Source organism: uncultured Winogradskyella sp. (assembly GCF_947498345.1).
In the GTDB taxonomy this organism is placed as follows: domain Bacteria; phylum Bacteroidota; class Bacteroidia; order Flavobacteriales; family Flavobacteriaceae; genus Winogradskyella.
Map to the genome: position 1 here is coordinate 1 of NZ_CANMJY010000011.1, position 57,671 is coordinate 57,671.

60 protein-coding genes, 3 tRNA genes and 1 pseudogene (1 of these 64 running past the window's edge) are annotated in these 57,671 nt (G+C 33.1%); 20 read left to right on the forward strand and 44 right to left on the reverse strand.

The window, feature by feature from the left end; all coding sequences use genetic code 11:
- Together Q0912_RS14025 and Q0912_RS14030 are read right to left on the reverse strand one after the other, a co-directional pair.
- Window positions 1–485 (reverse strand): annotated as a pseudogene (locus tag Q0912_RS14025) (hypothetical protein); the annotation flags it as partial.
- A 55-nt stretch (window positions 486–540) separates the two neighbouring features.
- Window positions 541–614 (reverse strand) — tRNA-Met (locus Q0912_RS14030).
- Between the two features lie 130 nt (window positions 615–744).
- Here Q0912_RS14030 and Q0912_RS14035 point away from each other — a divergent pair.
- Together Q0912_RS14035 and Q0912_RS14040 are read left to right on the forward strand one after the other, a co-directional pair.
- Window positions 745–1,137, forward strand: a complete 393-nt coding sequence (locus Q0912_RS14035) for an START-like domain-containing protein (RefSeq protein WP_218544287.1) — start codon at window positions 745–747, stop codon at window positions 1,135–1,137.
- Between the two features lie 67 nt (window positions 1,138–1,204).
- Window positions 1,205–2,059 (forward strand): aminotransferase class IV, encoded by an 855-nt coding sequence (locus Q0912_RS14040; RefSeq protein ID WP_299116189.1) that lies wholly within the window; start codon window positions 1,205–1,207, stop codon window positions 2,057–2,059.
- Here Q0912_RS14040 and Q0912_RS14045 read toward each other — a convergent pair.
- From Q0912_RS14045 to Q0912_RS14065, 5 genes are all read right to left on the reverse strand, one after another.
- Window positions 2,056–2,613, reverse strand: coding sequence for a YqgE/AlgH family protein (locus Q0912_RS14045; protein ID WP_299116191.1), 558 nt, complete (start codon window positions 2,611–2,613; stop codon window positions 2,056–2,058). The two genes, Q0912_RS14040 and Q0912_RS14045, sit on opposite strands and share 4 nt — an antisense overlap.
- A gap of 130 nt (window positions 2,614–2,743) precedes the next feature.
- Complete coding sequence (locus Q0912_RS14050; RefSeq protein WP_155089579.1) at window positions 2,744–3,016, reverse strand: HU family DNA-binding protein; 273 nt, start codon at window positions 3,014–3,016, stop codon at window positions 2,744–2,746.
- Window positions 3,017–3,211: 195 nt separating this feature from the next.
- Window positions 3,212–4,171 (reverse strand): methionyl-tRNA formyltransferase, encoded by a 960-nt coding sequence (gene fmt / locus Q0912_RS14055; protein WP_299116196.1) that lies wholly within the window; start codon window positions 4,169–4,171, stop codon window positions 3,212–3,214.
- Complete coding sequence (locus tag Q0912_RS14060; RefSeq protein ID WP_299116198.1) at window positions 4,168–6,063, reverse strand: RecQ family ATP-dependent DNA helicase; 1,896 nt, start codon at window positions 6,061–6,063, stop codon at window positions 4,168–4,170. The genes fmt and Q0912_RS14060 overlap by 4 nt, the downstream gene beginning before the upstream one ends.
- On the reverse strand, window positions 6,063–6,605 hold the full coding sequence (locus tag Q0912_RS14065) for an ATP-binding protein (protein ID WP_299116200.1): 543 nt from the start codon (window positions 6,603–6,605) through the stop codon (window positions 6,063–6,065). The genes Q0912_RS14060 and Q0912_RS14065 overlap by 1 nt, the downstream gene beginning before the upstream one ends.
- A gap of 78 nt (window positions 6,606–6,683) precedes the next feature.
- Between Q0912_RS14065 and Q0912_RS14070 the strand changes: the two genes are divergently transcribed.
- The 3 genes from Q0912_RS14070 to murA all read left to right on the forward strand — a co-directional run bounded on the left by Q0912_RS14070 (window position 6,684) and on the right by murA (window position 9,035).
- Window positions 6,684–6,977, forward strand: coding sequence for a DUF493 family protein (locus tag Q0912_RS14070; protein ID WP_299116202.1), 294 nt, complete (start codon window positions 6,684–6,686; stop codon window positions 6,975–6,977).
- Between the two features lie 91 nt (window positions 6,978–7,068).
- Window positions 7,069–7,713 carry a DUF4290 domain-containing protein gene (locus Q0912_RS14075; RefSeq protein ID WP_299116204.1) on the forward strand — a complete coding sequence of 215 codons (645 nt, stop codon included), beginning with the start codon at window positions 7,069–7,071 and terminating at the stop codon, window positions 7,711–7,713.
- Window positions 7,714–7,718: 5 nt separating this feature from the next.
- Entirely contained in the window at window positions 7,719–9,035 is a 1,317-nt protein-coding gene (murA, locus tag Q0912_RS14080; RefSeq protein WP_299116206.1) for a UDP-N-acetylglucosamine 1-carboxyvinyltransferase, read from the forward strand.
- Window positions 9,036–9,114: 79 nt separating this feature from the next.
- On the opposite strand, the gene Q0912_RS14085 is transcribed toward murA, so the two are convergent.
- The 19 genes from Q0912_RS14085 to Q0912_RS14175 all read right to left on the reverse strand — a co-directional run bounded on the left by Q0912_RS14085 (window position 9,115) and on the right by Q0912_RS14175 (window position 21,445).
- Entirely contained in the window at window positions 9,115–9,477 is a 363-nt protein-coding gene (locus Q0912_RS14085; RefSeq protein WP_299116208.1) for a nuclear transport factor 2 family protein, read from the reverse strand.
- A 242-nt stretch (window positions 9,478–9,719) separates the two neighbouring features.
- A complete protein-coding gene (locus Q0912_RS14090; protein ID WP_299116210.1) occupies window positions 9,720–11,024 on the reverse strand; it encodes a deoxyribodipyrimidine photo-lyase in 1,305 nt (434 codons plus the stop codon).
- Entirely contained in the window at window positions 11,017–11,481 is a 465-nt protein-coding gene (locus tag Q0912_RS14095) for an SRPBCC family protein (RefSeq protein ID WP_299116212.1), read from the reverse strand. Before Q0912_RS14095 ends, Q0912_RS14090 begins: the two co-directional genes overlap by 8 nt.
- Before the next feature lie 2 nt (window positions 11,482–11,483).
- The gene (locus Q0912_RS14100; protein ID WP_299116214.1) at window positions 11,484–11,948 is read right to left on the reverse strand and encodes a TspO/MBR family protein; all 465 of its coding nucleotides are present in this window, start codon (window positions 11,946–11,948) and stop codon (window positions 11,484–11,486) included.
- Between the two features lie 3 nt (window positions 11,949–11,951).
- Window positions 11,952–12,119, reverse strand: a complete 168-nt coding sequence (locus Q0912_RS14105; RefSeq protein ID WP_299116216.1) for a Lacal_2735 family protein — start codon at window positions 12,117–12,119, stop codon at window positions 11,952–11,954.
- Window positions 12,119–12,658 (reverse strand): glutathione peroxidase, encoded by a 540-nt coding sequence (locus Q0912_RS14110; protein ID WP_299116218.1) that lies wholly within the window; start codon window positions 12,656–12,658, stop codon window positions 12,119–12,121. The genes Q0912_RS14105 and Q0912_RS14110 overlap by 1 nt, the downstream gene beginning before the upstream one ends.
- 4 nt (window positions 12,659–12,662) lie before the next feature.
- On the reverse strand, window positions 12,663–13,349 hold the full coding sequence (locus tag Q0912_RS14115) for an SDR family oxidoreductase (protein WP_299116220.1): 687 nt from the start codon (window positions 13,347–13,349) through the stop codon (window positions 12,663–12,665).
- 8 nt (window positions 13,350–13,357) lie between these two features.
- Window positions 13,358–13,585: a hypothetical protein gene (locus Q0912_RS14120; protein ID WP_299116222.1), complete on the reverse strand. Its 228-nt coding sequence runs from the start codon at window positions 13,583–13,585 to the stop codon at window positions 13,358–13,360.
- A gap of 3 nt (window positions 13,586–13,588) precedes the next feature.
- Window positions 13,589–14,278 carry a GTP cyclohydrolase I FolE gene (gene folE, locus Q0912_RS14125; protein ID WP_299116224.1) on the reverse strand — a complete coding sequence of 230 codons (690 nt, stop codon included), beginning with the start codon at window positions 14,276–14,278 and terminating at the stop codon, window positions 13,589–13,591.
- 56 nt (window positions 14,279–14,334) lie between these two features.
- Complete coding sequence (locus Q0912_RS14130) at window positions 14,335–14,607, reverse strand: TIGR03643 family protein (RefSeq protein WP_299116226.1); 273 nt, start codon at window positions 14,605–14,607, stop codon at window positions 14,335–14,337.
- Entirely contained in the window at window positions 14,604–15,035 is a 432-nt protein-coding gene (locus Q0912_RS14135) for a hypothetical protein (RefSeq protein ID WP_299116228.1), read from the reverse strand. Before Q0912_RS14135 ends, Q0912_RS14130 begins: the two co-directional genes overlap by 4 nt.
- Before the next feature lie 166 nt (window positions 15,036–15,201).
- Window positions 15,202–16,623, reverse strand: a complete 1,422-nt coding sequence (locus Q0912_RS14140) for an SDR family oxidoreductase (protein ID WP_299116230.1) — start codon at window positions 16,621–16,623, stop codon at window positions 15,202–15,204.
- The gene (locus Q0912_RS14145) at window positions 16,623–17,261 is read right to left on the reverse strand and encodes a flavin reductase (protein WP_299116232.1); all 639 of its coding nucleotides are present in this window, start codon (window positions 17,259–17,261) and stop codon (window positions 16,623–16,625) included. Before Q0912_RS14145 ends, Q0912_RS14140 begins: the two co-directional genes overlap by 1 nt.
- Window position 17,262: 1 nt before the next feature.
- Window positions 17,263–18,573, reverse strand: coding sequence for an AarF/UbiB family protein (locus Q0912_RS14150; RefSeq protein WP_299116234.1), 1,311 nt, complete (start codon window positions 18,571–18,573; stop codon window positions 17,263–17,265).
- Entirely contained in the window at window positions 18,574–19,230 is a 657-nt protein-coding gene (locus Q0912_RS14155) for a TetR family transcriptional regulator C-terminal domain-containing protein (RefSeq protein WP_299116236.1), read from the reverse strand.
- Between the two features lie 101 nt (window positions 19,231–19,331).
- Complete coding sequence (locus Q0912_RS14160) at window positions 19,332–20,000, reverse strand: MIP family channel protein (RefSeq protein ID WP_299116238.1); 669 nt, start codon at window positions 19,998–20,000, stop codon at window positions 19,332–19,334.
- The gene (locus Q0912_RS14165) at window positions 19,997–20,614 is read right to left on the reverse strand and encodes a protein-tyrosine-phosphatase (RefSeq protein ID WP_299116240.1); all 618 of its coding nucleotides are present in this window, start codon (window positions 20,612–20,614) and stop codon (window positions 19,997–19,999) included. The genes Q0912_RS14160 and Q0912_RS14165 overlap by 4 nt, the downstream gene beginning before the upstream one ends.
- A gap of 17 nt (window positions 20,615–20,631) precedes the next feature.
- The gene (locus Q0912_RS14170; protein WP_299116242.1) at window positions 20,632–21,102 is read right to left on the reverse strand and encodes a DUF6428 family protein; all 471 of its coding nucleotides are present in this window, start codon (window positions 21,100–21,102) and stop codon (window positions 20,632–20,634) included.
- Window positions 21,103–21,112: 10 nt separating this feature from the next.
- Complete coding sequence (locus tag Q0912_RS14175) at window positions 21,113–21,445, reverse strand: metalloregulator ArsR/SmtB family transcription factor (protein ID WP_299116244.1); 333 nt, start codon at window positions 21,443–21,445, stop codon at window positions 21,113–21,115.
- 171 nt (window positions 21,446–21,616) lie between these two features.
- On the opposite strand from Q0912_RS14175, the gene Q0912_RS14180 reads away from it, so the two are divergent.
- Window positions 21,617–22,465, forward strand: coding sequence for a DUF2911 domain-containing protein (locus tag Q0912_RS14180; protein WP_299116246.1), 849 nt, complete (start codon window positions 21,617–21,619; stop codon window positions 22,463–22,465).
- Between the two features lie 54 nt (window positions 22,466–22,519).
- On the opposite strand, the gene Q0912_RS14185 is transcribed toward Q0912_RS14180, so the two are convergent.
- The 10 genes from Q0912_RS14185 to Q0912_RS14230 all read right to left on the reverse strand — a co-directional run bounded on the left by Q0912_RS14185 (window position 22,520) and on the right by Q0912_RS14230 (window position 33,012).
- Window positions 22,520–24,337 carry a sodium:solute symporter gene (locus Q0912_RS14185; RefSeq protein ID WP_299116248.1) on the reverse strand — a complete coding sequence of 606 codons (1,818 nt, stop codon included), beginning with the start codon at window positions 24,335–24,337 and terminating at the stop codon, window positions 22,520–22,522.
- A 143-nt stretch (window positions 24,338–24,480) separates the two neighbouring features.
- Entirely contained in the window at window positions 24,481–27,000 is a 2,520-nt protein-coding gene (locus Q0912_RS14190) for a PIG-L family deacetylase (RefSeq protein WP_299116250.1), read from the reverse strand.
- A gap of 82 nt (window positions 27,001–27,082) precedes the next feature.
- Window positions 27,083–28,162, reverse strand: a complete 1,080-nt coding sequence (gene corA / locus Q0912_RS14195) for a magnesium/cobalt transporter CorA (RefSeq protein ID WP_299116252.1) — start codon at window positions 28,160–28,162, stop codon at window positions 27,083–27,085.
- A gap of 3 nt (window positions 28,163–28,165) precedes the next feature.
- Window positions 28,166–28,699, reverse strand: coding sequence for a mechanosensitive ion channel domain-containing protein (locus Q0912_RS14200; RefSeq protein ID WP_299116253.1), 534 nt, complete (start codon window positions 28,697–28,699; stop codon window positions 28,166–28,168).
- A 104-nt stretch (window positions 28,700–28,803) separates the two neighbouring features.
- On the reverse strand, window positions 28,804–29,727 hold the full coding sequence (locus tag Q0912_RS14205; protein WP_299116254.1) for a septum formation inhibitor Maf: 924 nt from the start codon (window positions 29,725–29,727) through the stop codon (window positions 28,804–28,806).
- Between the two features lie 154 nt (window positions 29,728–29,881).
- Window positions 29,882–30,475 carry a Maf family nucleotide pyrophosphatase gene (locus Q0912_RS14210; RefSeq protein WP_299116256.1) on the reverse strand — a complete coding sequence of 198 codons (594 nt, stop codon included), beginning with the start codon at window positions 30,473–30,475 and terminating at the stop codon, window positions 29,882–29,884.
- Window positions 30,476–31,402, reverse strand: a complete 927-nt coding sequence (locus Q0912_RS14215) for a geranylgeranylglycerol-phosphate geranylgeranyltransferase (RefSeq protein ID WP_299116258.1) — start codon at window positions 31,400–31,402, stop codon at window positions 30,476–30,478.
- An 8-nt stretch (window positions 31,403–31,410) separates the two neighbouring features.
- Complete coding sequence (locus Q0912_RS14220) at window positions 31,411–31,725, reverse strand: hypothetical protein (protein WP_299116260.1); 315 nt, start codon at window positions 31,723–31,725, stop codon at window positions 31,411–31,413.
- Between the two features lie 5 nt (window positions 31,726–31,730).
- Window positions 31,731–32,264 (reverse strand): HAD-IIIA family hydrolase, encoded by a 534-nt coding sequence (locus tag Q0912_RS14225; RefSeq protein WP_299116262.1) that lies wholly within the window; start codon window positions 32,262–32,264, stop codon window positions 31,731–31,733.
- Window positions 32,251–33,012 (reverse strand): DUF2520 domain-containing protein, encoded by a 762-nt coding sequence (locus Q0912_RS14230; RefSeq protein WP_299116264.1) that lies wholly within the window; start codon window positions 33,010–33,012, stop codon window positions 32,251–32,253. The genes Q0912_RS14225 and Q0912_RS14230 overlap by 14 nt, the downstream gene beginning before the upstream one ends.
- A gap of 70 nt (window positions 33,013–33,082) precedes the next feature.
- Between Q0912_RS14230 and Q0912_RS14235 the strand changes: the two genes are divergently transcribed.
- The 6 genes from Q0912_RS14235 (at window position 33,083) to Q0912_RS14260 (ending at window position 41,329) form a co-directional block, all read left to right on the forward strand.
- Entirely contained in the window at window positions 33,083–33,472 is a 390-nt protein-coding gene (locus Q0912_RS14235) for a group III truncated hemoglobin (protein ID WP_299116266.1), read from the forward strand.
- Window positions 33,473–33,530: 58 nt separating this feature from the next.
- Window positions 33,531–33,980 (forward strand): large conductance mechanosensitive channel protein MscL, encoded by a 450-nt coding sequence (mscL, locus tag Q0912_RS14240; RefSeq protein WP_299116268.1) that lies wholly within the window; start codon window positions 33,531–33,533, stop codon window positions 33,978–33,980.
- Window positions 33,981–34,086: 106 nt separating this feature from the next.
- The gene (gene ccsA, locus Q0912_RS14245; RefSeq protein ID WP_299116270.1) at window positions 34,087–37,284 is read left to right on the forward strand and encodes a cytochrome c biogenesis protein CcsA; all 3,198 of its coding nucleotides are present in this window, start codon (window positions 34,087–34,089) and stop codon (window positions 37,282–37,284) included.
- A 516-nt stretch (window positions 37,285–37,800) separates the two neighbouring features.
- Window positions 37,801–39,207, forward strand: coding sequence for an MATE family efflux transporter (locus Q0912_RS14250; RefSeq protein WP_299116272.1), 1,407 nt, complete (start codon window positions 37,801–37,803; stop codon window positions 39,205–39,207).
- Window positions 39,208–39,352: 145 nt separating this feature from the next.
- Window positions 39,353–40,129, forward strand: coding sequence for a T9SS type A sorting domain-containing protein (locus Q0912_RS14255; RefSeq protein ID WP_299116274.1), 777 nt, complete (start codon window positions 39,353–39,355; stop codon window positions 40,127–40,129).
- Window positions 40,130–40,177: 48 nt separating this feature from the next.
- Window positions 40,178–41,329 carry an aminotransferase class I/II-fold pyridoxal phosphate-dependent enzyme gene (locus tag Q0912_RS14260; protein WP_299116276.1) on the forward strand — a complete coding sequence of 384 codons (1,152 nt, stop codon included), beginning with the start codon at window positions 40,178–40,180 and terminating at the stop codon, window positions 41,327–41,329.
- Here Q0912_RS14260 and Q0912_RS14265 read toward each other — a convergent pair.
- From Q0912_RS14265 to Q0912_RS14275, 3 genes are all read right to left on the reverse strand, one after another.
- Window positions 41,310–41,999 (reverse strand): DUF2490 domain-containing protein, encoded by a 690-nt coding sequence (locus tag Q0912_RS14265; RefSeq protein WP_299116277.1) that lies wholly within the window; start codon window positions 41,997–41,999, stop codon window positions 41,310–41,312. The genes Q0912_RS14260 and Q0912_RS14265 overlap by 20 nt on opposite strands.
- A gap of 61 nt (window positions 42,000–42,060) precedes the next feature.
- Window positions 42,061–43,698, reverse strand: a complete 1,638-nt coding sequence (gene pckA / locus Q0912_RS14270) for a phosphoenolpyruvate carboxykinase (ATP) (protein ID WP_299116278.1) — start codon at window positions 43,696–43,698, stop codon at window positions 42,061–42,063.
- Window positions 43,699–43,710: 12 nt separating this feature from the next.
- Window positions 43,711–45,549 (reverse strand): SLC13 family permease, encoded by a 1,839-nt coding sequence (locus Q0912_RS14275; RefSeq protein WP_299116279.1) that lies wholly within the window; start codon window positions 45,547–45,549, stop codon window positions 43,711–43,713.
- Between the two features lie 242 nt (window positions 45,550–45,791).
- Here Q0912_RS14275 and bshB1 point away from each other — a divergent pair, with 242 nt between their 5' ends.
- Window positions 45,792–46,514: a bacillithiol biosynthesis deacetylase BshB1 gene (bshB1, locus tag Q0912_RS14280; RefSeq protein ID WP_299116281.1), complete on the forward strand. Its 723-nt coding sequence runs from the start codon at window positions 45,792–45,794 to the stop codon at window positions 46,512–46,514.
- A gap of 61 nt (window positions 46,515–46,575) precedes the next feature.
- Window positions 46,576–46,651: transfer RNA gene (locus Q0912_RS14285), tRNA-His, on the forward strand.
- Between the two features lie 60 nt (window positions 46,652–46,711).
- Here the strand turns inward: Q0912_RS14285 and Q0912_RS14290 are convergent.
- The 4 genes from Q0912_RS14290 to Q0912_RS14305 form a co-directional block, all read right to left on the reverse strand.
- Window positions 46,712–48,289: a M28 family metallopeptidase gene (locus Q0912_RS14290; protein ID WP_299116283.1), complete on the reverse strand. Its 1,578-nt coding sequence runs from the start codon at window positions 48,287–48,289 to the stop codon at window positions 46,712–46,714.
- 128 nt (window positions 48,290–48,417) lie between these two features.
- Window positions 48,418–49,455 (reverse strand): M28 family metallopeptidase, encoded by a 1,038-nt coding sequence (locus Q0912_RS14295; protein ID WP_299116285.1) that lies wholly within the window; start codon window positions 49,453–49,455, stop codon window positions 48,418–48,420.
- Between the two features lie 67 nt (window positions 49,456–49,522).
- The gene (locus tag Q0912_RS14300; protein WP_299116287.1) at window positions 49,523–49,858 is read right to left on the reverse strand and encodes an FUSC family protein; all 336 of its coding nucleotides are present in this window, start codon (window positions 49,856–49,858) and stop codon (window positions 49,523–49,525) included.
- A 4-nt stretch (window positions 49,859–49,862) separates the two neighbouring features.
- Entirely contained in the window at window positions 49,863–50,642 is a 780-nt protein-coding gene (locus Q0912_RS14305; protein WP_299116289.1) for a DUF3108 domain-containing protein, read from the reverse strand.
- A 172-nt stretch (window positions 50,643–50,814) separates the two neighbouring features.
- Here Q0912_RS14305 and Q0912_RS14310 point away from each other — a divergent pair.
- The 6 genes from Q0912_RS14310 to Q0912_RS14335 all read left to right on the forward strand — a co-directional run bounded on the left by Q0912_RS14310 (window position 50,815) and on the right by Q0912_RS14335 (window position 57,129).
- A tRNA-Ser gene (locus Q0912_RS14310) sits at window positions 50,815–50,899 on the forward strand.
- Between the two features lie 233 nt (window positions 50,900–51,132).
- Window positions 51,133–52,311 (forward strand): hypothetical protein, encoded by a 1,179-nt coding sequence (locus Q0912_RS14315; RefSeq protein ID WP_299116291.1) that lies wholly within the window; start codon window positions 51,133–51,135, stop codon window positions 52,309–52,311.
- 73 nt (window positions 52,312–52,384) lie between these two features.
- The gene (locus tag Q0912_RS14320; RefSeq protein ID WP_299116293.1) at window positions 52,385–53,431 is read left to right on the forward strand and encodes a GNAT family N-acetyltransferase; all 1,047 of its coding nucleotides are present in this window, start codon (window positions 52,385–52,387) and stop codon (window positions 53,429–53,431) included.
- 186 nt (window positions 53,432–53,617) lie between these two features.
- Window positions 53,618–54,247: a nitroreductase family protein gene (locus tag Q0912_RS14325; protein WP_299116295.1), complete on the forward strand. Its 630-nt coding sequence runs from the start codon at window positions 53,618–53,620 to the stop codon at window positions 54,245–54,247.
- A 70-nt stretch (window positions 54,248–54,317) separates the two neighbouring features.
- Window positions 54,318–55,517: a DegT/DnrJ/EryC1/StrS family aminotransferase gene (locus Q0912_RS14330; RefSeq protein WP_299116297.1), complete on the forward strand. Its 1,200-nt coding sequence runs from the start codon at window positions 54,318–54,320 to the stop codon at window positions 55,515–55,517.
- Window positions 55,518–55,599: 82 nt separating this feature from the next.
- The gene (locus Q0912_RS14335; RefSeq protein ID WP_299116299.1) at window positions 55,600–57,129 is read left to right on the forward strand and encodes a family 16 glycosylhydrolase; all 1,530 of its coding nucleotides are present in this window, start codon (window positions 55,600–55,602) and stop codon (window positions 57,127–57,129) included.
- Here Q0912_RS14335 and ribB read toward each other — a convergent pair.
- Window positions 57,126–57,671, reverse strand: the final stretch of a protein-coding gene (gene ribB, locus Q0912_RS14340; RefSeq protein ID WP_299116301.1) for a 3,4-dihydroxy-2-butanone-4-phosphate synthase. It continues 603 nt past the right edge of the window; only the last 546 of its 1,149 coding nucleotides appear in the window; its start codon lies beyond the right edge, outside the window — the gene reads right to left on this strand; it ends in the stop codon at window positions 57,126–57,128. The two genes, Q0912_RS14335 and ribB, sit on opposite strands and share 4 nt — an antisense overlap.

The following is a 57,671-nucleotide window of genomic DNA, read 5'->3' on the forward strand; positions in this document are numbered from 1 at the left end:
TGTTGTTGTTGTTGTTGTTGTTGTTGTTGTTGTTGTTGTTGTTGTTGTTGTTGTTGTTGTTGTTGTTGTTGTTGTTGTTGCTCTTCAACCAAATTTGCAACCATTTTATTTTTTGGTTGTTGCTTACTATTTAGATTAGAGTTTCTATTATGCTTAACTTTTCTAAAATGTAATTCGGTATTATCTTCAAAAGGGCTGTAGCCCTCCTTTAGAAATTTAAGCAACCGTTTTTTATATAGATTTAATACAGAATAACGTTCAGCCTTGGTCTTAAAACGGTTGGCTTTACCATAGATGTTTTTTTGACGTTGTAGTTTCCCTGTTAAAGGGTTACGGTAAGAAAAATAAACGTACCAGCGTTTATTTAAATCACCACCAGCATCAAAAACTTTAGGCTCGGAAAATTGTGTTTTGTGTTCCAAAGTGTGTTCTAAATCGTGTTCATTTTGACACTCTAAGGTAACTAATTCATAAATAGTATGCATAAAAAAACGGTTTAGAGTGAACTAAACCGTCTGTTTTGGCGTGATTTACACTTTGTAGCGAGATCGAGATTTGAACTCGAGACCTCCGGGTTATGAATCCGACGCTCTAACCAACTGAGCTACCTCGCCATTATTGCGGCTGCAAATATAAAAACAAATTCTACGACAACAAACATAACAATCCAAAAAAAATAATTTTAGTTTAAAGTTTTGAATTGTACCATAATTGTATATATTGAGCACATAATACTATGCTTATATGGACGATAAAGAAAAATATGAAATGGAGTTTGTCATTCAGGCGTCTCCTTCACTTATATATCAGTATATATCTACACCTTCTGGTTTATCGGAGTGGTTTGCTGATAACGTCAATTCTCGAGGAGAATTGTTTACTTTTATTTGGGACGGCTCAGAAGAGCAAGCCAAGTTATTGACTAAGAAAAGTGGTGAACGTGTTAAATTTCGCTGGTTAAGCGATGATGAAGATGGCGCGACTTATTATTTTGAAATTAGAATTCAAGTCGACGAAATCACTAAAGATGTATCGTTAATGATTACTGATTTTGCTGAAGACGATGAAATAGAAGAAGGAAAAATGCTTTGGGAAAATCAAATAGGTAGCCTTAAACAAGTTTTAGGCTCAAGGTAACTCGTAACTAACTCAACTATTATATCTTTGTCTCGATTTAATTAAACCTAAATCGGGACATTTTTTTATGATAAATTTTAATGGCAACTTAATCAATAACACAGACTCTAAGCTAACCTCAGAAAATAGAGGCTACAAGTATGGTGATGCACTTTTTGAAACCTTAAAAGTAGTTAATGGTAAAATCTTTTTTTGGGAAGATCATTACTTTAGACTTATGGCATCCATGCGTATTTTACGTATGGATATTCCTATGAATTTTACTATGGAATATCTAGAATCTGAAATTCTAAAAACGGTTGAAGCTAATAATTTAATTACCAGTTCTGCCCGAGTAAGATTGAATATCGATAGAGGGGAAGGTGGTAAGTATTTACCAGCTAAAGAAGCAGTTGTTAATTTTAATATTATAGCAGAACCTCACAACAATCCATTTTATACTATTGCTACTGATGCAGCATATACCGTAGATTTATATAAAGACTATTTTATGGCACCAGGCTTGCTTTCTGGATTAAAATCTAATAACAAAGCAATACAGGTTATTGGTAGTATTTATGCTAAAGAAAATGATTTTGATAACTGTTTGATTCTTAATACCAATAAAAATGTTATTGAAGCTTTAAACGGAAATTTATTTTTGGTGAAAGGTGATAAGATTAAAACACCACCATTAGAGGATGGTTGCCTAAAAGGTGTAATGCGAAAACAGGTTCTGGAAATTTTATCTAAAGACGTAAACCTATTTGTGGAAGAAGCATCAATTAGTCCGTTTGAGCTTCAAAAAGCAGATGAGTTGTTTATTACTAATGTGATTAAAGGTATAGTGCCAATTACTCAGTATCGTAAAAAATCTTATGGAAGTGACTTTGCCCAAAAGGTGATTACTAAGATAAATGCAAAGTTGAGGTTAAGCTCTTAATTATAACTGGGATTTTCGGGAGCATTTGACCAGATACTATAATCACCACCAAGCTCTAACATTTTTTCCCGCCAAAACGAATTACACGATTTTGCAATAATATCATTATCATAGATATTCTCAGAAACTAGCCATGCATTAGATTCGAGCTCATCATCTAACTGTTGTTCTGCCCAACCAGAATACCCCAAAAAGAATCGAATGTCATTTTTGGTAATCTTATTTTCATTGATGAGATCTAATACAATATTAAAATCTCCTCCCCAAAAAATACCGTTCGATATTTCTACACTATTAGGTATTAACTCGGGTGACTTGTGTATAAAGTAGAGATTATCTTGTTCTACTGGTCCGCCATTATAAACGGTAAACTCAGATTCAGTGCCATCAATTAAGTCTTTAAGGTTATAATCTAAAGGTTTATTTAGTATAAATCCAACTGATCCTAAAGCATTGTGATCTGCCAGAAGAATCACTGCACGATTAAATGAGATGTCTCCGATTATGGATGGTTCTGCAATTAGTAAATTGCCTTTTTCGGGTTTAGTCATCATTTGTCGTATACTTTATGATAACTAAAGCTAGACTTTTTTTATTAATTAAGCAACATAAACACCTTAAAATTAAAGCAAAAAAAAAAAGCCTGCTCATTGAGCAGGCTCTGTATTTTTAAGAAAAAATGTCTTAGTTTACAGCGCTACTTAAGTCAGAACCTGCCTTAAATTTCACTACATTTTTAGCTTTAATCTTGATAGTCTTACCAGTTTGTGGGTTTCTTCCGTCTCTTGCAGCTCTTCTAGAAACTGACCAAGAACCAAAACCTACTAAAGAAACTCTGTTTCCTTTTTGTAAAGCTCCCTCGATGTCAATTAACATAGAATCTAATGCTTTTTTTGCAGCTGCTTTTGTAATTCCAGCATTCTCTGCCATACCATTGATTAAATCTGTTTTGTTCATAAATTTTAAATTTAAATTGTTAAAAATTCGGTTTTTAATAATGAATGTTAAAAATCCGTACACAAATTTATTAGTAATATTAAGCTACGCAAGTAATAGCAAGGGAAATAAGCGATTTTGTTAATAAGTCATGGCATTTGTTAATAAAGGAATGCATTTTGTCGGATTTTTTACGATGCCAATGGTAATAAGGCTTTACAGAAGTTTTGCGGATTTAGAAAATTCAAAACCATTCAATAGTGATTTTACATCCATTTTTCGCTTTCCTGGCAACTGTATTTCTTTTACTTTTATATAACCTCCTAAGCAAGAAACTTTTAATTCTTCTTTGGTTGAAAAAATCAATCCTGATTTATGTTTATGTTTGGTAACCTCTTTTTCTATACCATAAAGTTTAATAGCGAGTTGTTGGTCTTCATTATTATCTAAATAGCACCAAGCAACAGGAAAAGGATTTAATCCGCGTATCTTATTATATATGGTGTCTATATTTTGCGTCCAATCTATTTTGCAATTGTCGCGATTGAGTTTGTAAGCTGTTTTTAAATTTTTAGATTTTGGTTGAATAGTTGTAGACACTTCGTCCTTTTCAATTAACTGAACCGTTTTAATTACCAGATTGCTTCCAGTGGTCATTAATTTATCATGTAGTTCGCCTACAGTCATATCATTGCTAATTTTGGTCTCCTCCTTAATAATAATAGCTCCAGTGTCAATTTTTTCATCAATAAAGAAGGTGGTCACACCAGTTTTAGTTTCGCCATTAATGATAGCCCAATGTATTGGTGCTGCTCCTCTGTATTGTGGTAATAATGATGCATGAAGATTAAATGTGCCATATTCTGGCATTTGCCAAACCACTTTTGGTAACATTCTAAAGGCTACAATAATTTGCAAATTTGCATTAAGTGTTTTTAGTTTTTCAATAAAGGATTCAGCTTTTAAATTTTTGGGTTGCATAACGTGTAAGTTATGCTCTAAGGCAAATTCTTTAACAGCAGATGCTCTTAGTTTTTGTCCACGACCTGCTTTGCGATCTGGTGCTGTAATGACTCCAACTACATTATAACCATTTTCTATAAGTGCTTTTAAAGTCGCTACAGCAAAATCTGGTGTGCCCATAAAAACAATCCGTAAATCGCGTTTTTTTGTCATATAAGTGTGTAGGTATTAGCCTGGGTTATTTTTATCTTATTAATTTCAATCAGTTCAGAAAGGTTTTGTAAAAGCACCTTTTCACTGCAATGAAGCATATTTAATAATTGGCGCGAAGATAAATCTTCTGTGCTTAAAGCTTTTAATATATTATTGGAAATATCATTTTCAAAAGCGCTATTTGCCTTTGGATTTTTCTCTACACACACTGTGCACTGTCCGCAAACTTGCTTTATTTTTTCGCCAAAATAAGCGAGAAGTTGTTGGTTTTTACAAACGAAATCGTTGTTGATGTAACTGAGGACAGCTTCAATCTGTCGATGTTTTAACTTGTGCTGCTGTTCAATAATTTTTGCAATAGGGTTTATAGTAATATCATCTTCTCGAGGTTTTAAAAATGTAATTTCAGAATCTGTATTGGCTATATTAAGGCTGATCACTTTATCACTTTCTAATTTTTGTAACTGCGCAATCACTTGCTTTTCTGAAAGATTTGCTTTCTGAATCACTAAGTTTAGATTCACCTTAGTGTCATAATCAAAAATGCCTCCATAAGTTCTTAATAACACCTTTACCACAGTATTTAATTCTAAATGATTTTCCAGATATTCAAATAGTACAGTATTAGAAGTTAAAAACTGAATCTTTGTTCTAAAATTGAAATGCTGGGTTAAGGAGATGATTGCGTTTCTATCTAACAACAATAATGCATTATATGTAATACCTGGATTCAATTTGTATGCAGTACAGAAGGATTTAAAATCAAACTGATATGTGGTGTTTTCACCTTCACCATATGCAACTTGAAAATAGTTACAAAGTTTTATGTAAACTCTCTTTATAAAATCAATTGATGGAAGTGTACTTAAAAACTGACTGCGTAAATGCTCTTCATCAATATGTTGTTTTAATACAATAGCATGTGCTAATGTCCCATCTCGACCAGCACGACCAGCTTCTTGATAATAACTTTCCAGACTTTCAGGTAAATTAAAATGAATTACGGTTTTTACATTAGCCTTATCAATTCCCATTCCAAAAGCGGTAGTTGCCACCATAATTTCTGTTTGCCCATTTAGCCATTGCTGTAAGCGTTCCTGTTTTTCTTTATTAGTAATACCTCCATGGTAATATGTTGAAGAAAATCCTTTGGCTTGTAAATAATTATTTATGTCTGTTGTAGCTCTTCGGTTTCTTACATAAATAATGGATGCACCTTTATATGTTTTTAATACATGCTCAAGTTGAAATAATTTATCGTCCGTATGTATTACATGATAAGCAATATTAGATCTGGAAAAAGAGGCTTTATAAATCTTTGGATTAACAAAATCAAGGTTTTTTATAATGTCATTAACTACATTATGTTTTGCAGTTGCGGTTAGTGCTATACAATTTGTATGTGGGTGAATTTGCCTTAAAATAGAAATGTTTTTATATGCAGGCCTAAAATCATTTCCCCATTGACTAATACAATGTGCCTCATCAACAGCTATAAGATTCACTTTCATTTTTTGAATGCGCTCTTGCACAAGAGGTTGTTGTAAGCGTTCAGGAGATAGATATAAAAACTTGTAACCACCATAAATGCAATTGTCTAATTGGGTGTCTAAATCGTTATAAGACATTCCAGAGGTTAGAGCTATAGCTTTAATACCTTTTTGCTTTAAGGTATTTACCTGATCTTTCATTAAGGCAATTAAGGGCGAAACCACAATACAAATTCCATCCTTGATTAATGCAGGAATTTGAAAGCATATCGATTTACCACCTCCAGTAGGTAACAAAGCAAATGTATCTTCATTGTCTAAAGCCGAAGTAATGATGGCTTCTTGTAAAGGTCTAAAGTTGGTATAGCTCCAGTAACGCTCTAAGACTTCTATTGGATGCATTATCCTAAATTTAAGTAATCTAAAACAAAATCTGCTCTTGTTTCAACGGTTCCAAACGGTACATCAATGAGTTGATAATCAAAACGCATATAGGTTTTTAAGAGTTGATGATGAATTTCTATGGCTTGTTCAAAGTTTTCGTAACGTTCACTATCACTAGTGAAAATCTCTTGCCAAGGGGCTAAAACAAAAATAAGGTCATATTGATGATTTTCACAAGCTCTAATAAAATGCTTAGGATAGTTATCACCAACATAATCCATATAAGCGATAACATCTGGCAAACCTCTGTCTAAAAAGACAACGTTTTCATTTTCTTTTTCGGCATTTAAGAATTGTTGTGTCCTTCCTTCTAAAAGTTTTTCACTAAATAAAAGTGATTCAGTTAAAAAAAGCTGTTCTATTCCATCCTTTCTGGCTTGGAGTGTTACCTCTCTCGAAATTTCGTCATAGCATAGAAAACCACACTCTTTTAAGTGATTTATAATCGATGTTTTTCCTGTTCCGGGACCTCCAGCAATGACAACTTTTAATGGATTCAAATTGGCAATATTTTTGCAGTAAAATTAAATATAAAAAATGTAAAGTTAAATGTATCTTTGCATCTGAAAAAAATAAGCATGAGTAGTTCTAAGAAAAACGACGAATTTTACGAGAAATTAAAATCACAATTATATGATACCACACTCTGGCCATCAGAGTACTTGTACAAGTTTATTGTAATTTCTAAAGGTTCGGGAATTCAGGATATAGAAAATCTTTTTAACGATTTAGGAGCAGTGATTAATACCAATACCTCAAAAAATGGTAAATACACAAGTGTATCTATAAATGTTAGAATGAAAAACCCTGAAGCTGTGATAGCTAAGTATAAAGAGGTCGCCGAAAATGTAGAAGGAGTAATTTCCTTATAAAATTCCTTTTTGACTGCTTAAATTTTTGTACTTTGCAACAAAACCTAGAGACTTCGGGTTTTTTATATTATTTACTACACAAATTTTAATTTTGATTGACGATTTAGAATACAACACAGAACGCGAGCACTTAATTATACCAGAATATGGACGTCATCTACAGAAGATGATTAATTATGCAAAAACACGCGAAACAAAAGAAGAACGTAACAAAGTAGCCAAGGCTATAATTTCGGTCATGGGAAATCTACAGCCACATTTACGTGATGTGCCAGATTTTCAACACAAATTATGGGACCAGCTTTTTATTATGTCCGACTTTGAGTTAGATGCAGATTCACCTTTTGAAAAACCTTCAGAAGAAGAATTAAAATCCAGACCAGAACCTTTAAGGTATCCGCAAAACCATCCTAAATACCGTTTTTATGGTAACAACATTAAAACGATGATTGATGTGGCTGTAAGTTGGGAAGATGGTGAGCTAAAGCAAGCTTTGGTTTATACCATTGCCAACCATATGAAAAAATGTTTTCTGAACTGGAATAAAGATACCGTTGAAGATGCAGTCATTTTTGATCATCTTTATGAACTGTCTAATGGACAATTAAATCTTAAAGATAGTGACGAAGATTTAAGTGATGCATCAAGCTTAATGCGCTCTAAATCTAAGTACAGTAATAAAAGTCATTCTAAAAAGTCTAAAAAGAAATATTCCAATAACAGAAAACGTTACTAAAACGTATGGGAACATTTAAAATTGAAGGAGGTCACCAGCTTAAAGGGAAAATTCAGCCTCAAGGAGCAAAAAACGAAGCTTTACAAATTCTATGTGCAGTACTTTTATCTGCGGAAGAAATTAGAATAGATAACATACCTGATATTATTGATGTAAATAAACTTATAGCCTTGCTAAAAAAGCTTGGTGTAAAAGTCAATAAATTAGAAAAAGGGTCTTATACATTTAAAGCGGATGAGATTAATCTTAAATATTTAGAATCTACAGAATTTAAGGAAGACGGAAAAGGATTAAGAGGTTCTATTATGATTGTTGGTCCATTACTAGGGCGTTTTGGAAAAGGCTACATCCCAAAACCTGGTGGTGATAAAATTGGTCGTCGACGCTTAGATACACACTTTGAAGGTTTTATTAATCTTGGCGCAAAATTTCGTTATAATAGAGACGATTTGTTTTATGGAGTAGAAGCCGATAAGTTAAAAGGTACTTATATGCTTTTAGATGAAGCTTCTGTGACAGGAACAGCTAACATCGTTATGGCTGCTGTATTAGCTGAAGGAACTACAACAATCTATAATGCGGCATGCGAACCTTATTTGCAACAGTTGTGTAAAATGCTTAACCGAATGGGAGCAAAAATATCTGGAGTAGGTTCTAATCTATTGACTATAGAAGGGGTTGATGAGCTTGGTGGAACTGAGCACAGGATGTTGCCAGATATGATTGAGATTGGTAGTTGGATTGGTTTAGCTGCGATGACAAAAAGCGAATTAACCATAACCAATGTGAGTTGGGATGATTTAGGTGTAATACCTAGTGTATTTAGAAAAATAGGCATTAATATTGAACGTCAAGGTGATGATATACATATTCCAGCACATATTAATGGATATGAAGTGCAAAATTATATTGATGGCTCTATCTTAACCATTGCAGATGCACCATGGCCAGGATTTACGCCTGATTTGTTAAGTATTATCTTAACGGTTTTAACACAAGCAAGGGGAAGTGCAGTAGTGCATCAAAAAATGTTTGAAAGCCGTTTATTCTTTGTAGATAAGCTGATTGATATGGGAGCTAAGATTATTCTTTGCGACCCACATAGAGCTACTGTTATAGGACATGATTTTAAATCTACATTAAAGGCAACTACAATGACATCGCCAGATATTAGAGCTGGTGTTTCATTGCTAATTGCAGCGTTATCAGCCAAAGGGACATCGATAATACACAATATAGAGCAGATTGATCGTGGATATGAAAATATTGACGAACGTTTAAGAGCTATTGGAGCTAAGATTGAACGTTTGGAAGGGAATTAATTTTTTAAATTGATGCGCAATAATTAAACAAAAGCTTCATGTATCTTGAAGCTTTTGTTTAATTATGATGTGTGATTCATCATTCCATTGAATAAAAAAATTGCTCACTAACAATTTTTCCGTCGTTAACACCAAATACTGCGACCTCTTCCATTTGCTGTCTACCTCTGTCTTTAAAAGTGACATCAAAAGTCATTTTGGTTGTGAAATGATTTCCTGCAACAACAGGTTCACTAATTTCACCACCATGCCATTCAGCAACGTTATCTAACCATTCTTTGTTTTTGTTCCAAACCTCTTGTTTTCCAGTAGTGATTTCTCCAGGCATTCCAGGCATTTCTCTACTTGTAACATTTTCTGCATACAGTTCGTTAACGCATTCTAGATTTTTGCCCTCAGCACACATTTGGTGCCATTTTTTAGCAACATCCCAAGTACTCATAATTATTTTGATTTTTAATTAGTGCATTAAATTTAACTAAAAACATAAATGAGTTATCTTAAAAGAATGTTAGGATTATGTCACTATATAAATAAAAAGCTCTGAAACTAATCAGAGCTTTTAAAATTGTTTATTGAAATGGTTATTTCGGTTAAGACTGGTAAGTCTTACAACTCTTAACGTTGTGTTTTTTGTATTATTGTTTAAATTGTTAAAAAAATAATATTATTTTGTTTTAAGTGTTAATTTAATGCGGATTTGTAAATTTTTAAACAGCGTTCTCTAGCTGCTTTATGCTCTACTATTGGTAGAGGATAAGTTAACTCTTGGTAATCAGGAACCCATTTTTTGATATATTCTTGTTTTTTATCAAACTTTTGAATTTGTGAGGTAGGGTTAAAGATTCTAAAATATGGAGCAGCATCAACACCAGATCCAGCAACCCATTGCCAATTACCAACATTGCTGGCCATTTCGTAGTCATATAATTTTTTTGCAAAATAGGCTTCGCCCCAGCGCCAATCTATTAAAAGATGTTTGCATAAAAAACTACCAACGAGCATGCGTACGCGATTGTGCATAAATCCTGTTTCATTTAATTCGCGCATACCAGCATCAACTAAAGGATAGCCAGTTTTACCTTCACACCATAATTTAAATTCTTCTTCGTTGTTTCTCCATTCAATTCTATCGTATTTTGCTTTAAAAGCTTTGTCTTTAGTATGAGGGAAATGCCAAAGTATTTGCATAAAGAACTCACGCCAAATCAATTCTTGCCAAAAGATTTCATTCTTTTCTGCAATCGCTTTTTGCATTATTTTACGAATGCTTATAGTGCCAAATCTAAGGTGAGGCCCCAAACGAGATGTAGCATTTTTTGCAGGGAAATTTCGTGTTGCTTCATATTGTTGAATCAAAGTAGGTGTTACTTTATATGGTACTATTTCTTGACTTGATTTTTCAAAGCCCATATCTAAAAGGTTTATATTGGGTAAGTTTATATCCTTAATTGTGTTGTCCAGTGCATTTTCTGAGGGATGAAAATTTAAGTCTAAGGAGTTAAATTTCTCTTTCCATGTGCGCATGTATGGTGTATAAACTACATAAGGATTACCATCCTTTTTTACGATCTCATTTTTTTCAAAAATAACCTGATCCTTGTAAGTTTTAAATCTGATGTTGTTACCTTCTAAGAATGATTTAATTTCTTTATCTCGTTTTATGGCATAGGGCTCATAATCATGATTAGTGTAAACTGTTTCTATATCATAATCTTTAACAAGTTGCTTGTATATATCAATTGGTTTTCCATGGAACATTGCAATACCACTTCCATATGCGTTTTGTAGTGTTTCCCTTATACTTTGTAGTGTTTCAAAAATGAAAGTTACACGTGCATCATGTTTAGGCAATTTGTTTAAAATTTCAGTATCAAAAATAAATATAGGTATTACAGAATTGTCACTTTTTAAAGCTTTGTAAAATCCAACATTATCATCTAACCTCAAGTCTCTTCTAAACCAAAAAACATTTATTTTTTTAGTCATATTTACCGAATAGTTCTTCTAATTTTTTAGTTCTGTAATTAAAAATCTCTTCAAGTTTAGGTTTTACTAAAATAGGGTGTATCATCTGACCTAAAAATCCCATAGGAATTTTATAATCTATAATATCTTCCATTTCTATACCTCCTTTTATAGCTTTAATAAAATGTTTGTGATGCCATAAAGCATAAGGGCCAAAACGTTGCTCATCAACAAAATATTCTTTGTCCTTTACATGAGTTATTTCAGTAACCCATTTTGTTTTAATACCTAAAACGGGTGTTACAATATATTGAATAATTTGCCCAGGAAACATAGGCTTTTCTACACCAGAAAGTATGTTAAAGCCCATATAATCTGGTGTTATAGTTTTTAGATTTTTTGGACTGGATAAGAATTCCCAGGCTTTATCTACGCTTATAGGTAGTTTTTGTTTTTTATGTAAGGTGTAAATTTTCATAACTAGTTGTATAGTAAAATATAGCTATTCAAAGAAGTTGCTATACAAAGCCAAATAAGATATGGTAGCAATAGGTATTTAGCCCATTTCAGTCTATCGTGTCTATATGTTACAAAGAGATATAGAATGATTAGTGTTAATAGAATTAGGACAATTAGTCCTGTACTAATCATTTTTTGATTAAAGAAAAACCAGCTCCAGCTTACATTTAGTAACCATGCTAATAAAAAGACAAACCAAAGAGTTGTTTTTGATCTTTCTACAAAAAGTTCTGCTAAATAGTAAGAAAAACATAGCATTATCGTTGTCCATGCAAAACCAAATACCCATCCAGGAGGCGTCCATGGTGCCTTATTTAAATTGCTGTACCATTCGCCAGAAACAGCATCTCCCATAAACCAACTTCCAATAGCCAGACCGCCAAAGTTGATAATTAGAAAAATAATGATGTAATACCCTTTCTTCAAAGCCTATGCTTTAATCGTTTCTATGCGTTCTAAAATTTTTTGCGCTTCGGCATACTTTTTATCACTTTCTGCCCGATTTGTGGTTGACAATTTATGCCAATCGGCCATGAGTTTTTCGTATTGCTTTTGAAGTTTTTCTAATTCTGAAGTTTTTTTAAATAATCCAAACATTACTTTAAGTGTTTTGTGATTCTTGAATTTGTTGGCTTGGTAACAGAGTAGTAGTAATCTAAAAATTCCCCTTCTTTATCAACTAAGTACTTCTGAAAATTCCATTTTACTCTAGAGTTCTGTTTGCCATTGATAGCTTTAGTTGTTAGCCATTCATACAGAGGATGTTGATTTGATCCTTTAACATCTATCTTTTCCGTTATTAAAAATGATACACCATAATTGACCTTACAAAATTCTTGAATTTCATCAGAGCTTCCAGGCTCTTGCTTTCCAAATTGATTACATGGTACACCTATTACAACTAATTTATCGTTATACGTATCTTGTAATTGTTGAAGTTCTTTATATTGTGGTGTAAATCCACATTTTGAAGCTACATTAACAAATAAAATGCATTTTCCTTTAAATTCAAATAGGTTAATAGGGATGCCCTGTAAGCTATTGATTTTAATATCATGTATGGATTTAGATGCTTTTTGATTAATCGCTTTGTTTGTAGCTGTTAATGTGCTTACAAATGCCTTTACAGGATTCATATGATTATATTTTAAAGCTTACAATACCACAATCCATTTCAAATACTTGTCCAGAGATTGACCCAGCTTTTTTTGATAATAAGAATGCTGCCATATCAGCAACCTCTTGTGGTTGTAAGTATTTTTTTAATGGATGACGTTCGTTCATGTTTTCAATCATCCTGTCATTACGCAATAGTTTTGAAGCTAGTTCTGTGTCAGTAACGGTTGGTGCTATGGCATTTACTCTGATTGTAGGTGCTAATTCAGCACCTAGAGACTTTGTTAGCCCTTCAACTGCAGATTTTGAGGCTGCAACACTAGCATGGAATGGCATGCCTAATTTTGTAGCAACAGTACTAAATAATAATATTGATGGGTTTTTACCATTTTTTAAAGTGGGTAAATACTTCTGTATAGCTTTAACGGCACCAAGAACATTAATATCAAAATCATTTTTAAAGTCTTCAATGCTCAATCGATTAATAGGTTTGAGGTTAATACTTCCGGGACAATATACAAGACCATCTGCTGAATCTATATCTGGTAATTCTTCTTTAGTGATGTCACAATTGTAATGTTTTAAATTATTGTGAAGTTCTGAGGGTTCAGTTCTACTAATATTTACAACTTCATCATAAGAAGAAAGCAAAGATCTAACAATCGCATTGCCAATACCTTTGCTTCCTCCAATTACTATTAATCTACTCATTGCTTATTTTATGCTGCTGTTAGCGGACGCCCTTTAAGACGTTTTTCAATTTTTTGTTTAATGACAGTTAAACGCTTCATAAGATCCATCAATTTAGCATCTTTCTTTTGTTTATATATTTCATTTACACCAAGAATAATTTCTTTGGCTTCTCTAGCGGCTAAAATTCTATCACTAGTTGTTTTGAATGAAAATTTTCTGCTTTCAAATTCGTTTGCTCTCTGTAATATATCCATAGCTTAATTATTTAAATAGTTTTGTAATTCAACAATTTTTTCTGGTGTGTTGAATATTCCACCGTAATATGTAGTCACAGTTGCTGAAGTATCATCTTTTACACCTCTGGATGACACGCATAAATGCTTGGCATCAATAATAACAGCAATATCTTCTGTTTCTAAAACTGTTTTGAGTTCATTTGCTATCTGATTAGTTAAACGTTCTTGTACCTGAGGACGCTTTGAATAGTATAGTACAATGCGGTTTAATTTAGAAAGACCAATAACCTTACCCGATGATTTGTAAGCTATATGAGCTCTGCCAATAATTGGTACAAAGTGGTGCTCGCAATTAGAATAGAATGTGATATTCTTTTCAACCAGCATTTGGTTATACTGGTACTTATTATCAAATAAGGCAACTTTTGGCTTATTTTCTGGGTCTAAACCTGAAAATATTTCTTCGATATACATTTTAGCAACACGATCTGGTGTGCCTTTTAATGAGTCGTCTGTTAGGTCTAAGCCTAACACATCCATTATCTCAGAAAATAGTATAGAAATTCGTTGCTTCTTTTCATCATTAGACATGTCAAAAGCGTTGGGCTTCATGGGTGTCTCAAGACTTGTAAATAAATGGTCATCTCCAATATCTTCAATTGAAAATTCTTTTAACTCATGACCATTTTTGGTGGAAATTGTAGTGTCCATAAAAATCTTTTTAATGTGCTGTCTTTAAGTACTCCAAGCTTAAATCAAAGCACGTGTTAACGTTTTGAAATAGAGTTATTTGTTATTGTTCTTTGACGCGAACATTTAAATCTGCCTTTGTTAAACGTTCTTTTTTTACTGTGTTTTGTGGTTCTGCCTTGCACACGCTCTCTCCACATTTTGAAGCTACTTGGCTTCATTTCTTTTCGCATTACTTCTATGACTTCTTGTTCTTTGATGCCAAACTGAAATTTTATAGCTTCAAATGGTGTTCGGTCTTCCCATGCCATTTCTATAATACGATCAATGTCTCTAGTCTCTAAATTCATGTATTTTGAGGCATGGCGTATTGCATATCGTACTTTACTTTCTCGTTTAATAACTTGTCAAAGAATTTTTTATTTTCCTTGAAGGTCTTATTGTTTCTAAAATGAACAAATCGACCTTGTGCATGTAGGCTAGATCCATTTGTTTTATAAATTACCAATTGGTAATAAGGTATAATCCATGTAAAATTTTTTAAGCCTTGATTAATCATTACCAATACACCTTTTGGGCGTAATTCTATATTTCCGTAATTTAGGTCAGATACTTTGTTCATCATGCTTTGCATGTTAGGACTTACTTCGTCAATAATCATGCGTTTAGATCCTACACCTTTCATTTTCAATTTCTGTACCAAACTAAATGGACTGCCAACTAAGTCAGCTATAATTTGCTTATGTTCAGGATTATGGTGTGTTGTGTTAAGTATCATTACTATGTAAATATACAAAATGTTTAATTTTTTAATTAAAAAGTTAAACAAAAATTAACACAGAATTAAGAATGTAATAAAAATAGTTATCTAGTTGTTCCGAAGCATGAGCCTTATGTATTGAATAATTTGTCGTTTTAAAATGAGGAAGCTTACAAGTTAGGATTTATTTTGGTTCTACTAAGGCATTAAGCATACCTTTAAAAACAAAAGCATGAAATGGTAACACCATATACCAATATAATCTTCCCCAGACCCCTTTTGGTCTAAAAACTGCTCGTTGATACAACTTGTTCTTTACAATCTTAAATTCTAACCAAGCTTCACCCGGTAGTTTCATTTCGGCAAAGAGCAATAGTCGTTTTTCTTTTTTATCAGCAAATAGAACACGCCAAAAATCGAGAGGATCGCCAGGTTCTAAGTAAGTATCATGAGTTCTGCCACGCCTTAAGCCAACACCACCAAAAAGTTTGTCTACATAGCCTCTTAATTTCCAGAGACTATTATAGCTGTACCAGCCATTACAGCCACCAATTCTCCAAATTTGATTGAGCGTGAATTCTTCATCTTTAATCGTTTTTGAACGTACATCTTTAAAACAACCGTATTGTGGTAGCTCAATGTGTTTTGACAACTGGTCTTTAAAAACACCACTGCTTACGGCATCTTTCCAACTTGAAATAACTGAGTTTTGTTGTATGCGTTGAAAAGCTAGATTCACAGCAGTTTTGTAGGTCATGGGTTGAATATCTATGTACGCATTGATATCACTAGGTTTGCCAATGACTTCAACCTTCATGCTGTCTACAAGAGCCTGAGCCAACTGAAAAGAGGTAGACGTTACAAAGTATAACCAATAGGATGACAATTTTGGTGTAAGCACAGGTAAAGTGTAGATATAACGTTTTAGCCCACGCACTTCAGCAAATTGTAATAGCATTTCTTTGTAAGTCAGTATTTCAGGACCAAAAATATCATAGGACTTATTGTAAAGTGTTTCCTTGTTCAATGCACCAGATAAGTAGGTGAGGACATCTCTAATACCTAATGGTTGAGTTTTGGTATTTAACCATTTTGGTGTAATCATAAAGGGAAGCTTTTCAACAATATCTCTAATGATTTCAAACGATGCACTTCCGCTCCCGACAATAATTCCTGCTCTAAAAATAGTTAAGGCATAATCGTCGGATTTTAACGTTTCTTCAACCTGTAAGCGCGACTTTAGATGTTTAGATAAAGAATCGTCATTAACTATACCGCTGAGATAAATAACCTGCTTACAATTTGTTGCTTCTACTAAGCTTTTAAAATTCTGAGCGCATTGACGTTCTAGAGATTCAAAATCATCAGCATCTGTTGCCATAGAATGGATGAGGTAATAGGCTGCATCTATGTTTTTAGGAATTTTGTTAGGCTCTGGACTTAGAAAATCCATTTTAATGAAAGAACATAAAGGATGTTCTTCTATTTCGTCAGGAATACGATTGATATCACGAACACAACAAACAAGCTCATGTTCAGCTTCGAGAAGCTGTAGTGCTAGTCGTTTGGCAATATAGCCTGTTGTGCCTGTAATTAATATTCGCATTAGTCATTATGAGTTGCTAGATCTAGTTTTGGCCGTTGGTATTCTAATCGTGTCTTTAATTCTGGTATCGTATAACCATCTAAGCCATTAATTGAAGCTACTTTGGCTTTGGATAAGTTGATAAAACCATCTTTTTCTAATAAATTATCTGATACATAAAGCTTTTCAATTTTGCCAATAAGTAAGATAGTGTTATTTGCCTTGATAGGATATTCTTCAACATAACTCATTGCGAGTTGTATTGGACATCCCTTTACAAATGGTGCAATGAAATTGTCTTTATACTCTTCTTTTAATGATGTAACATCAAACTCAGAAATATCAGAATCATATTTAGCAGATGTATGATGAGCATCTTCTAAAATATCTTCGTGAATATGATTTAGGGTATATTTTCCTGTAGTTTTTATGTTATCGTAAGTATTTCTAATAACAGTTGTAGGTCTTAAAAAGAATCCAAGCAGTCCAGGATTAGAACCTAAGTGTGTAACAGAACTAAACACTGCAACATTAGATGTGCCTAATTTGTCCTTAGTACCTATTAAATTAGCAGACTTGTAACCACTACAACTGTTTATAAGGTTGATACGATACAAGTGGTGCATTTGGTTAATATCATCCAGACTAAAAACCGCCATATTATAAGTTTACAAAGTTGTTAATCTTAATATTCTCAGCTTTTAGGTCAAACATGAGGTTATATAGACCAAAGAATGTTCTGTTGATGTAAATAAAATGTTTTGAGCCTCTATTACCGTTCATGTTTCGCAATTCTGTGCTCTTAGAATATTTCTGACCCATTTCTGCAACCTGATTAAAGAATTCTGGATTAGAGAAATCAAAAACTTCATTTTGTAAAGGTTGTGTAAATAAGCTTAGCAATTCATGAAACATATTAGAGAAAAAACTAATCTCCTCAGCAGAATCATCCTTACGTAAAATCTCAAGCTCATACATTTTTTCAGAAAACGCCTTTGGATCGTCAATACATCTCTTATCTGCTAACTCAAAATAAGGTTTGTAGAAACTTTCAGGAATAGCTTTCATACATCCAAAATCTAAGGCTATAAGATTTCCTTCTTCTGAAACTAGGAAATTACCTGGATGAGGATCTGCATGTACTTTCTTTAAATTGTGAATTTGATACATATAAAAATCCCATAAGGCTTGTCCTAATTTATTTGAAAGTTCTTGATTGGTGTTATGGGAAACAAATTCAGAAAGGTGTTCTCCCTTCATATAATCCATAGTGATAATACGCTCCGACGAATAGTCTTCGTAATAGTTTGAAAATTTTAGATTAGGTATATGTTTACAGGCTTCTACGACTGCTTTACTTTGTTCTATTTCTAATAAATAATTAGTCTCTTCAACAAGCTTGTTTTCAACTTCTTTAAAGTACTTGTCAGAATCTTTTCCTTTAATATTAAACATTTTAATAGCAATAGGTTTCACTAAGGCTAGATCAGAAGCGATACTCTCCGCAACTCCAGGATATTGGATTTTCACAGCAAATTTTTTCCCATCTTTATCTGCAAGATGTACTTGACCAATGCTTGCAGCATTTACTGAAGTTGCGTTGAAAGTATCAAATAAGTCATTGGGATGTTTCCCGAAATATTTTTTAAATGTTTTTATTACCAGAGGTGGAGATAATGGCGGTACAGAAAATTGAGATAATGAAAATTTATCAACATATGCCTGTGGTAATATACTTTTCTCCATACTTAGCATCTGTGCTACCTTAAGTGCGCTTCCTTTAAGCTTTTTAAGACTATCATATATATCTTCAGCATTATTTTGGTTAAGACGTTCCTTGGCTTTTTCTTTAGAATTTACCATTTTGTCTCCGTAATACTTTAAATAGTTGACACCAACTTTAGCTCCAGTAGAAACGAGTTTTGAGGCGCGAGAGATTTTTGTAATAGGTATACTGTCTATGGTTTTCATCTAGTTCATATGCATTTTTTCCTTATACAGAAATTTTCCTAAGTCTATTAAGCTTTTGTAAGGAGTTGTATCAATAAGATCAAAGCTTGCTCTTACGGACTTTTCAATCAATAAATCTGTTTTTTCAAATCCAGTAGATGTATCTTCCATCCAAAATTTCATTGTAACAAGTAGTTGTAACCAAGCGGTTTCCTTTAGGCTTCTATTTTGTACTTTAGTTAATTGCTCTTGTTTTAAATCAATTGTTTTGATATTGAGATGCTCAATATAATTTGTGAAACGTTTTTTAAGATGAACCAGCTTTTTTAGAGATTTTAGTGAATTCTTTTTGCCCTCTAGTGTATGTATAACATAACTTCTGTTTGCTGTTAATATTTCAAAAAAGGTATAATAGAAGCTGAGTAGTTTGTTACGAGCATCAAAGGTTAAATAATCTTCGCTCTTTTCTAATACAGAATGAGCGTTATCGAAAAAGATCTTAAATATGGATTGCTCTAATGAATCAAAAGATGTAAAGAACTCATAAAACTTTTGTTCCTCCATGTTGTTTTCTTTCGCAAATGCATATACCGATTTTGGTTGCTCATCATGGGTTAAAATATAATCCATGTAAGCGCTAATTATCTCTTGTTGTGAAATTGATTTTTTCTTTGCCATTGTACTTGATTTACAATGTAAAAATACAAATTGTTTAACTATTTATTAATAAAGTTAAACAAAATTTAACAAGAAAATATGATTGAGTCTAATACTGAGGTTTAACAATTATCATCACAGCAATTGTCATCTTTAACTAATTTACAACTTATAACTGCTAAAAAAGCTCCAATAAAAGGGGCTGTAAGATAGATCCATAAGTGTTGTAAATTACCAGATATTATAGCAGGAGCTAAAGATCTGGCAGGATTCATAGAGGCCTTGGTCATAGGGCCTGCAAACATAGCTTCTAATAGTATAACAGCACCTACAGCAATGGCTGCCATGGTACCAATTTCTTTACTTCCTGTAGAAACGTTTATGATGACGACCATTAAGAAGAAGGTAAGTAATAATTCTAGAATAAAAGCTTTATAAGGTTGGAAGCCTTCCGAAGGATATGTGTGTCCAAAACTTTGACTTTCAGGAAATAGAACCCATAAAATCCCTATGGCAAAAAATGCGCCAACTGTTTGAAATAAAAGATATCTAGGTACATTTTTCCATTCAAACTTTTTTGCAAAAGCAAAAGCTACAGTAACTGCGGGATTAAAATGTGCTCCAGAAATTTCACCAAATGCGTAAATCATTGTCATTACAATTAATCCCCAGGTTATTGCAACACCAACATGTGTTATGCTTCCTCCTGTGATTTCGTTTACGGTCATAGCACCACAGCCGCAAAACACCATGGCAAATGTTCCGATAAGTTCAGCGATTTCTTTTTTCATGGATTAGAAATATTTGAAAATACATATTTAAGCTCTGTTGCTATTTGAAGGCTTCGTTCGTTGTATTTTTCTGCTTGTTGCGATGTATTATCAAAAGCTTTTGGATCTTCAAAAGTCAAAGGGATACGTTTTTCAGCACCAGGTATAAAGGGACAACCTTTATCTGCACTAGAGCATGTCATTACAGCAGCAAACTCTGAACTTGGGTTAAAGTCGGCGTCAAAGGTTTTTGAAAACCCGATAATTGGATGGGTCTTTTCAGAATATTTAATTACATAAACTGGATTAATCTCGTTTGTGTGTCTTTTAATCTTAAAGCCAGAATTTTTAAGAGCTTCTGCGGCGGCAGGAAATAGGGCAGTAGCTTCTGTACCACCAGAATAGCAAAATACATTAATTACATTATAATGATATGCCATAGTTTGTGCCCAAACTTGTGATAAATGACTTCTACGTGAGTTGTGTGTACAGATAAAATTGAGATTAATTAATGCCTTTGTATCAACTTTATTTTGAATAAAATCTATTAAAGCTTGAAGTATGATTTTACGTTCTTTAGAAATTAAACTGGTATCTAAAACTTTTATTTGTGAAGCAATTTGAGGATATAGCATTATTTTAGATATTTGGTTTAACAGCAATTAGATTCTGATGTGCAACACTCGGTTTTACTTTTTAGGTCAGAAAGTCTTACTCTAGGTTTAGATTTAGGAACTCCACAATTATCTTTTGCCAGACAATCGGTTTGTTTTGTGGTCAGTAGAAAATTTTCCCCATCAAAATCTAAATTGTATTTACCAATTGTGTCACCTTGGTATTCTACTTCAATGTCTAAATCACCAATATTCAATATCTTTTCGGAAAGCTCTATAATGTTTAGCAATTTTTCTGGATGTAATCTATGGTCATAATCGTTAGCTTCCCAAAGTTGAAAGTTAACTACTTCTTCGTGTCTTACTGTGCCGCCACAATCAATAAAATCTTTAGAGATTTTACCAACTTCTGTGACATGAAAATGATTTGGGACCAATGATCCATTAGGTAATTTAAAAGCTATGGTTTCTAGTTGTTGTAATTTTGATTTTAATTCTAATAGTCTCATAAATATTGTTTTAACAGCAATTAATATTATTACTTAAGTCTTGGTTTAAAAATTCACTAATAATAGTTTTCATCCTAGACCAATTGTCTTTATCAATACAATAACAAATGCTGGTGCCTTCAATATTACCTTTTATAAGGCCTATATTTTTTAATTCTTTAAGGTGTTGTGAGATAGTTGGTTGCGCTAAGCCTATTTCTTCTACTAAGTCTCCACAAATACAAGAATTGGTTTTAAATAAATATTGTAAAATAGCAACTCGAGCTGGATGCCCAAAGACTTTCGCAATACGCGCAATCTGATTTTGTTCTTTGGTAAAGATTTCACTTTTTGTTAAGCCCATAGTAATAATATTAATATATTGCAATATTACGATTAATCAATTGATATTCCTATATTTTTAGCTTAAATGTTGTTTAGTATTAATTTCTTTTTAAGGAATTGTTAACATATAAGGCCTACGTTAGGTTGTATCTTTATGGCACTAAAAAATAAACACTTAACACTAAACAAAATGAAGAAATTAGTACTTTTTGCATTTGCGTTAACTTTAATGTTTTCTGTAAATGCACAGGTTGAAACACCACAGCCAAGCCCTACAACTAAAATAGAGCAGAAGGTTGGTTTAACTGACGTTACCTTAGAATACTCTCGCCCGAGTATGAAAGGAAGAAAAATATTCGGTGATTTAGTACCTTATGGTAAAATGTGGCGTGCTGGCGCAAACAAAAACACTACGGTTACTTTTAGCGATAATGTTACTATTGATGGTAATGATTTAAAAGCGGGTTCGTATGCAATTTTTATTTCTCCAAATGAAGATAACTGGGATGTTGTTTTTTATTCAGATACTAATAATTGGGGAACACCAAGAGAGTGGGACGATTCTAAAGTAGCTGCTAAAGTTTCTGCTAAAATATACAAGATGCCAATGGAGGTAGAAACATGGACCATAGGTTTTGATGACTTAACAAATAGTTCAGCTAATATCGGATTTATCTGGGAGAATATTTATGCTGCCGTAACCTTTGAAGTACCAACTGCAAAAAAGGTAACTGCTTCAATTGATAAAGTGATGAATGGTCCATCCCCTAATGATTTTTATTCTGCTGCTGTTTATAATCTTAGTGAAGGTAAAGATTTAGATAAAGCTATGCATTGGATTGATAAAGCGGTTGAAATGACAAAAGACCAGCCGCGTTTTTGGTATTTAAGACAACAATCTTTAATACATGCTGCAAATGGAGATAAAAAAGGGGCTATTGATGCTGCTAAAAAATCTCTTGAAGGAGCTAAAAAAGCTGAGAATGCAGATTATGTAAAAATGAACATGGACTCTTTAAAAGAATGGGGAGCGATGTAAGCTTACTTATTATAGTAAATATTAAACGCAGCTATTTTAGCTGCGTTTTTTTATTTAATGATTCTGAATTTGTTTTTGAGTCGGCATGCTTTGCAATATATGGGCAATGATTATAACCAAAACACATCCAAATAAATTAAGCCATAAATAAGGCATCCAATCTAACCACCAACCAATAATTACTATAGCTTGCGTAATTAATGCACCTGTAAATACAGCATTACCTTTGATATATTTAAAGAAAAATGCCAACAAGAAAATACCTAGGACATTCCCATAGAAGATAGAACCAATAATATTAACCAGCTGAATTAAGTTTTCGGCAAGATCAGCAAAACACGCAATTATTATTGCTATAATTCCCCAGCCCAATGTAAACCATTTTGTCATGTTTACCATATGGGTTTCTCCTTTGTCTTCTTTTAGATTTCTACCGTATAAATCAATAGATGTAATGGTTGCTAATGCATTTATTTCTGAAGCTGTAGAAGACATAGCTGCTGAAAGAATTACGGCCAATAATAATCCAATCAACCCTTTAGGTAAATGGTTTAATATAAACCTAATAAACATATAGTCTCTATCATTAGTCTGTGTGTCTTTTGCTGCACTATTATAAAGAGCAGTTAGTTCAGTAGATTTTTCTTTATACGCTTCGGTTTCTGGATTAGATTTTAATGCTTCAACTTCTTTTTGAAGTGCAGCATAGTCATTCTTATATTCAGTGTCAACAGCTTTTTTTATTAGAAATTTAGATTCTAAGCGATATGTTTTTTCTATACTATCTAATGTAAATAACTGTAATCTTAAACTCGGATCATCATTTTTTGCATAGGTTAAACTTAACTCTTGTTTTTTAGTAAATAAAGTCGCTTGTTTATCTTGAAGTGCCTTATATTCATCAGCATATTCTGAAGCTAAAACGGTCTGAGTAGAAGCATCAATAAAGTTTAATGGTGAAGGATTAAATTGATAAAATACAAATACCATGACACCTACCAGAAGAATGAAAAATTGCATAGGTACTTTTAGTAAACCATTAAAAAGTAAACCCATTTGCATTTCCTTCATCGATTTACCAGAAAGATAACGTTGCACCTGACTTTGATCTGTACCAAAATAGGAGAGCATTAAAAAAGTTCCTCCAATAAGCCCAGTCCATACAGTATATCTGTTTTCTAAATCAAAGGAGAAGTCTAGCACTTCCATTTTCCCCGTGGCACCAGCAATATCGATAGCATCTGTAAATGAAACTTTATCAGGAATTAAATTAATAATTATAGCTAAAGCTGCAATCATACCAGCGAAGATGACAAACATCTGTTGCTTTTGTGTTACAGTAACTGCTTTGGTTCCACCAGAAACTGTATAAATTATAACCAATACTCCAATAACAATATTGAGCGTTACGATATTCCAACCTAACACAACAGATAATATAATGGCGGGAGCAAAAATGGTAATGCCAGCTGCTAATCCGCGTTGAATTAAGAATAAAATAGCTGTGAGGCTTCTGGTCTTAAGATCGAAGCGATTTTCTAAAAATTCATAGGCAGTATATACCTTTAGACGATGATAAAGCGGAATAAAGACCAAGCAGATAATAACCATAGCAATTGGTAATCCAAAATAAAATTGAACAAATCCCATTCCATCAGAAAAGGCCTGACCAGTAGTAGAAAGAAATGTAATGGCACTAGCTTGTGTAGCCATTACGGATAAGCCAATAGTCCACCATTTTGAGGAATTACCACCTCTTACATAATCCTGAACATTTTTACTACCTCTGGTTTTCCAGGTGCCATAACCAACTATTGTCGCTAAAGTGGCAATTAAAACGGTCCAGTCAATCCAGTCTAAAGTTTGTTGCATAAATTAAGCGAATGATGCTGTTATAAAATAAAAAAGTATAATGTATAGGGCATTTGCAATCAATACTATGGTGTACATTTTATCCCATTTTTGTTTTGGTTGTGGTTGGTCTTGGTCGTGCATATTAATCAGTTGTTGGCGGTTTAGTTTTTAAGTGATGCTTTATCTTCTTTTCCAGCAGATAACATATTAGCAAAAAGGCGATAGGCTCCAGAAACACCAGCCGGAAACTCTCTGAAGAAGCTTAAGCCTGTGTATATGTAATTTCCTTTTCCGTATTTAGCAACTAGTAAACTTCCTTCTTTAGAACTTTCCCCTTTATCATTCATAGCCAACAAAGGAGTAAACTCCTCGGACCATTCATTTGGAAAGTATAAACCACGTTCTTGTACCCAGCCTTCAAAATCTCGAGATGAGATTTTGTTTGGAAAATTGAGAAGTGGATGATTTGTATCTAAAATTTTAACTGTAGCATTTTCATCAGTAACGCGATCTCTGGATAATTGCAAATTATACGGAGCAATATTATCAGTCTTAATGCGTCTGCTTGTATTGTATTGTACAACCATGTTACCGCCTTCTTTTACATAGTCTAATAAGAATTTTTGCTTAAATTTTAATTCATCGAGAATATTATAAGCTCTTATACCAACAACAATAGCATCAAAGTTTGCTAAATTTTCTGCTGAAATCTGATCTGGTTTAATAATGGTGACATTATATCCGATTTGGCGTAAACTTTCAGGAACCACATCACCAGCACCTTCTATATATCCTATATTATTACCTCGTTTTTTAATGTCTAAACGGACTACTTTGCTAACACTTGGCATTAAGACTGTTTGATATGGAATATGAGCATAGTCTATGTCTATGAGCTCATCTGTGTAAAATTTATTATCTACATTGACCATTGGTGTAATTAAGCCTTCATTTTGTCCTTTTGGTGGAATAACTGTGAATATTACCTTTTGAATATCACCTTTATTTACGATTTCTATTTTTTGCTTTTCTGGGTAGACACTCCAATCGTTTGGATACGCTATTTGAACATAGCCTTCAACAGCATCACGACCAGCTTTTACAATAATTTCAATATCTTTCTGCTGATCATTATCAAAAATATAAACCTTGTTGCTGATACTTGCAGATACTGGTGGAATGATTTCAAACGGTCTATATAATTCTCCTTTATCTGGTTTTGAGTAACGATAGACTATGGGTTTAGTAATGGTAATTGGAGTACCTTCGATATTTAAATTAAAATCCATAAAAACTGCTCTTGGAGTTTCAGGAAGTCCAATAAACTCTTGATCTTCAACATGATACATACCTAGTGTGCTTTTTTTGTTCAACCAGTAAGGAGCTGTATATTTTATAGTCTTAGGAATAGTGATGCCTTCTTCAAAATTCAGTTTTTGATTGTTTGGCATTACCATACTCTTGATGATCCCGTTTGAAAGTGTAGACAAATGGTACGATTCTAAGCTCATCTTAGCATTACTTCGGTTTAAGGCCTCTATTTGTAAGCTAATTGTTGAGTTTGGTGAGGTGTGAGGTGTATTGGCAGAAACCTCAAGATATAATCCTGCACAAGCTTCAATTATGGCTTTTAATTCTTTGGTTTTAATAGTTTTCCAGTGCTTGTTTTTTACATTCTGTATCAGTTTGTATGCTTCTAAAAGCTGAGGTAGATGAGACGCAGGGTCTACAAAATCAAAATTGCGTTCTATTTCATTTAAAATATTACCAATGACTTGTCCGTCTCCTATACGATTCCATGATGTATCTATACCTGCAAATACGTTATTACTATCATCTAAGGGTTCACCTTTTAGAAATTCAATATATTCATCTTGTGTGCCTCGTGTGGTTAAGCGCCCAAATCCCTGGCATAAGTGTTGGCTACTTGCTAAAGCAGCAACTTCGTTATTAGACATGCCTTTGGTTGGATAATACACTCCAATATCAAAATTTAGCATATTGCTTTTATCTGCTTTTTCAAAATTTTCTCTACTACCATAAAACCACCATGATGTATTGAAGAATAAACGTTTGGGTTGCCAGGTTTCAGTAAGGCTTAATTGAGAAGGGTATTTTGAAGCGTCATTGGCTAGATCAAATGCTTCCATACTCAACATTGCAGAACTGGTATGGTGACCATGTGTTCTACCTGGAGTTCTATGGTCAAAACGGTTGATGATAATATCTGGCTTAAATTCACGAATTGCCCAAACTACGTCTGAAAGGACTTCATCTTTATTCCATATCTCTAAAGTTTCATTCGGATGTTTTGAGTAGCCAAAATCATTAGCTCTGGTAAAACGTTGCTCACCACCATCTACACGTCTAGCGGCTAATAACTCTTGGGTTCTGATGACACCCAGAAGCTCTCTGATTTCAGACCCAATAAGGTTTTGTCCACCATCACCACGTGTTAATGAAAGGTAAGCAGTACGTGCTTTTACTTCGTTAGACATGTATGAAATTAAACGTGTATTTTCATCATCAGGGTGTGCAGCAATATAAAGTACCGATCCTAGAACGTTAAGCTTTTGAATAGCTTCGTATATTTCTGAAGAATTAAGTTTTTTAGGTTGCTGAGCTTGTAGTGATAGTAAGCTGCCTATAATGATAAATAGGCATAGTTTTATCTGGCGCATTGTATGTGTTAGTTAGTTGCTTTCCAAATATATAAAAGTCGTTGTTTTTGACCTTAGTTTTAGGTTTTGTTTAACGGTTATTTTATAACCATTTCTTCCGTTTAAAATAATAGAGCATTCCTAAAAACAATAGAATCATTATTCCCCATAGAATATGATAACTATATTTATAATGCAGTTCTGGTATATTATCGAAGTTCATACCATAGATACCAGCAATAAAGGTTAGAGGAATAAAAATGGTAGCTATAATAGTGAGAACTTTCATTACTTCATTCATCTTATTGCTAATGGTGGTCATATACATATCCATTAAACTCCAGATCATTTCGCGGTAAATATCTATGTTTTCTGACACTTGAATTAAATGATCGTAAATATCTCTGAAATAAGTTATTGTGCGCTTGTAAATTAATGAATGCTCTCCTTTTTCAATACGACTTATGATTTCTCGAAGCGGAAATATAGCGCGACGTACTTTTAAAATTTCACGCTTTAGTTGTTGTACTTCTACGTTTACATTTTCTCTGGCATGACCAGAAAATAATTCGGTTTCTAAATCTTCAATTTTATTACCTAAAATTTCAATAATACTATAATAATTATCTACCACAGCATCAATTAGAGCATACATTAAGTAATCAGATTTTAAACCTCTAATCCTACCATTGTTTAAACGAAGACGATTTCTTATGGTGTTAAAAACATCTCCTTCAGATTCCTGAAACGTTATAACATAATTTTCACCCAGAACAATACTCAATTGTTCAATAACAATGTTTTCATTTTTGTCGTAATACAACATTTTAAGTACAACAAAGAGGTAGTCTCCATACTCGTCAATTTTAGGACGTTGAGTAGTATTTACAATATCTTCAAGAACTAAAGGGTGTAAACCGTATTGTTTTCCGATGGCTTCAATCTTATCAGTGTGTTGAAGTCCATCAACATTAATCCAAGTTACCGAATCAGTTTCCTTGTAATTAATAGCTTCTTCTATATTGAGTAGTATGGTCTCTTCAATATTTTCTTTGGTGTAATCGAAGCATTCTACATGGAAGTCTTTATCTGATTTTTTCCCCGTGTAGATAAGTGTGCCAGGAATCTGACCAATATGTTTTTTATGTTCTTGCGTACGGGTTTTAGATCCTTTTTGTGCCATGACTTATAAAATACTTCTATCACCTAAAGCATCTTTCTCCATTAAAGTGACTGCCTTTTGAAGAATGAGATTGTTTGGATAAGTGACAAGGTCTCCATTATCTTCCCTTAAGATTAATTGAAAAGCTCTTATATCTTCTATGATAGCTTCAACAGGATAATCCTTATCATGAATTTTTATTTTATCACCTACTTTATATGGAAATGAAAAGAACATAATTACACCAGAGGTAACATTACTTAGAATGGACCAAATAGCAAATAAAGCGATACCAATTACGGCAAAAACAGACGAAAACACCAAGGTGATATCATGTGGTTCTGCTCCAAGGATAAAAGCTTCGATCAACAATGCGATGAGAACTAATGTTACCGTAACATATCTTCCCATGAGTATGGCTCTGGCTTCTGTGGTGCCACTTCTTCTCCCTATTTTTTTTACCGTAAGGACTATGATTGCTCTTATTACCAGAAGAATACCCAGTAATATTGCAGTTTGTATAATCTCAGTTTGGTAAGTCTCGAAGAAATCTGACATCTTATAGATAATTTTACAATAACAAATATAGTTTAAAATAGAATTTATGTTTTGGTGATTTCACAACTTTAGATCGTAAAATTCAATTGAGGCGGTAGATTTTATTATTTGAGTTTGAGTGTATTTCTTAAGTCTTCATCTACATTATTATTTTTGCTCCAATATGCAGATTTAATGGACTCTAACTTTGTAGCTTTAGTTGTTAATACTTTTGCAGATGCACCATAACCGCTTTTGGCTGTTTCTTCCCAACTCAAAATATCATAAGGGAAGCTAGTTTTAAAGTTTATTTTTAATGTTCTATTCAAATCAGGATAAGAAAGTATATAAGTACCATTTTCTATACTCGCAATAGCACTGTATGCTTTTAAGGTTCTATGGCTTAATCTTATGTATTCTAAAGAGGGGATAACCTCTATGTCTCCAGTAGGTAAGCTTTTTGGATCGATGCGAAGTTTTGTCCATAATTCATTTTCCGTCCAGGTTTTATCAATATTGAAATTTTGATCTGCTTCTCCTTGAAAATAGGAATGCGACATCACTTCAAAATCATTACGGTTATTTAGTTGTGTGTATACATGTCCACACCATTCTTGTACTGAAGCCGAAATTTTTAACGCATGCTGATTGTTTAAAACTGGGTAAAATGTACTCTGCATTATTGAGTAAGGGTAAATACCTGTATTAAAGTTTTTTGTGGCGTTTAGTTTTAAAACAGGGATATTTGCTTTACTGTAATTGTCAGCTTTTACTTGAGCTTTTGGTAGAAAATCTTCAGTTACAAAAACCATAATTGCAGTGCCATTTCGCATTTCTCCATAACGTGCTTGTTCTAACTTGTAAGAGGTGATTTCTGCTTCTCCATTATACCAATAGCCTCTAAATTCTTTTGAAAGTTCCGTTTTTTGTATAGCAGGCTCTTCTACTACTTCAGATATGGCTATAACTTTAGAGGCTTTAGGTTCGTTGTTTTTACAAGAACCAAATAAAATGAATGTTATACAGGTAATAAGGACGAGTTTTTTCATAAAACATATTTTTTAAGCGTGATTTCAACAGAGCAAAAAGGAAAGTGACAAGAAATCTTTTAGATAAAGGAACATGAATTGCATATGTTTATAGATTTCTCACATATTCCTCGTTTGTAATAACACAAAATATTATTAATACAAAGTTACAATTCTAATACCCGTCAACAATAGCATTTAACGTTTCGTAAAGTAAATGTGTAGGCAACCCAACGACATTATTATATGAACCTTCAATATGAGTTATAGCAATAGAACCGATCCATTCTTGTATACCATAAGCACCAGCTTTGTCTAATGGCTTATAGGTGTTAACGTAATACCAAATTTCTTCATCATTCAAAGCTTTAAAGGTTACTTTGGTTATTGTATTTACTATGGTTTGTGTAGAACTTTGCGTAAAACAAATTGATGTCATTACTTCATGTGTTTTGTCACTTAAGGATTTAATCATTCCAAATGCCTCTGCTTCATCTTTTGGTTTTTCAATAGCTTTATCTTCAAGCCAAACAATGGTATCACTTGTTATTAGGATGTCTTTTGGTTTAAGATGATCTTTAAGGCTCTTAGCTTTTAACTTTGCTAAATAGTCGGTGATTTCTGTTCCTTTTAAGTGTTTAGGATAAATTTCATCTATTGGTTTAAGCTGAACATCAAAATCGATGTTCATAGATTTTAAAAATGCATGGCGGCGTGGTGAAGCCGAAGCTAAAATTACATTATAATTTTTGAGTTTTTCGTTAAGCATTTATTCTAAGACATAATTATAAAGAAATATAGAAAACATACCCGTTAGCATTACTAATTTTAACATCAAGCTAATATGCTTGTAGTGTGATTTGTGCTCGGCACTAAATAACTTTATGGATATATAAATTAGTGGTGCAATTACTAACACTAAGAAATATCCAACTAAAAGCTGCTGCTTAAATAAGTTAGTGACTACATAATAAACTACCGAAATTAAAGGAATAAGTGATAAGACAAAAACAATTTTACTTGTGCGTTCTCTTCCTAACGCTATTGGGAGCGTTTGCATCCCAGCTTTATGATCTCCATCAACATCTTCAATGTCTTTTACCAGTTCTCTAATAAGGTTAATCATAAAAGCAAAAATGGAGTAATCTAATATAATTCTAAAAAAGAAAATTTGAATAATTCTATTATTGTCGGTAATAACAGGTAACAACTCAAAAATCCCAACTAAAAGAATGCATAAAGCTACTACTAGTGAAATGACAATGTTTCCCACTAAAAGCATTTGCTTTAAATAAGAAGAGTATATATAGAGTAGTGCTGAAGCTATAAAAAAGATGACAAAATACCCAGATTTACCAATGCCATTAGATAAATAAAAACCTATACCTACACCAATAACGTTAAGAATTATAAATAGCTGTAAGGCGATTTTTTCTGAGATATGAGTATTGATAATGACTTTATTGGGCTTATTGATTTTATCGGCTTCTACATCATAAATATCATTGATAACATAGCCTCCGGCAGCAATACAAATTGTAGCTAAAACTAATAAGAAAAATGCTAAGGAGCTTAAGGTTGTAACGACTCCGTAGCTTTCAAAGAAGGGGAGAAGCAATGCATATTTAATTAATATTTGCACAAGTGCAATCATTATTAAATTCTTCCACCGGATTAAATTGAGAAAATGAATCATGTTAGGGATTAGCGAGAAATAATTTTATTAATTAGATAATAAGTTGTGTAGGCAACAATAGCAAAAATTATAATACTTATTATAACTGTTCTAATAAATAGTTTTTGTTCTTGCTTTCTTATGTTGTCTTTGATTTTTTGTTTGTCTTCTTTAGTTAAGTCTTTGTGTAAAAACTCCATTTGATAATGCAGATGTGCTTCGAGATCTAACTTTTCCTTGTAGACAGAAAAAGGCTTGCTGGTTTTTTGGTTAAATGTAGATTGATTATTACCAAAACCTATATAACCAAAACCTGTACTATGCCTTCTGCGTCTGCGACTCATATTTGTTAGTCATATTTTGCATTGAAGTTACCGTTCCATTTACCATGAACTTTGAGTACTTGCTCAATCACATCTCTTACGGCACCTTTTCCACCATTTTTGTGCGAAATATATTTAGAAATTGCTTTAATTTCTTGAGCAGCATCTTGTGGACAACACGGCAAACCTGCTAATTTCATTACAGGGTAATCTGGTATATCATCACCCATGTATAACATTTGTTGAGCAGATATATTGTGTTTATTCATGTATTCGTTAAGCTGCTCAATTTTATTATGAGCCCCTAAATAAATGTCTTTTATACCTAAACCAGCCAAACGTTTTCTTACACCTTCATTAGAACCTCCAGAAATAATACACACATTATAGCCAGCATCTACTGCTGTTTTGAGAGCAAAACCATCTTTTATATTCATAGTGCGTAACATTTCGCCTTCTGTGGTTACAGTGATGGTGCCATCGGTTAGTACACCGTCTACATCAAAAATAAAAGCGGTAATATATTCTAGGTATTCTTTATAGCTTTTAGCGTTGTCCATGTGTTTTTTTTATTGAAGCAGTTAAAAGTTCATATATTGCTTTATGTTCTTTAGATTCTATTTGTTTTAAATGACGCTTAATTGTCTTTTTATCATTACGTTTAGCAGGTCCTGTTTGTGCCATGTAAGGCGATAGGTCTTGGACTTTTTTAGCTGTTTCTATAATTAAGGGTTTTAAGATATCAAAATTAATACTCTTAGCATCACTAATTTCGTGAGCGATACGATACAATTGATTGGTAAAATTATTTACAAAGACCGCTGACAGATGCAGTGTTTGTCTTTGCTCAGTATTGATTTTATAAGGTTTACAACCTAGTGCTTCTGCTAAATCTTTCATAAATTGTAGATTAGCTTTTTCAGTCACTTCAATACAAATAGGAATTTCACTAAAGTTTAATTCAGCAGCTTTAGAAAAGGTTTGTAAAGGATAAAATACCGCACGTTGATTTTTTTTATCTAAATCATGTATAGATACACTACCAGAAGTATGTGCAATTAATCTATTCTCAAAGGGTAAATCTTTAGATAACTTTGAAATGCTATCATCACTCACTGCCATAATATAAATGTCAGCTTCTTTTAATTGTGATAAATCATCTGTAGTATCCACGTCGTTGGTATAAGATGATATCACATTATACGAACGATTGTACCATTGTACAACAGAAACACTTTCTGCTTTTGAGAACGCTTTAAATAAATGTGTGGCGACATTTCCTGCACCAAGTAACACAACAGAAATCATAGTGTAAAAATACTAAGATTATCTCTTTTAGATAAGTACTCACAAGATTAAAAATAATAACTTTGTATCGATGAGAAAAAACGACCTCAAGACAAGAGATGATGTCTTTAAATTAGTATCTGCTTTTTATGAAAAAGTAAGGAAAGATAAAGCATTAGGCCCTTTTTTTAATGAGACAATTAAAGATTGGGATGCACATTTACAACACCTTACTACCTTTTGGGAATCGAGCTTGTTTTTAAAAACCAAGTATTATGGCAATCCTTTAGAGGCTCATGTAAAGGTTGATGCCGAGCATAATAACAGTATTACAGAATTGCATTTTGGTTTGTGGTTAAACCTTTGGTTTCAAACCATCGATGAGCTTTTTGAAGGCGATTATGCTGAGAATGCAAAACGTCGAGCAAGAAAAATGGGAACATTTTTATATTTAAAAATCTTTGAAGCAAGGAATTCTTAATCGTTAACGATCTTCTTTATAAATTTACGTTTTATTCAAAATCAAAACTATAAAGCGTATGAAACTCCTTAAAGAATTTAAAGAATTTGCGGTAAAAGGTAATATGATGGATATGGCTATTGGTATCATCATAGGTGCTGCATTTAATAAAGTTATAGATGTGCTTGCTAAGCAGGTGTTATTACCACCTTTAGCATTATTATCTGATGGTCTTATTTTTCAGGATGAAAAGTTAGTATTGAGAGATGCCATTACTGATGCTTCAGGAGTGGTTACAACAAGCGAAGTTGCCATTGCTTATGGTGCATTGTTTGAAGTGTTTTTAGATTTTTTGATTATTGGGTTTACTGTTTTTATTGTTGTAAAAGCCATGAATCGTTTACGCAATAAAGCTCAAGACACAAAAGACGAAACGGTTGTAACTCCAAAGGACATTCAGCTTTTATCAGATTTAAAAGATTTAATGGAGGAACAGAACCAACTTTTAAAATCTAAGATTTCAAATTAATTGAAAGGTTATTGACAATTTTTAACGCTTTTTCGTGACTTAAAAACAAAGTCTAAATCATCAAAAAGCCATATCTTTGCACGAGCTTAAAAAAGCCTATCCAGCTATGCAAAAGAAAATCGCGAATTTCCTATTCTCTACCCGACTTACTGCTGTTTTGTTTATTGTCTTTGCCGTCGCCATGGCAACAGGAACTATCTTAGACAGAAACATGGAGACCTCTCCAACACCATATACAAGGACATTAATATACAATGCTTGGTGGTTTGAAGCAATCATGGTCTTTTTTGTAATCAATTTTGTAGGTAATATTTTTAGATACAGACTTCATAAAAAAGAAAAGTGGGCAACTTTAATATTGCATTTAGCTTTCATTTTTATTCTCTTAGGTGCTTTTGTGACACGATATATAGGTTACGAAGGTATGATGAATATTAGGGAAGGTGAAACCGAAAGTCAGTTTCGTTCTCAAAAAACCTATATCAGTGGCCGCATTCTCGGTGATTATAAAATTAAGGGGCAGTTACAGCAGCGTAATATAATGGAAGTCGTCGATTTTTCACCTAGATTAGATAATGACTTCAATGCTACTTATGATTATGGAGGTACTGAAGTTAATCTTAAGCTAAAAAAGTTTATTAAAGGGGCAGAGAAAGATATTATACCAGATGATAGTGGTGAGAGCTATTTAAAAATTGTTGAAGCTGGTGATGGACAATCTCACAATCATTTTTTGAAAGTGGGCCAAGTATCTAATTTGCACAACGTTCTTATTTCCTTGAATAAGGAACAAGAAGGTGCTATTAATATTACCAATACTGAAAATGGGTTGTTTATAAGATCACCTTTTGAGGGAGAATTTTTTACCATGGCTACTGGTAAAAGAGGTAAGCTTGTTAAAGATAGTTTACAACCTTTAGCACTACGCTCACAATACATTATTGGTAATAGACAATTAGTGTTTCCTAAGCCAGTAGTTAAAGGTGTTTTTGATATTGTTAAGAAGCCAAAAATATTAAAGGGAGATGAAAGTGGTATTGTCCTCGATATTACTGCTAATGGTGAGACAAAAAGTGTTAACCTACTTGGTGGTCCAGGAACTTATCCAAGAATAGAAGAAGTTGAGGTTGGTGGATTAGACATAGCTTTACGATACGGTTCTAGACTAGAGCAACTACCTTTTGAGATAAAATTGAATGATTTTATTGCTGAAAAATATCCTGGTACCGAAAAAGCATATTCGTCCTATGAGAGTAAAGTAACGGTTTTAGATAAGGAAAATGGCGATTTTGATTATCATATCTATATGAATAATATACTAGATCATAGTGGCTACCGTTTCTTTCAAGCAAGTTTTGACCCGGATGAAAAAGGAACCGTGCTTTCTGTTAATCATGATCGTTGGGGAACATATATTACCTATACGGGTTATATGCTCTTGTATTTTGGTCTAATGGCGATTTTATTTGCTAAAAACACAAGATTTGATGATATAAGAAAACGACTTGGAAAGCTGAAAAAGAAGAAAGCTAAGCTGATGACTATGATAGTTTTGCTACTCAGTTTTTCTGGCTTTGCACAACAACATTCTGATAATGATGGACATAATCATTCGCAAAACCTAAGACCTACAAAAATTCAGATAGATTCTGTTCTAAGTGCTAATATTACACCAGTAAAACACGCAGATAAGTTTGCGAAAATGGTCATTCAGGATTATAGTGGCCGTATGATGCCAATGCATACTTATGCTTCTGAGATGCTACGTAAACTCAGTAAAAGGGATGTATATGAAGATTTTAATGCAACTCAGGTATTTTTATCTATTCAAGAAAGTCCATTGCTATGGTATAATGTACCTATTATTTATTTAAAGAAAAGAAAAGCAGATTCCATACGAACACTTATTGGTGTTGATTTTGGCGAAAAGTATGTAAGTCTTGTTGATTTTTTCACTCCCGATGGGCGATATAAACTTGGGCCATACTTAGAAGAGGCATATAAAGCACAAGTACCAAATGGGTTTCAAAAAGAAGTTAAGGAAGCTGATTCCCGGGTTAATTTATTATACAATGCAATTGAAGGACGCTCGATTAAAATATTTCCAGTTCCGGAAGATGAAAATAATACTTGGATATCGTCATTAGAATATAGGGAAGAAGGGTATCGTGATAAGATTAAGGATTCCTTGTACACCAATTTTATTAATAATGGTTTTAGTGCGTATCTAGTCACTTTAAATAATGCTAAACAGACTGGGGATTTTTCAAAAGCTGAAGAATTGCTTGAAGGGATAAAGAAAACGCAACAAAAGTTTGGCAGCGAAATAATGCTTTCAGATGAAAAGATAGAATACGAAATTCTATATAACAAATACGATATTTTCAAAAAGCTCTTTAGTTGGTATATGTATGCAGCTACAATTCTCTTTTTGTTAATTATTATTCAAATATTTAATTATAAAAGCAAATGGCTTAAGGTAGTAATCAATAGTCTAATAGGCGTTATTGTCCTATTATTTATCATGCATCTGGGAGGTTTAATTTGGAGATGGTATTTGTCTGGTCATGCACCTTGGAGTGATGCTTATGAGTCTATGATATATGTAGCATGGTCTGTAATGTTATTTGGATTGCTATTAGGAAGAAAAAGTAATTTAACGGTTGCTGCATCTGCATTTGTTTGCTCTATGATTTTAATGGTAGCACACTGGAATTGGATGGATCCGGCAATTGCAAACTTGCAACCTGTTCTTCAAGGGTATTGGTTAATGATTCATGTATCAGTTATTGTGGCAAGCTATGGACCTTTTGCAATCGGTATGATTCTAGGTATTGTAGCTCTATTACTTATGATTCTTACTAATAAAGAAAATAAAGAGCGCATGCTTATTAACATTAAGGAGTTAACCATTATTAATGAAATGGCTTTAACTGTTGGATTAGTAATGTTAACTATAGGAAACTTTCTTGGAGGTATGTGGGCAAACGAAAGCTGGGGACGTTATTGGGGCTGGGATCCAAAAGAAACTTGGGCATTAATAAGTATAATGATATATGCTTTTGTGATTCATATGCGATTAGTACCAGGTCTTAGAGGACGTTGGTTATATAACTTAATGTCAGTTCTGGCTTTTGGAAGTATTTTAATGACCTATTTTGGTGTTAACTTCTATTTGTCTGGTTTGCATGCTTATGCTAGTGGTGATCAAATATTAAGCTTTCAGTTTATAGCTATTACTTTGGCTATCATTGCCATATTAGCTTTTTTAGCTTATACAAAGAATAAGCAATATTATAAGTAAATATATCTCTGCCTCCATTTTTTAACGATTAGAATTTTTCATAACTTGAGGTTTTAAACCAACCCTCTCAATGAATTACTTCAAAAAATTAGGAGCTGCAAACTTATTAATGCTCTTATTATGTGCCGTTATAGTACTTGTTGCTGAATATTTATTTCTAACCGGAGATCAAATGCATGGAATATTTGTTGGCCTATGGGCTCCAACATTATTAGGTGTGATGATTTACCTAAAACTTGTGGACCATGGTGGCAAATGACATTGTATTATGGTTTTCTGTTATAGTTATTGCTTTAGTAGCATTATGGGCTGTTCTTATGATTCGTGCTTATAATAAAGCAAGCCGAAACGATTAATTTTATAGATTACTTTTATTTTTTTGAAAATAATGCGCATATTTGTGCCATTATGATTGCTTAATACACCCTTCGGATAAAATTATCACAAGCTCCTGTGATGTCAATTGTTAAACAAATTTGTTTGTTTAACTATGTTTTACTATACATTTTTTAAGTTATGCAATCCAATAAAATTTCTATAAAACAATTTTTTAAATATTTAAGAGTCGCAGTTTCTGGTAAGGAACAAAATTTTACATCTGGTAGTATTCGCCGAGCAGTTTTTATGTTATCTATTCCCATGATATTAGAAATGCTCATGGAGTCGATATTTGCCATCGTAGATATATTCTATGTCTCTAAAGTGAGTGTTAATGCCGTAGCTACAATTGGTCTTACCGAATCTGTAATAACTTTAGTTTATGCCGTAGCAATAGGCTTAAGTATGGCTGCAACTGCAATTGTAGCTAGGCGCATAGGCGAGCAAGATAGAATAGGTGCTTCTCAAGCTGCCGTGCAAGTTATTGGGTTGGGCATTTTTGTTGCTACAATTATTAGTGTCATAGGCATTCTTTATCCTAAGGACATACTACAGTTAATGGGTGGGGAACCAGATTTAATTGCTGAGGGGTATGGGTATACTCAAATCTTACTTGGTGGTAATATAACTATAATGTTACTGTTTTTAATTAACGCTATTTTTAGAGGAGCAGGGGATGCATCCATAGCGATGTGGGCACTGGTATTGTCTAATGGATTAAATATTATTTTAGATCCCATGTTTATTTTTGGGTTTGGCCCAATACCAGCTTTTGGTGTAGAAGGAGCAGCAATAGCTACAACTATTGGTAGAGGAACTGCGGTGGTTTTTCAACTCATGGTATTGTTTTTTGGGTGGAGTAAAATAAAAGTAGAGTTGAAAGATCTAGTACTGCGTGTAGCAGTAATGTTAAATCTAATTAAAGTATCGTTAGGTGGTATTGGTCAGTTTTTAATAGGAACATCATCATGGGTATTTTTAATGCGTATTATGAGTGAATTTGGTAGCGAGGTCCTTGCGGGCTATACAATAGCTATTCGCGTAATGATGTTTACTTTAATGCCAGCATGGGGAATGAGTAATGCAGCTGCTACTTTGGTCGGACAGAATTTAGGGGCAAAAAAGCCACAACGTGCAGAAGATTCTGTATGGAAAACTGGAAAATACAGCGCTATTTTTATGGGATTAGTATCAGTTGTATATCTCATATTTGCACCAGAGATTATTTCGTGGTTTACACAAGAAGCAGAAGTGATAAAAAATGGTGCTTTATGTCTTAGAATTATTGCAGCAGGTTATGTATTCTATGGTTATGGGATGGTTATTATTAATGCATTTAATGGTGCAGGTGATACTAAAACACCAACATGGATTAACTTTATTTGCTTTTGGATGTTTCAGCTACCATTTGCGTATCTCATGGCATTAAACCTTGATTTTGGACCAATTGGGGTTTTCGCTGCCATTACATTGGCAGAAGTTTTAATCACTGTAATAGGTATACTTTGGTTTAAAAAAGGGTATTGGAAATCTGTCAATGTTTAGCCCTAATTATAACGCATTTTATGAGATAAGACTTCTTAAATGTTAATATTTTTTGCATTTCATCGTAAAAATACGCTTTTTGTAGATTTTTATAAGATTTTGGACTAGTTTTAGAACTGATAGTTCACTAAACCGCCCAAATCTTATGAGAACTTTTATCAAATTTCAGTATGCCTTAGTAGTATTGCTATGTTTTAATCTCTCTTATGCACAAACGGAAATACAAACTGTTAGAATAGATTTTCAAAATCCAGAAGGTTTTACCAGACATTTAGCATTAGGCTTTGTGCAAGATAATTCAGCTACAGATGGTGTAGACTATGGTTATGATGCGCCATATATAAATGATTTACAAGATGATCTAAACTGGATGATAAACGATAATCGTTATGTTATTCAGGGAGTAGGAGCATTCAATGCCAATAAATATTACCCTTTGGGAATGTTTCTTACCAATACAGGAGAGGTTACAATTTCATTAAGTGCGTTAGAAAATTTCGAAAGCTCAATAGATGTTTATTTATATGACTTGGAGTTGAATACATATACACATTTGAGTGCTGCAAATTTAGTACAAAGTATATCGGCTGGTGACTATATCAACAGGTTTTTCATTACATTTTCTAATAATGTACATACAGAGATTAGTAACAATTACTTGTTGTCTATAAACGATAATAATAAAGATGATATTACTGTTAGGTATTCAAGCCAACAGGATCAGATAAATGTTTTAGGTTTATCCTATGGTGATAATTTAAGTTTAACACTTTACAATATTGTCGGAAAAAAGATTAAACAAGAAAGTATTTCTACTAATAAAAGTCATATTAGTACATCAGAAATATCTGAAGGCATTTATCTGGTTAGAATAGAAACTTCAACTTTTGCATACTCAACTAAAGTTTGTATCACTAATTGATAAACTTAAACGCATTTTTAGTAATTTTAAGAATAAAAATTATTACAAATGCCGAAGCAAAATTTAGGACTCAATACCATATGTACACATATTGGTGAAATTAAAGACGAGCAATTTAAAGGATCTGTATCACCCATATACCTGAGTTCCTCATATGAATTTTTAGATGTGGATGTAAAACGCTATCCACGTTATTTTAACACACCAAACCAAGAGTATTTGTCTAAAAAGATTGCTGCTTTAGAGTATACCGACGCTGCTATGATTTTTGGCTCTGGTATGGCAGCAATTAGTCATATGTTTTTTGCCTTTTTACAAAAAGGGGATCATTTGGTGGTACAAAATACCCTGTACGGCGGAACAGTTAATTTTATTAAAGAAGAGTTTCCAAAATATGGAATTGAATACACCTTTACAAATGGGTATAAAGTTGAAGACTTTGAAGCTGCAATTCAAGATAATACAAGGTTGATTCATATAGAGTCTCCTTCTAATCCATTATTAACAGTAACAGATATTAAGGCAATCGCTAAGTTGGGTAAAACTAAAGGTATTTTTACTTCAATTGATAATACATTTGCTTCTCCTGTTAATCAAAATCCTATAGATTTGGGTATAAATATGGTAATGCATTCAGCCACTAAGTATTTTGGCGGTCATAGCGATATATGTGCAGGAGCTGTAGCAAGTTCTAAAGAAAATATTGAGCGTATATGGAATGTCAGTAAAAACCTTGGAGGAAGTCTAAGCGATATGACGGTTTGGATGTTAGAGCGCAGTATGAAAACTCTGGGACTTCGGGTTAAGGCACAAACCAAAAATGCTATGAAACTAGCTAAATGGCTTAATAAACATCCTAAGGTTTTAAGAGTTTATTATCCAGGATTAAAATCACATCCAGAGCATAAATTGGCAAAATCTCAAATGAAAGGTTTTGGTGCTATGCTGTCATTTGAATTGATCCATGACTTAGATTCAGAGCAATTTCAAAATGAATTAAAACTTATCAAATCGTCAATGAGTCTTGCTGGTATTGAGAGCACAGTACTCTCACCACATTTAACGTCTCATGCATTGTTAAGTCCAGCAGAACGTGAAGCAGTTGGAATTAGTGATCAGCTTATTCGTTTTTCGGTTGGGATAGAAGCGTTTAAAGACCTTAAACATGATATTGCTCAAGCTATCGCTGTGCTAGATTAGTTTTTTGTTTTCTGGAATCTGTTTGAAAACTTATACCAATTTGAATTCTATTAAGGTTACTTTTTCTGATATTTTGTTTTAAATAGCCTATTTGAATTTGTGAATTTTTAAAGACATTAATCCCAATACCTGAATAGAATCTATTTTCATGAAACACCTGATCTTGAAAATTTACGAAAGGTTCATCTGAAAGTATTAAGAAGAAAGTTTTATTAAGATTATACCTAAGACTTAGCTTATATCTCAATCGGTTCTGAAGCTCATTTCTATCAATAAGCTCTATAAAACGTTGTTCTAAACGTCCACGGTGTGTAAACTTAATTTTTCCAATATTATGCTTATAAACATATTGTTCAAAGATTCTATGCTCTATAATATTCGGAGCATTATCAAATTCAAACACAGTATCAATATCTAAAAAGGCATAACCAAGACCTAAAGTAGACTTTGAGTCTAAATGGTAATTACCTCTTAATGATGCAAATGCTAAATTATAGTTTGAAGACGCTTCGTAAAACCGTAATTCTCCATAAGGTGTTATGCTAAGTTTTTCGCTCAGACGATGATTGCTTCCGTAAGTATACCAAGAGCCTAAAAAGTCTTCAGAAGGATTTTGAGACCATAATAGTTGAAAAGAGAGAAGAAGTAATAAGATTAGAAATCTTTTCACTTTAAAACTATTTAGATTAAAAAAAGAGCCCATTTCTGGGCCCTTTTCGGTCATGGAACTATTAAACATGGTCACCTAAATGATGGTGTTCATCAATTAAAGGACCACCTTCTATAATTTGATTTGAAGCTTCGCTTGCAAATTTTTCAAAATTTAAATGGAATGAGTGTGCTAACTGAATAGCCTTACTGATATAAGCTCCTTTTTGCAACCAAGTATTCATTGGATCTAACATTTCTGTTGGTACGTTAGGTATATATTTTGGCATATATAATCCAAATATTGGATGCTGGTGATAATCCACATTATTTAGATCCCCATTAAGAATAGCTGTAATCATAGCTCTGGTATATTTTAACTTTATACGAGAACCGACTCCGTAAGGTCCGCCACTCCAGCCTGTGTTAAGTAGCCAAACATTAACACCAGCTTCTTGCATTTTTTTGCTTAGCATCTCAGCATATTTTGTAGGGTGTAATGGCATAAATGGCTCGCCAAAACATGCAGAGAATGAAGGTACAGGCTCTGTGATTCCAGCTTCGGTACCTGCAACTTTAGCTGTATATCCAGAAATAAAATGGTAAGCTGCTTGTCCAGGTGTTAGCTTAGACACTGGAGGTAACACACCAAAAGCATCACAGGTTAGGAAGAAAATATTCTTAGGATTGTCTGCATAAGATGGTTGTTGTATGTTATCAATATGATAGATAGGATAACTTACACGTGTATTTTGTGTAATACTACTATCCATATAATCTACGTCTCCATTGTCTTTAAAAATCACATTCTCTAAAATGGCGCCTGGTTTAATTGCTCGATATATGTCTGGTTCTTTTTCTTCGGTTAAGTCAATAACTTTTGCGTAACAACCACCTTCAAAATTAAAGATTCTGTTTTCAGCTGTCCAACCGTGTTCATCATCACCTATCAATTTTCGATCCGGGTCAGCAGAAAGTGTTGTTTTGCCAGTACCAGACAATCCAAAGAAAATTGCAGTATCACCATCTTCACCGACGTTTGCAGAACAGTGCATTGGTAATACGTTTTTGTCAATAGGTAAAATCATGTTTAAGGCAGAGAAAATACCTTTTTTCATTTCACCTGTATAAGCTGAACCACCAACAAGTGCTACTTTTTTTGTAAAGTTTAAGATTGAGAAATTTCCTTGTCTTAATCCATGTTTAGAAGGTTCCGGACACTCGTATCCTGGAGCACAAAGCACTAACCATTCTTCTTCAAAATTCTCTAACTCGGTCTCATCTGGTCTTAAAAACATATTGTAAATAAACATATTAGACCAAGGATATTCGGTAATCGTTCTAACATTCATTTTATATGCAGGGTCAGCACAGACATAACCATCTCTTACATAGATTTCTTTTCCGCTAAGGTAGTTTTCAATTTCGGCTTGTAAAACATCAAAATTTTCAGGCGAAATCGCTTTGTTGGTTTTTCCCCACCAAACGCGATCCTTTGTGTAATCATCTTTTACCAGAAAGCGATCTTGAGGTGAACGCCCAGTAAATTTACCTGTATTAATGGCTAAAGTACCATTAGAGGTTTCTTTTCCCATACCCTTTTCTACGGTAATGGCTTGTAGTTCTTCAGGAGATAAATTCCAATGCGCATTGGTATCTTTCAGTCCATACTTTGTAAGGTCTCTAGTTTTCATAATCGGTTCTTTTAATAATGTTTCCATGAGTTATAAATTTTAAAATGGCCAAACCAATGGCACTAATAATAATGTTGTTATTAAGAAGAGTAGAAGTAAAGGAGCACCTACTCTTACATAATCCATAAACTTGTAACCACCTCCTGTCATTACCATAGCATTTGTGGTTGTACCAACCGGTGTTAAAAAAGCCGTTGAGGCACTTATAGCTACAGCAATCATAAAAGGAGCTGCGGATAAGCTTAACGTATTTGCAGTGATGATAACAATGGGCGCCATTAAGACTGCTGTAGCAGAATTGTTAATCACCTGACTAAAAGTTGTAGTGAGAAGAAAAACACCTCCTAGGAGCGCAACAGGGTGCAAGCTTCCTAATGAAGCCACAAGACCATTTGCTATAAACTCAGCAGTTCCTGTTTTTTGAAGTGCTATTCCCATGGGTATCATTGCAGCAATCATCACTACACTAATCCAACTAATTCCTTTGTAGGCTTTAGTTATAGGGACACAGCCAGTAATTAGAACTATACCAGCGGCAACTAATGCTGCAATGGCGCCTGGGACAATTTTAAAGACCAGTAGAGTAATCATTAACACTAAAGCAAAAAGAGCGATGTAAGACTTGTAGGTAAGATTGGTTATGGTTTTAGCCATACCTTCTGGGCTTCCACAAATCACTAAGTTTTCATGATGTTCTTTAAGCTGTTCTATATCATGCCATATACCTCTAATAAGGAAAGCATCACCAGCTTTCACTTTAATTTCTCGTTCTGTAAGAGGCTTGTTATTACGAGATGCAGCCATTAATTGTACGCCAAAACGTTTAAAAAAGTTTCCAAGTATAATTTTTCTTCCTACAAGTACTGATTTTGGTGTTACTATGATTTCTGCCATACCAACCTCTTGATTGATGAGATTGTTTCTCAATTCGTCTGCAATAGGTTCTAAAGGTAGAAGACCTAATCTAAATTTAATCATTAAAGCATTTATAGCTTCTGTATTACCTTTAACGGTGATTATATCGTGATAAAGGAACTCTGTAGAGTTAGTCGGGAACTCTATGAATGGGTCATTCCCTTTTAAGCGATTAGGGTGTCTTCTTTTAATTCTCAGGATAGATATTTGATGTTCAGTTTCAAAATTCCAATCCCCAATTTTGGTATTTAATAATGGTGAGACAGAACGTACTCTAAGTCTGTAATAATCGCCATCTACTTTATAGGCTTCAATCCATTTATGAAATGTAGTACTTATGTCTACAGGCTTGTTATTGGTTTTGTTTTTTGGTAATAATCGATATCCAATGAACTTAAAATAGACCAGTGCTATTAGTAAAAGTGGCAAGCCTATTAATGCAAACTCAAAAAATGAAAATCCTTCAATACCGTTTTCTAACATAGTATTATTTACAATGATATTTGGAGGTGTGCCAGTTAAGGTTAACAACCCGCCAGTATTAGATCCAAAAGCCACTGGCATTAAGAGTTTAGATGGCAAAGTACCAATGCTCCATGCAGAAGATATAGTTACTGGCATTAATGTAGCTACAGTACCAGTATTGCTGACAACTCCAGATAATAACCCAGAGCCCAATGTGGTAATAAGTAAAAGTTTTGTAGTGCTTTTACCAGCCATTTTAATAAACTTTTGTCCAGCTAATGCTGTCCAGCCAGTTTGCGATAGCCCTTCACCTATAATAAATAAAGCAGCAATCATGATTACAGTCGGATTACTAAAACCACTTAATGTTTCTGGTAAATCAAGAATACCAAATATAAACAGGCTTATCATTGATAATAAGGCAATGATATCTGGTGTGAATCTGCCCCAAATAAAAAGTATAATAGTGACAATTAGAATTATTAGCATTAACGTCATTTCTAGAGTGTTTTTATGTTACACTTTTAAAGTTAGAAATACTAGTGTAAATTTACTGGCAATACAGAGTAATTATTATGACGAATGTCATGCTTTAGAGGAATTGCGAATTATTCAATTATTGGTATTCGTTTTTGATGAAATAAGAACATTATGTAAACGAAACCGTTTGCGAAATAAAAAGAAAATGATAAACTGCCTTCTTTTTAATATTTTTGGCAATATAGAAAAGTATAGATTTTATGAAATTAGACATTTTAGCCATTGGAGCGCATCCAGATGATGTAGAATTAGGATGTGGAGCAACCATTGCAAAAGAAGTAGCCAATGGCAAAAAAGTTGGTATTATAGATTTAACACGTGGGGAATTAGGGACACGCGGTACAGCAGAAACTCGAGATGAAGAAGCTTTTAATGCTGCTAAAATCCTTGGCGTGCACTCAAGAGTAAATATGCGGTTTGCAGATGGATTTTTTAAAAACGACAAGGAACATCAAATAGAACTTATTAATATGATTCGTTATTACAAACCTGAAATTGTGATTTGTAATGCGACAGAAGATAGGCATATAGACCATGGTAAGGGAAGCCAATTGGTTAGTGATGCATGCTTTTTAAGCGGACTACGAAAAATAGAAACTGTACATAAGGATGAAAGCAATATACAAGAGGCATGGAGACCAAAGGCAGTTTACCATTATATACAATGGAAAGATTTAAAACCAGATATAGTTGTTGATATTTCTGGATTTCTGGATAAAAAAATGGCATCCGTTTTGGCTTATAAAACCCAATTCTTTGATCCTAATAGTGATGAGCCAGAGACACCTATATCGAGTAAGAACTTTACAGATAGTATAGTATACAGAGCCAGAAATTTAGGACGTTTAGTTGGCGTAACAGATGCTGAAGGGTTTACAGTTGAACGCTATCCTGCTGTAAATAGTTTATTTGATTTAAAATAAAGTAAAGAAAACGTTTTGCAGAAAATTGTAAATAATTTACATTTGCAATCCTAATTAACATGGTGGTTGTAGCTCAGTTGGTTAGAGCGCTGGTTTGTGGTACCAGATGTCGTGGGTTCGAGTCCCATCTTCCACCCAAAAAGACAAAGCCTTTCAGAAATGAAAGGCTTTTTTTGTTTTATTAAAATTGTAAATTCTTATTCGAAAGTTTTATCTACAATAATGCGATCGGTCCTATTGGCAACTTCCCAAGCTGTATAAAATACCAGACGTGTTCTATTTTCTAATAAATCATATTCAATTTTGTCAGGAGTATCACTTGGTCTGTGATAATCATCGTGTGTTCCATTGAAGTAGAAAATTACGGGGATATTATTCTTTGCAAAGTTGTAATGATCAGATCTGTAATAAAAGCGATTAGAATCATTTTCATCATTATATGTATAGTCTAACTCTACATTACAATATCTATTATTTACGTCTTCAGAAATATTGTGTAATTCTGAACTAAGTTTATCACTTCCTATAAGATATATGTAATTTCTATTGCCTTCTTTTCGTTTTGGATCCGTACGACCAATCATGTCTATATTGAGGTTGGCTACCGTGTTTTCTAATGGAAAAACAGGGTCGTTATCTGTATAGTGTCTAGAGCCTAAAAGCCCTTTTTCTTCACCTGTAACATGCAAAAACAAGATAGAACGTTTTGGGCCAACACCAGCTTTTTCTGCCATTTTAAATGCTTCAGCAATTTCTAAAATAGCGATTGTACCAGAGCCGTCATCATCTGCTCCATTGTATATCTCACCGTTTTTTACCCCTTCATGATCTAAATGTGCTGAAATCACTACAATTTCATCTGGCTTTTCAGAGCCTTTTATATAAGCCACTACATTTTCAGATGAAATGGTTTCAGATTTATTTTCAATATTCAAATCCATTTTTGCAGAAATAACTTTTGATGCATAATCCTCATTTATTGAGGTGTATAATGCCTTACCTAAACTTTCATTAATCATAAGCATTATAATATCTTTATCATTACTTTTTAAAGTTAAGCGGCCAGAAACACCAGCAGCAGCTTGTCTTTGATAATATGTTGCATATCTAGAAAACAGGTTATTATCCATATATATTAAAGCTTTTGCACCATTTTCTTTAGCAGCTTCTCTTTTACTGGATATGGACTGACGGCCGCCAGACCATTTTGTATCTTCTGCTTTTCCAGAAGTCACGTAATTGCCATTTTCATCCTTTGGTTCTCCTGCTTTTGCTAATACAATTTTTCCTTTAACATCTATATTTTTATAATCCGAATAATTATTTGCATCTATACCATAACCTACATAAACAATCTCATCTGTAGAAACCGAAATGTTACCAGGTGTTCTGAGTACGATGTGGTCTTCAAAACTTTTAAAGCTTTTTCCGTTTACTAAGATTTTTGCTTCTGAAACACTTTGCTTTTCTAAAGGAACGTTTTGAAAATAATTATTGCTTTGTAATGGTGATTTAATTCCCATAGCTTTGTATTGTTCTTTTAAATACTCTACAGCCAACTTCTGGCCTTTTTCTCCAGTTTCCCGCCCTTCAAATTCATCAGAGGCATAGGTGTACAGCATAGTCTTTAATTCGTCTGTTGTGATAGTAGAAGCAAACTCCGTAGGATCAGCTATCTTAGTATTGTTTTCTTGTACAGATGACGTATTGCTTTTTGATGAAGTGCCACAACTTAGAAATAAACTAAGAATAGTAAAGATGAATAACTTTTTCATTTCAATAAAATTATAATGTATGTTGTTTAAAGAAAGTTATAAATAACTTTAAATGAATTAGGTGCTAAAATTACGAAAATCGTATAGTGTAGGGCTATGAGGTAAATTGCTTTTAACAGACTTTAACATTAAATAATTTCTACTTTTAGACGATTTGGAGAATTTGCCAGATACCAAGCTGTTGCAAATATAAGTTTGGTACGTTTTGCTAAAAGGGGATAATTGATTTTATCTGGCGTGTCTGTAGGTTTTGTATAATCTTCGTGTTCCCCATTAAAGAAAAAAACGACAGGGATTCCTTTTAAGGCAAAATTATAATGATCAGACCTATAATAATAACGGTTTGTGTCCCTTTCATCATTATATTTATAATCTAATTCAAGATTTACAAATTCTGAATTAGCTTCTTGAATTATAAAATCGAGCTCAGTGCTTATACGATCAGCTCCAATAACATAGATATAATTTTCATTATTTTCTTCTTTGTTCCTTTCATCTACACGACCAATCATATCTATATTTAGGGTAGAAATTGTATTGGTTAATGGAAAAATTGGATTCTCAGTATAGTATCGAGACCCATGAAGTCCAACTTCTTCTGCAGTTACATGAAGAAAAACAATACTACGCTTAGGACCGTGTCCATTTTCTACTGCTTTTTTAAATGCTTCAGCCATTTCTAATACAGCAGCTGTGCCAGATCCATTATCGTCTGCGCCAGGATATATTTCTCCATCAATAATGCCTTCATGATCGGAATGTGCTGAGATATAAATATATTCATCTGGGAACTCAGAACCCTCTATGTATGCAATAATATTTTGTGATTCATTTAGTTCTTCTGGTAAGGCATCTTCTGGAACTATTTGGTAGTAATCTGGATGTGATTCTGGGGCTTTAATGTTTTGAGACTTGTAATAACCCCTTATATAGTCGCAAACTTGATTATGACCTTCTTCACCAGTCATTCTACCCTTATATTTGTCTGAAGATACTTCTTCTATATGAATCTTTAGCTCACTAGAATTAATAGTATTTAAATATTGATTGACTACAGCTTTATCATTATATGAAATACTATTCTTGAGATTGTCTATTTTTTCGCTATGTCTAATTGTAGCACAAGACCCAACTAAAATAAGTGCAGAAGCAACTAAAACTTTCATCTAACAGATTGATTTGCGCAAAAATAGACAAATGAGCAATATATTTTCTTACAATCTAATTGAAATTTTACAAATTTTCATCAATTTCGATATCGTCAAGGATTTCTTTAGAATCTTTAAGGTTTTCTTCTTCACGTTGTTCTAATTGCTCGGTATCACCTATTTCGGTAGTATTAAATACAGCTTTGTAAATGGTTAAACTTAAGGCAATGATGGTCAGAAGGTAAATATATTGTATGGTTTTTGTTTTGGATTTTTCCTTTTTTGAAATAAAAAGTATTATCAATCCGCTAAAAAAAGCAACTATTATTGGTGCTATGGCTAAGTTTGAGAGAGGTGTTACTGCTATAATTACCGCTAAGATTGCTGAAATAAAGCCAATAATAATGAATAGTTTTTTCATTTGATTAATTTTTTAGTCCTGTTGCAGAAACTATTTTCAGTTCACCATTACCTACAGGAATTTTAAATTTTGCATATACAGGGATTTTGTTGGCATCAGCTGTTAACCATAATAAATTAGAATTTTTACCCTTTAATATGTCACTACCTTTTATGGATAATGCCAATTTGTAACATTCTTTGGGGCCTATTTTAGTTGATATGGTTTCTTTACCAATATACTTTATAGAAATTATGGTTTCCATATTATCAAATAATACAGTGAAATTTTGTTGATCACCTGGATTTGCTTTATGGATATCTAAGTTTCTAATATAATATAGCGTACTTACAATGTCTTTAGTAGCGGAATTAATCTTAACAGTTTTATTTTCATCCCAAGTTTTACCTTCATGATTTTTTTTGCGCTTTAAGCTTTTTACCAATCGCGATTTGTGGTTATACTTATATTGCATAAACTTGTAATATCCACCTTCACTAATATCTCTTTTATATAAATAGGGTGTAAGTGTTTTTGGGTTGACATAACTTTCGTATAAATCTCTAATCTTAAAGAAGTTATCCCATTTTTTATAAGTTGTAGCCGTACATTTTAAACGCATTAATGTGCTTTTAGATGTTTTAACTTCAGTGGTTTCCATTTTTACCTGAGCAATATCTGTTAATAAACCAGACATATTGTAAGAAGCAGTGTAAACTAGTTTTTCACCAAAGGCTATAGTTTTATTTTGAGCAATACTATTAAGCCCTAAAAGCGCTACTACTAAAAAAATATAATGTTTCATAAAGACTAATTTGTAATAATAACGTAAAACTAACACATATTGTGCCGAAAAATACAATGCTAATTTAAATGATACTAATTTTAAGTTTTAAATATCTAAATTGAATTTATTAAAAAACTAGAAAAAAACCTTTGCCTACTTCAAAAAGGGTTTTATATTTGCACCCTCATTAGGAGAAATGGCAGAGTGGTCGAATGCACTGGTCTTGAAAACCAGCGAGGGTCACACCTCCGGGGGTTCGAATCCCTCTTTCTCCGCAAAAGAAACCAAGTGTTATGCACTTGGTTTTTTATTTCATCAATTTTTTTAGCATTTAAACAATTAATTGTCAAGTGTTCTATTTTTAAATAATACCTTCGAATTATAAAGCCCTGAATTTTTATTTATACCTATATGAAATAATACTCCTAAAGAAATAAAATTCAGCTATTTATAATTAAATTATGTAAAATTTGATGATAGAGTTTGTCATCCATTTAAAAATATAATTATGCACAAATCAGCCACAGAAATTATGACAATTTTACCTTCTAATGCAGCTAAGGAAGTTTATAATACTGCTATATCGCATCGCGATGAAACAGAAGATTTAAGAAGATTAGCACCTGCTCTTGTAGACCATATTAGAGAAACAGGGCTCTTTAGGTTGGGATTACCAAGATTTCTAGGGGGTTGGGAAGACAATCCTGTAGAAGTATTAAAAACTTATGAAGTGCTAAGTAGTAGTGAAGCTGCAGTAGGTTGGAGCGTTTGGAATAATCATTTAGCTTGTACTTTTGGACGCTATCTTGATGAAGATAGTATGAGAGAGATTTATAAAGACCCAGCTCATGTATATGCTAATTCAGCACGTCCTGAAGGTGTTGCAGAAATTGTACCTGGTGGTTATAATGTTTCAGGAAGGTGGACTTTAGTATCTGGATGTGAAATATCAGATTGGTTTGTTTTGCGTTGCTTGGTAACTGGCGAAGGATTACCATCTACTCTTGGACCTGGAGCAAAGTTAAAGTTATTTTTTATTCCTAGAGAAGCTATTGAAATAATTGATACCTGGCATGTAGGCGGATTAAAGGGCACAGGTAGCCATGATGTAAAAGTAGATAATCATTTTGTTAAAGAAGCTTATGCTGTAGATTTTGATAGTCCGGTGGCTATTGATAACCCTTACAGCCGTTTACCAATAGGGTGTTTAAACGCTGCTGGTAATGCTGCTATAGCTCTTGGGATATTTAAAGCAGCAATGGATGATCTTATTAAAATATGTTTTGAAAAGATTACACCAGGTAAAAATCCAGATTTGAGGGATAGAGATAGAATTCAGAGTGTAGTTGCAAAAAGCAAAACACTGCTAAATTCTATGAGATGTCAATTGCATAATTCAGTTGCTGTTATATGGGATGAGTCTGTTAATGGAAATATATATACAGACGAGCAACTTGCTGATGTATGGTCTGCATCAATACAAGCGGCAACAACTGCAAGATCTATGGTTACTGAAATTTATGCAGCAGCAGGTACAGTTTCATTATATACTGAAAACAAAATTGAAAGAGCGCATAGAGACGTTCATGCTGTTTTGCAACATGGTATTGTGCAACCACATTGGATGAATCAAGCAGGTATGGCTTATCTTGGTATTAAACCTAAGGGAGCAATGTTTAGAATATAGTTTTAGATATTCTATATTTTTAAAATTTTAAAAAAATCTTTTTTCAATTTCAATAAATGTAATTAGCTATAAAATGATTGAAGCAATAAAAGATAAAGAGGAGTGGAGGAAGCAGATAGCTTTGGTTCCTAATTCAGATTTTTATTATAGTTATGATTATCACTATCTCTCAAAAAATGATGATGAGCAGCCTGTACTTTTAAAGTATAAAGATGGTCAGACATCTATATTGATACCATTGCTTATTAGAAATATTGAAAATACAAACTATAAAGATGCAACTTCGGTATATGGGTATGCCGGACCATTAGTACAGCAAATCGATAAGACTATTAATGTTGAAAAATTTCAAAAAGCACTTAATACTTTTCTTAATCAAAATAGCATAGTTTCTGTTTTTTCTAGATTACATCCCTACATTGAGCATCAAGAGATGATTCTCAATGGATTAGGTAATGTTAACGCCTTAGGAAATGTTGTTAACATTGATTTAACCGATACTATCGAAAATCAAAGAGCAAAGTTTAATAGACGATTAAAAACGTATTTAAATAAATCTCGAAGATCTTGTACTGTAATAGAAGGAAATTTAGATGAGCATCTCGATGATTTTATTCGTCTATATCATGAAAACATGAAGCGTGTTGATGCAGATGATAGTTATTTTTTTAGTGAAGACTATTACCGTAAAATATTATTAAGTAGCGAATATGAGTCTGAATTATCTCTTTGTGTTTTTAACGAAACAAAAGAAGTGATAGGTGCCTCTATGTTTATGAAAAAAGGTAATATTGTTCAGTACCATTTATCAGGTTTGAGTGAAGATCATTTTGAGTTAAACCCTATTAAATTAATCATTGATGAAATGCGAATTAAATCTACTCATGAAGGTTATAAGTACTTTAACCTTGGAGGAGGCTTAGGTAGTAGAGAAGATTCTCTTTTTAAATTTAAAAGTGGTTTTTCAAAAGATTTTAGAGAGTTTAAAACCTGGAAATACATTGTCAATGAAGAGGCATATAAAACCATAACAAATAATATGCTTGGGGAAAATATAGAAATAAATGAAATCGATTTTTTTCCAGCGTATAGATTAAAAAAAAGAGTTGTTAAAATCTAATCGATCAATATTTGTATCTGTAATATTTTAAGACACTCATATCCTTCTTTTTAATACTTAAATTGATAACCAATAATAATTAAAATGACAAATCTTGTCATTTTATGAATTTGTATATACACAAGGTATTCAAAATAATTTGTACTAAAATTCAAATGCTTATTCCTTATTTTTGTAAAAAAAACGATGGCTATAATAGATAATTTAAAATGGCGCTATGCTACTAAAAAATTTGACGCTTCAAGAACTTTATCAGACAAGCAGTTATTAACTTTAAAGGAAGCATTTAATCTTACAGCCTTGTCTTATGGCTTACAAACGTTAAAGTTGGTTATTGTAAGCGATAAAAATGTTAGGGAAAAGCTTGTTACTGTTTCTTATGGACAACGACAGGTTGCAGATGCGTCTCATTTATTTATACTTTGTATTCAAAATGAGATTAATGATAAGGATGTAGACCAACATTTCGATAAAGTCAAGGCACTTCGAAATACCCCAGATAGTATTCTAGAACCATTTAAGTCCCAAATGAAGTCTACTATTGAGAATATGACTGCAGACAAAAAAGCAGTTTGGGCTACAAAACAAGCGTACATTGCTTTGGGTAATTTAATGACAGTTTGCGCAGTAGAAGAGATTGATTGTTGCCCAATGGAAGGTTTTATACCTGCAGAAATGGATAAGGCTTTAAAATTAACTAAGTATGGTTTAAGTTCTGTATTATTACTTCCAGTAGGCTTTAGAGCTAAGAATGATATGTTTGCTGATTTTAAAAAGGTAAGAAAATCATTATCAGAGACCGTGATTGAGTTATAGATTTCTATAATTATACTTAAGCTAAAATATTATATTTAGCATCTTGTAATATTAAAATTTAATAATATTTATGCCAGGATTCGAATTATTTGGTGATTTAGAACGCAAAGAAGTTAATGACGTTTTAGATAATGGAGTACTAATGCGCTATGGTTTTGATGGCATGCGAAAAGGACATTGGAAAGCTAAAGCCCTAGAAGCAGAATTAACAAAGACTTTTGATTCTAAATACGTTCAATTAGTTTCTAGTGGAACAGCTGCAGTTTCTGTTGCTTTAGCATCAGCAGGTGTAGGGGCTGGAGACGAAGTTATTATGCCAACATTTACATTTGTAGCAAGTTTTGAAGCTATAATGATGTTAGGGGCAATTCCTGTTTTGGTAGATATTGACAGTACATTGACCTTAGACCCAAAAGCTGTTGAAGCTGCTATTACATCCAAAACTAAAGCTGTTATGGTTGTACAGATGTGTGGTAGTATGGCTAATATGGACGCACTTCGTTCTGTTTGCGACATCCATAATCTGGTTTTTGTAGAAGATGCTTGTCAAGCTATAGGCGGCACATATAAAGGAAAACCTTTAGGTGGTTTAGCGGATATTGGCTGTTTTTCATTCGATTTTGTAAAGACCATTACTTGTGGTGAGGGTGGGGCAGTAGTCACTAATAATAAAGATTACTATATAAATGCAGATCATTTTAGTGATCATGGACACGACCATATAGGTAATGATAGAGGTGCGGAAACGCATCCGTTTTTAGGTTACAATTTTAGAATTTCGGAGTTAAATGCCGCTGTTGGCTTGGCTCAGGTTAAACGATTACCCGAATTTATAGCCATTCAAAAAAGAAATTATATGATTATTAGGGAAGCATTATCTCAAATTCCTGAGGTTACTTTTAGAACGGTTCCTAATGGTGGTGAAGAAAGCTATGCGTTTTTAAATTTCTTTTTACCTAATTTAGAAACAGCTTTAAAAGTTTCGTCCGCATTTAAAGAAAATGGCGTAGATGTTTGTTGGAATTATTACGAAAATAATTGGCATTACATTCGTAAGTGGCATCATTTAAAAGAAGCCAAATCACTATATCCATTATCTAAAGAGATTAAATCGGAATTATCAAAGCTTTCAAAAAAAGATTTTTCTCAATCTGATTATTGGATTGGACGAAATATTTCTTGTTTGATAAAATTATCATGGACTGAAGTTGAAGTAACTCAACGTGCTAAAACTATGGCTAAACATATAAAATTGGTAGTTAGCAGTTAAAGCTTATAGGTGTATTGTACTTGTATAGGTCGATTCAACAATTCTTCATGTTTTCGTTTTTATATTTACAAAAATTGCAGACATGAAACACCTTTATACTTTTTTGTTGATTTACTTATTCAGTTCTGTTGTCTTTTCACAACAATTGCCTATAGATTTTTCGAATAATAGTTTACATAATTTTAATGTTTGGGGCGGAAGCACCTTTGCTATTGTTCCTGACCCACAAGACACCAATAACCCAACCGGACAATTTTTTCGTTCTGATTCCGCCTTAGAGCAAGGTCATTATATAGATTTAAGTAGTCCTATAGATTTAGATACAGAAGATGAAATTACACTTAGATTTTTCGCTTTCGATCCTAATATGCATACCATTGTGGTGAAATTAGAAAATGGAACTAATCCAGATGTTGAAATCTCCGTAATGACCACATCACAAAATACCTGGTCTGATTTAACCTTTGATTTTGGTACTATTTCTGCAACAGGTCAATATAACAGATTAGTAATACGAATAGACGATGGAAGCACTATTCCTGGTGCTTTTCGTATAGATGATATTAATGATGGCTCTATACCAAGTAATCCTAATGAATTGGACGTTATTTATACAGATTTAGTATGGTTTGACGAATTTGATAATACTACCTTAGACACTGATAAATGGTATCATCAAACTTTTGGCCCTAATGGTGGTCAATGGTTTAATGGCGAATTACAACATTATACCTCTAGTGATGACAATTCATTTGTAACCAATGGAAATTTACATATTGTTGCAAAACGCGAAATGACAACGCAGAATGGTGTGACTTTGGAGTATACTTCAGCTCGATTGAATTCTAAATTTGCATTCACTTACGGTAGAGTAGATGTAAGGGCAAAATTACCTTTTGGTAATGGTACGTGGCCAGCCATTTGGACTTTAGGAAAAAATGTTTTAGAAACAGGTGCCTATTGGGAAACACAAAATTTTGGAACTACACCTTGGCCAGCTTGTGGTGAAATTGATATTATGGAACATGGTTTGCACGCAACAAATGTAGTAAGTTCTGCTTTGCATACACCTTCAAGTTTTGGGAACACTATAAATACATCAACATTGCCATTAGCAGATGTGGCTAATGACTATCATATATATTCGGTCAACTGGTCTCCCAATCAAATTACATTTTTAATTGATAACGTTGGGTATTATACTTATAATCCTGCAGTAAAAGATTCGTCCACCTGGCCTTTTGATTTAGACCAATATTTAATTTTGAATATTGCTATAGGTGGATTTGCTGGTACTGTTGATTCAGGTTTTATGGAAGCTGAAATGGTTGTTGATTATATACGTATCTATCAAAACAACCTTGGTTTAGACGATGATTTTATAGCTCAGTTTCATATTTATCCTAACCCTACAACAGGTCAACTTAATATTAAAACTGCAAATGACGTTAGCATTAGCGGTATTGAATTATATAACAGTTTAGGACAACAGGTTTTTAATGCTATAGGAGATGTTAGTCAACTAGATGTGTCTAGTTTAAATTCAGGAATTTATATATTGAAAATTCAATTAGGATCTCAACAGATTACTAAAAAAATAGTGATTAATTAGTAGTTAACGTATTCTACAATCTCTAAGCCATAACCTATCATACCTACCCGTTTGGTTTGCAAGGCATTAGACATTAATTTGAGCTTGCTTATTTTTAGGTCGTGAAGAATTTGAGCTCCAATACCAAAATCTTTAGAATCCATAGGAATTCTGGGTGCTTTTATCAATTTACCTTCTACTTGACTATCTTTAAGAACAGAAAGTCGTGATAGTAAATTCATAGATTCAGCTTGCTGATTTATAAAAATGATTGCACCTTTTTCTTCAGTGTTGATGGCGTTAAACATGTCATCTAACTTTTGGTCTGCATTATTAGTCAAGGTTCCAAGTATATCATCATTTACTAAGCTAGAATTAACACGCGTAAGTATTGGTTCGTCAGATTTCCAGTTACCTTTTGTTAGTGCTATATGAACTTGATTGTTTGTAGTCTGTAAATAGGCTCTTAGTCTAAATCTTCCGAATTTTGTTTCAATATCAAAATCCTCTTTCTTTTCAATAAGCGAATCGTATTCCATACGATAGGCCACCAAATCTTCAAT

Bases quoted from the DNA above. Each gene is read 5' to 3' on its own strand.
- Q0912_RS14035 (WP_218544287.1), top strand. From the start codon at position 745: ATGGACGATAAAGAAAAATATGAAATGGAGTTTGTCATTCAGGCGTCT.
- Q0912_RS14040 (WP_299116189.1), top strand. From the start codon at position 1,205: ATGATAAATTTTAATGGCAACTTAATCAATAACACAGACTCTAAGCTA.
- Q0912_RS14045 (WP_299116191.1), bottom strand. From the start codon at position 2,613: ATGATGACTAAACCCGAAAAAGGCAATTTACTAATTGCAGAACCATCC.
- Q0912_RS14050 (WP_155089579.1), bottom strand. From the start codon at position 3,016: ATGAACAAAACAGATTTAATCAATGGTATGGCAGAGAATGCTGGAATT.
- fmt (WP_299116196.1), bottom strand. From the start codon at position 4,171: ATGACAAAAAAACGCGATTTACGGATTGTTTTTATGGGCACACCAGAT.
- Q0912_RS14060 (WP_299116198.1), bottom strand. From the start codon at position 6,063: ATGCATCCAATAGAAGTCTTAGAGCGTTACTGGAGCTATACCAACTTT.
- Q0912_RS14070 (WP_299116202.1), top strand. From the start codon at position 6,684: ATGAGTAGTTCTAAGAAAAACGACGAATTTTACGAGAAATTAAAATCA.
- murA (WP_299116206.1), top strand. From the start codon at position 7,719: ATGGGAACATTTAAAATTGAAGGAGGTCACCAGCTTAAAGGGAAAATT.
- Q0912_RS14085 (WP_299116208.1), bottom strand. From the start codon at position 9,477: ATGAGTACTTGGGATGTTGCTAAAAAATGGCACCAAATGTGTGCTGAG.
- Q0912_RS14090 (WP_299116210.1), bottom strand. From the start codon at position 11,024: ATGACTAAAAAAATAAATGTTTTTTGGTTTAGAAGAGACTTGAGGTTA.
- Q0912_RS14095 (WP_299116212.1), bottom strand. From the start codon at position 11,481: ATGAAAATTTACACCTTACATAAAAAACAAAAACTACCTATAAGCGTA.
- Q0912_RS14105 (WP_299116216.1), bottom strand. From the start codon at position 12,119: ATGTTTGGATTATTTAAAAAAACTTCAGAATTAGAAAAACTTCAAAAG.
- Q0912_RS14110 (WP_299116218.1), bottom strand. From the start codon at position 12,658: ATGAATCCTGTAAAGGCATTTGTAAGCACATTAACAGCTACAAACAAA.
- Q0912_RS14115 (WP_299116220.1), bottom strand. From the start codon at position 13,349: ATGAGTAGATTAATAGTAATTGGAGGAAGCAAAGGTATTGGCAATGCG.
- Q0912_RS14120 (WP_299116222.1), bottom strand. From the start codon at position 13,585: ATGGATATATTACAGAGAGCAAACGAATTTGAAAGCAGAAAATTTTCA.
- folE (WP_299116224.1), bottom strand. From the start codon at position 14,278: ATGGACACTACAATTTCCACCAAAAATGGTCATGAGTTAAAAGAATTT.
- Q0912_RS14130 (WP_299116226.1), bottom strand. From the start codon at position 14,607: ATGAATTTAGAGACTAGAGACATTGATCGTATTATAGAAATGGCATGG.
- Q0912_RS14135 (WP_299116228.1), bottom strand. From the start codon at position 15,035: ATGATACTTAACACAACACACCATAATCCTGAACATAAGCAAATTATA.
- Q0912_RS14140 (WP_299116230.1), bottom strand. From the start codon at position 16,623: ATGCGAATATTAATTACAGGCACAACAGGCTATATTGCCAAACGACTA.
- Q0912_RS14145 (WP_299116232.1), bottom strand. From the start codon at position 17,261: ATGGCGGTTTTTAGTCTGGATGATATTAACCAAATGCACCACTTGTAT.
- Q0912_RS14150 (WP_299116234.1), bottom strand. From the start codon at position 18,573: ATGAAAACCATAGACAGTATACCTATTACAAAAATCTCTCGCGCCTCA.
- Q0912_RS14155 (WP_299116236.1), bottom strand. From the start codon at position 19,230: ATGGCAAAGAAAAAATCAATTTCACAACAAGAGATAATTAGCGCTTAC.
- Q0912_RS14160 (WP_299116238.1), bottom strand. From the start codon at position 20,000: ATGAAAAAAGAAATCGCTGAACTTATCGGAACATTTGCCATGGTGTTT.
- Q0912_RS14165 (WP_299116240.1), bottom strand. From the start codon at position 20,614: ATGCTATATCCTCAAATTGCTTCACAAATAAAAGTTTTAGATACCAGT.
- Q0912_RS14170 (WP_299116242.1), bottom strand. From the start codon at position 21,102: ATGAGACTATTAGAATTAAAATCAAAATTACAACAACTAGAAACCATA.
- Q0912_RS14175 (WP_299116244.1), bottom strand. From the start codon at position 21,445: ATGGGCTTAACAAAAAGTGAAATCTTTACCAAAGAACAAAATCAGATT.
- Q0912_RS14180 (WP_299116246.1), top strand. From the start codon at position 21,617: ATGAAGAAATTAGTACTTTTTGCATTTGCGTTAACTTTAATGTTTTCT.
- Q0912_RS14185 (WP_299116248.1), bottom strand. From the start codon at position 24,337: ATGCAACAAACTTTAGACTGGATTGACTGGACCGTTTTAATTGCCACT.
- Q0912_RS14190 (WP_299116250.1), bottom strand. From the start codon at position 27,000: ATGCGCCAGATAAAACTATGCCTATTTATCATTATAGGCAGCTTACTA.
- corA (WP_299116252.1), bottom strand. From the start codon at position 28,162: ATGGCACAAAAAGGATCTAAAACCCGTACGCAAGAACATAAAAAACAT.
- Q0912_RS14200 (WP_299116253.1), bottom strand. From the start codon at position 28,699: ATGTCAGATTTCTTCGAGACTTACCAAACTGAGATTATACAAACTGCA.
- Q0912_RS14205 (WP_299116254.1), bottom strand. From the start codon at position 29,727: ATGAAAAAACTCGTCCTTATTACCTGTATAACATTCATTTTATTTGGT.
- Q0912_RS14210 (WP_299116256.1), bottom strand. From the start codon at position 30,475: ATGCTTAACGAAAAACTCAAAAATTATAATGTAATTTTAGCTTCGGCT.
- Q0912_RS14215 (WP_299116258.1), bottom strand. From the start codon at position 31,402: ATGATTCATTTTCTCAATTTAATCCGGTGGAAGAATTTAATAATGATT.
- Q0912_RS14220 (WP_299116260.1), bottom strand. From the start codon at position 31,725: ATGAGTCGCAGACGCAGAAGGCATAGTACAGGTTTTGGTTATATAGGT.
- Q0912_RS14225 (WP_299116262.1), bottom strand. From the start codon at position 32,264: ATGGACAACGCTAAAAGCTATAAAGAATACCTAGAATATATTACCGCT.
- Q0912_RS14230 (WP_299116264.1), bottom strand. From the start codon at position 33,012: ATGATTTCTGTTGTGTTACTTGGTGCAGGAAATGTCGCCACACATTTA.
- Q0912_RS14235 (WP_299116266.1), top strand. From the start codon at position 33,083: ATGAGAAAAAACGACCTCAAGACAAGAGATGATGTCTTTAAATTAGTA.
- mscL (WP_299116268.1), top strand. From the start codon at position 33,531: ATGAAACTCCTTAAAGAATTTAAAGAATTTGCGGTAAAAGGTAATATG.
- ccsA (WP_299116270.1), top strand. From the start codon at position 34,087: ATGCAAAAGAAAATCGCGAATTTCCTATTCTCTACCCGACTTACTGCT.
- Q0912_RS14250 (WP_299116272.1), top strand. From the start codon at position 37,801: ATGCAATCCAATAAAATTTCTATAAAACAATTTTTTAAATATTTAAGA.
- Q0912_RS14255 (WP_299116274.1), top strand. From the start codon at position 39,353: ATGAGAACTTTTATCAAATTTCAGTATGCCTTAGTAGTATTGCTATGT.
- Q0912_RS14260 (WP_299116276.1), top strand. From the start codon at position 40,178: ATGCCGAAGCAAAATTTAGGACTCAATACCATATGTACACATATTGGT.
- pckA (WP_299116278.1), bottom strand. From the start codon at position 43,698: ATGGAAACATTATTAAAAGAACCGATTATGAAAACTAGAGACCTTACA.
- Q0912_RS14275 (WP_299116279.1), bottom strand. From the start codon at position 45,549: ATGACGTTAATGCTAATAATTCTAATTGTCACTATTATACTTTTTATT.
- bshB1 (WP_299116281.1), top strand. From the start codon at position 45,792: ATGAAATTAGACATTTTAGCCATTGGAGCGCATCCAGATGATGTAGAA.
- Q0912_RS14290 (WP_299116283.1), bottom strand. From the start codon at position 48,289: ATGAAAAAGTTATTCATCTTTACTATTCTTAGTTTATTTCTAAGTTGT.
- Q0912_RS14295 (WP_299116285.1), bottom strand. From the start codon at position 49,455: ATGAAAGTTTTAGTTGCTTCTGCACTTATTTTAGTTGGGTCTTGTGCT.
- Q0912_RS14300 (WP_299116287.1), bottom strand. From the start codon at position 49,858: ATGAAAAAACTATTCATTATTATTGGCTTTATTTCAGCAATCTTAGCG.
- Q0912_RS14305 (WP_299116289.1), bottom strand. From the start codon at position 50,642: ATGAAACATTATATTTTTTTAGTAGTAGCGCTTTTAGGGCTTAATAGT.
- Q0912_RS14315 (WP_299116291.1), top strand. From the start codon at position 51,133: ATGCACAAATCAGCCACAGAAATTATGACAATTTTACCTTCTAATGCA.
- Q0912_RS14320 (WP_299116293.1), top strand. From the start codon at position 52,385: ATGATTGAAGCAATAAAAGATAAAGAGGAGTGGAGGAAGCAGATAGCT.
- Q0912_RS14325 (WP_299116295.1), top strand. From the start codon at position 53,618: ATGGCTATAATAGATAATTTAAAATGGCGCTATGCTACTAAAAAATTT.
- Q0912_RS14330 (WP_299116297.1), top strand. From the start codon at position 54,318: ATGCCAGGATTCGAATTATTTGGTGATTTAGAACGCAAAGAAGTTAAT.
- Q0912_RS14335 (WP_299116299.1), top strand. From the start codon at position 55,600: ATGAAACACCTTTATACTTTTTTGTTGATTTACTTATTCAGTTCTGTT.